Consider the following 57021-nt stretch of genomic DNA (forward strand, 5'->3'; position numbering starts at 1 on the left):
AGCACCCCGTCGAAGGAGCCGTCCAGCACCGCGGCGGCCTCCTGGATCCGGCCCCGGACGAACTCGGCACCGGCCGGCACGCCCTCCCGGAAACCGGTGGAGAGGTCGTCCAGGACGGTCACCCGGTGCCGGGCCTCCAACAGGTGGGCGGCGACGACGCTGCCGACGTATCCGGCGCCACCCGTGACCAGGTACCTGCTCATGATGCGACCTCCCGGAGGCGCTGCGCGGCCGTCTCCGGCGACACGTCGTTGATGAAGGCTTCCATGCCGGACTCGGTGCCGGCCAGGTACTTGAGCTTGTCGGCGGTGCGGCGGACGGTGAACAGTTCGAGGTGGAGGGCGAGTTCCTCGCCGCCGGTGCGGGGGGCCTGGTGCCAGGCCGAGATGTAGGGGGCCCGGACGGGGGCCTGCGGGGTGCCGAAGAGCCGGTCGAAGCGGCGGAGCAGGTCGAGGTAGAGGCCGGGGAGTTCGGCGCGCTGGTCCTCGTCGAGGCGGGTGAGGTCGGCGACGCGGCGGTGCGGGTGAAGGTGGACCTCGTAGGGCCAGCGGGCGGCGTACGGCACGAACGCGGTCCAGTGCTCGCCGGCCGCCACCACCCGCACGGGGTCCGCGCGTTCGGCGGCGAGCAGGTCCTCGAAGAGGTTGCGCCCGGTGGCGGCGCGGTGGCGGGCGGCCTGCTCGGCGGTCCGGGCGGTGCGGGGGGTGGGGAACGGGAACGCGTAGATCTGGCCGTGCGGGTGGGCGAGGGTGACGCCGATCTCGGTGCCGCGGTTCTCGAAGCAGTAGACCTGCTCGACGCCGGGCAGGGCGGAGAGTTCGGCGGTGCGGTCGGTCCAGGCGTCCAGGACGAGCCGGGCGCGGGCCTCGTCGAGGTCGGCGAAGGAGGCGCCGTGGTCGGAGGTGAAGCAGACCACCTCGCACCGCCCGTTCCCGGCCCGGACGTCGTACGGCGGGCCGGGCGCGTGCGGGCCGGCGAGGAGGTCCGCGGCCGCGGGCGCCGGGGTGAGCGAGGGGAAGCGGTTCTCGAAGACGGCCACCTCGTAGTCGGCGTCCGGGATCTCGCTCAGCCGCCCGTCCCGGGAGGGGCAGAGCGGGCACTCGTCGGCCGGCGGGTGGTAGGTCCGGCTCTGCCGGTGCGCGGCGATCGTCACCCAGGCCCCGGTCGCCGGGTCGCGGCGGATCTCCGACCGGCTGCCGACCGGCTCCAGCGGGCGCAGGTCGCGGGTGCCCCGGTCGGCGGCGGCGTCGCTGTCGAAGTAGATCAGCTCGCGCCCGTCGGCGAGCTTGGCGGTGGTTCTGATCACGGCGTCCTCTCACAGGCGGCCGCCCGGCTGGGGTGCCCGAGCGCTTCTGTGCAACATAATCAAACATAAAAAGACACGAAGCAACATCCACGCTGCAGAGAATGTGTCGCAGTCGTACGCCGTCGCCCGGGGCCACGTTCCGATGGCCCGTCGCGGCCACCCCGTCCGCGAGGAGTCGTGCCTGGCGGGCGGGGTCGGGCGCCTGTCGGCCGCGGCCGGTCAACCGGTGGCATCGCCCGGGTCCACCGGCCGGCGCGGCCCGGCGTCCGCCCCGGGGCGGGATTCCGTGCGCCGCCCCGGGGTTCGGCGCGACTGCTGCCGCTACTGCCGACCGCGCGTCGAGAAGCGGGCACCGCCCGCCGACCACGGGCGGGCCCGCCCTGCCCGGGCAGTAGGCTCGGGCCGTGATCGACGAGGGGATCGCCTGGATCGGCGGAGGTCTTGACCACTTCTATCTGACGTTCGTGCACGGCGTCGGGATCGAGGAGTTGGCGGTGCGGCTGGGAGCCGAGCAGGGCTCCCTGATGGACGCGGTGACGCTGGACCGGACACTGCGGCTGTCCGGGGAGAGTCTGTCGCAGGGTGTTCTGCTCGGTGAGCGGCTGCCCGGGTTGGCGCGGTTCGGCGACGCGGGCAACGGGTGGGTCTTCGCCGTGGAGTCCTGCGAGGCGCCGTTCAGGCCCGACCGCGGTTCCGGCACCGGGCGGCCGCATCCGTCCGCGGGCACCCGCAGCCTGCACATCCTGGACACCGGTATGGACCCGCCCTGGCTGGACCACCTGGTGGACGGCCGGCATGTCTGGGGCTACGCGGAGGGGGTGCCGACCGTACCCGCCAGCCCGTTCACCCGTGAGCTGCTGACCCGGGGCGGTCTGCTCCCCGCGGGTGACGACACGGATCCGGACGAACTGGCGGGCCTGTTGGAGCTTGACGAGGTCTACCGCCTCGTCGGCGGCCTCCTCGGTGTCGGCCTCCCCGCCGAGGCCGCCCTGAACCACGGCCTGCCGGGCGCCTTCACCGAGCCCCGCACCTTCACCCGGCCGGTGGAACGCCTGCCGGACCCGCCCCACCCGCCGTGCGGGGAGTGCGGGGCGCCGATGGCCGTCCGGTCCGAGCGGTGGGGGCCGGGCACCTTCCGCCTGGAGTGCACGCGCTCGGCCGACGGCTGCCCGGGTGCCCGGGTCGAGCCGCTGCTCAGGACCGGCACCCGTACGGAACCGAACCCCAGGTACGACAACGTCCGGCGGCCGGTCTGACTGGCCGTCAGTTCACTGATCGCCCATCAGTTCCCTGACCTGCGGCGGTACCTGCCTTGAGGCCAGGATCGTCAGCGCAAGTCAAGCCTTACGTTCGCAGTGGTTTGCCCGCATAGTGGGGGGTCGAACCGAGAGGAGGGCCCGGTCTTGTCGCAGGTCAACGACGGTGCCGTGCGTGTGGTGGAAGCGGAGCGGGCGGAGGTGTCCGCCGTGTACGGGCTGCTCGACGAACGGCTGGCCGGCGCGCGCGCCGAGCTGGCGCGGGTGCTGGCCGCGCCGGCCGGCAGCGCGGCCGAGGTGTACGAGCGGGATCTCGCCGCGGCGCGCCTGACCACCGAGGCGCGCCGGCTGGAGGGCGCGGGGGAGGGCCTGGTCTTCGGCCGGATCGACGCGACGGACGGCTTCTCCCTGCGGATCGGGCGGATCGGCCTGCACGTGGACGAGAGTGAACTGCCGCTGCTGGTGGACTGGCGGGCGGATGCGGCACGCCCGTTCTACGAGGCGACCGCCGTCCACCCGATGGGCCTGCGGCGCCGCAGGCACCTGCGGATGGCGGAACGCTCGGTCGTCGGGGTGAGCGACGAACTGCTGGACGGCTCCGAGCCCACCGACGAGGACGTCGTCGGCGACAGCCCGCTGACCGAGGCCCTCCAGGCGCGCCGCACCGGGCGGATGGGCGCGGCGGTCGCCACCCTCCAGGCCGAGCAGGACGCGATCGTGCGCTCCCGCCACCGGGGGGTGACGGTCGTTCAGGGCGGCCCCGGCACCGGGAAGACGGTGGTCGCGCTGCACCGCGCCGCCTACGTGCTGTACGCGTTCCCGAAGGCCGCCGAGCGCGGCGTCCTGGTGCTCGGGCCGAATGCGCGCTTCCTCGACTACATCTCGCAGGTCCTGCCGTCGCTCGGCGAGAACGACGTCGTGCTGGCGACCTGCGCGGAACTGGCCGGGGCCGAGCCCGGCACCGTGGAGGCCGCCGACGTGGCGCGCCTGAAGGGCGCAGCGGCGATGGCCGAGGCGCTCGCCGGCCTGGTGCGTTCGCGGCAGGCGCCGGAGGGCGGTTTCGCCGTGCGGGCGGGCCAGGAGTGGGTGCACCTGGACGACGAGGAGGTGGCCCGGGCGCGGGACGCGGCCACGCGCCTCGGCCTCGGCCACAACCGCGCCCGCGAGGTGTTCAAGGAGCTGCTGGCCGACGCCGTCACCGACGCCATGGAACGGGGCACCGTCGAGACGCTGGAACTCATCGACGCCCAGGTGGCACAGCTCACCGGCATCGACCTCGACCGCGTCGCCGCCTCGGACCTGCGCCACCTCGGCCTCGACTCGGCGCCGTCCTCGAACGCCGCCGACGAGTTCGACGCGGAAGCCGTCCGGGCCAGTCTGCTGGACGACGACGGCGTGGAGCGGGCGGTGGAGGAGCTCTGGCCGCGCCTGGTGCCCGAGGACGTCGTGGCGGCCCTGCTGGGCAGCCCCGGTCTGCTCGCCCGGTTCCTGCCGCAGCTGGCCGACGAGGAGTGGGCCCTCCTGCGGCGCGGCCGGGACACCCCCTGGACCGACGCCGACGTGCCGCTGCTCGACGAGGCGGCCGCCCTGGTCGACGGTCCGCCGGAGCGGGTCTACGGGCACGTGGTGGTCGACGAGGCGCAGGAGTTCACCGAGATGCAGTGGCGGATGGTCGGCCGCCGCTGCCCGGCGCGGTCGATGACGCTGGTCGGCGACTTCGCCCAGGCGGGCCCGGCGGCCACCGCACGCGGCTGGGAGGAGGCGCTGGCCCCCGAGTTCGGCACGCGGTTCGCGCTGCACACCCTGACCGTCAGCTACCGCACCACCGAGGAGATCCTCGCCGCCACCCGGGACCTGCTCGCCGTCATCGCCCCCGGCCAGACCCCGAGCCGCTCCATCCGCCACGGCGACGAGCCCCGTACGGTCGCGACGTCCGCGCCGGGCCTGGCCGCCGCCCTGGCCGACGAACTGCACGCCCAGGCGGACGCGCACCCCGGCGAACTGGCCGGTGTGATCTGCGCGGACGCCAGGCTCCCGGAGCTGGCCGCCGCGGGGCTCGCCGACCTGGCGCGTCTGGTCCCCGCCTCGCAGGCGCGGGGCCTGGAGTTCGACACCGTGCTGGTCGTCGACCCGGCGGAGATCACCGCGGCCCGGCCCGGCGGGGAGCGGGACCTGTACGTCGCCCTCACCCGGCCGACCAAGCGCCTCTGCACGGTCACCGTCACGCGGGCCTGAGCCGGAGGCCGGGAGGCGGGCAGGCCGGGAGGCCCGGCGCCTTCCCGGCCCGCCCGTCTCCCCGGCCGGGCCGTCTCCCCGGCGCCCGCCCGCGTCCCCGGCCTCCCGTCTCCTTCGGTGCCGGGCCGCCTGCCCGGTGGCCCGGTGCGGCCGGCTGCGCACGCAGTGCGTCCGAATCGGCGGCGGCCGTAGCACCCGACAGCGGCCCCGGGCCGCGCGGCGGCGCGTTGTGGAGGATCGGACGGTGTCCCCGCGCGCCTCCGCCACGAAGCATGGACGGGTTGGTGCGGCCTCGGCCCTGCCGGCAACCGGCGGTGATCCCCTTCCCCGTTCCGCCGCCGCGAGCACCAGGAAGACGATGCACATGTCCCAAGCCCCGTCCGCCGGCGGCCACGCGCTGATCGAACAGCACGGCGTCGACACCATCCCCGAGGCCGAGCGCACCAGTACGCCACGCGACGTGCTCTCCATCCTGGTCGGCTCGAACCTCGCGTTCGGCGTGGTGGTGTTCGGCTGGCTCCCTGTCTCCTTCGGCCTCTCCTTCTGGGCCAGTGCCACCTCCCTGGTCCTCGGCACCGCCCTGGGCATCGTGCTGACCGCGCCGCTGGCCCTGGTGTCGCTGCGCACCGCCACCAACCTGTCCACCAGCTCCGGCGCCTTCTTCGGCGTCCGCGGGCGGCTGCTCGGCTCGGTGATCGGGCTGCTGCTCTCCCTCGGCTACACCGCCCTGGCCCTGTGGGTCGGCGGCGACGTGGTGGTCGGCGCGCTCAACCGCCTGCTCGGGCTGCCGACGGGCGGCGTCTCGTACGTGATCACGTACAGCGTGCTGGCCGCGCTCAGTGCGACGGCGGCCGTCTTCGGCTACCAGCTGCTGCTGAGGATGGAACGCGTGCTGATGTGGGCCATGGGCGCCCTGCTGCTGGCCGGCCTCCTCGCCTTCGCGCCGCACTTCGACGGCTCCGCCCACGGCGAGTACCTGCTCGGCGGGTTCTGGCAGACCTGGCTGCTGGCCGTGGTCGCGGCCGGACTGAGCGGCCCCATCGCGTTCATCACCCTGCTCGGCGACTACACCCGCTACGTCTCCCCGGCGAAGCACGGCAACCGGCGCGTGCTGGGGGCCACGGCCGCCGGTCTCTTCCTGGGCCTGCTGATCCCGCAGTTGTTCGGCGCCTTCACCGCCGTCGCCACCGGGGCGGGCAACGACTACGTCGGCAGCCTGATCAAGGGCGCCCCGCTCTGGATCCTCGTGCCGCTGCTGCTCAACGGCCTGCTCGGCAGTGCGGGCAACACCGGCCTGATGCTCTACAGCATGGGCCTGGACCTGGACGCGATCCTGCCCCGGGCGACCCGGCGGCAGGCCACCTACGTGGTGGCGGCGACGGCGACCGTGCTGGTCTTCCTCGGCCACTTCGTCTGGAGCGCGCAGGACGCCGTGACCTCCTTCGTCCTGGTGCTGACCGCGATCGGCACGCCGTGGGCGGTCATCACGCTCATCGGCCACCGGCGCTGCCGGGGCGACTACGACCGGCGCTCGCTCCAGGTCTACAACCACGGCACACGCGGCGGCATCTACTGGTACCGCGCGGGTTGGAACGTCCCGGCCACCGTCGCCTGGGCGGTCGGCAGCGCCGTCGGGCTGTGCGCGGTGGACACGCCGGTCTACCGGGGTCCGCTGCTGTCGCTGACCGGCGGGATCGACCTCAGCTTCGTCCTCTCGGGCGCGCTCGCGGCGGGGCTCTACGTGGTGCTGTCGCGTTCCTCCCGGGGCCGGGCGGGCCGGGTGGCGTCCCCGGTGGCCGGCACGGCGGCGGGCGTCGAGGCCGCGCCGGAGCCGGCTCCGCTCGACCGCTGAGGCCGGCCGGCACCGTCTCTCGCACCCTGCGTCCCCGGCCCGCACCTCCGGCGGGCCGGGGACGCGCCGTTTCCGCTCCCGAAGCTTGGCATGAACCTGACTCTGCGCCTGGCTGATCCCCGCACTCCCGGCCTCCCGGGCGGCGCCTCGCCGGCGAGGCGGGGCGAGGTCGGCGGTGATTGCGTGATCCCAGGTGGATCCGGTTGCTATGCATATGAATAGCTGGCTATAATCCCGAAACCACCTGCGATTCGAAGGAAGATGAGAGTCATGACCGAGGGCGCTCGGGTTATCGTCGGAATCAGCGGCTCGCTGGCCAACCTGGCCGCCCTGCACCGCGCCGTGGAGGAGGCCGTGTTCCGCGGAGCCGTCCTCGTCCCCGTGATCGCCTGGACCCCGGTCGGCGGCGAGCCGGCCTACCGCACCCAGCCGTGCCCGCCGCTGGCGCGGCTCTGGGCGCAGGCGGCCCGCGAGCGGCTCGACGAGGCGTTCGAGCAGGCCTTCGGCGGATACCCGGAGGGCATCCGGATCGAGCCGATGGTGCTGCGGGCCGAGGCCGGCCGGGCCCTGGTGGCGGTCGCCGACCGCCCGGACGACCTGCTGGTGGTGGGGCCGGACGGCGCGGCCGCCTGCCCCGGATCCTGCGGCCCTCGGTGAGCCGCTACTGCCAGGCCCACGCGGCCTGCACCGTGGTGACGGTCCCCCCGTCCGAACTGCTGAAGGAGCTCCGGAGCGCCGACTGGAGCGCGGACCCGCTGAGCCTCGTCGCGGCCTGACACCGGGCGGAGCGGCCGGCGACCTCCCGGCCGCTCCGGCCCGCGTCAAGATCAGGCAAATCCCCGCCGTGATCGGGTACTTCGCCGTCGTGGCGCGTTGTGATCCTCGGTAGGTTGCCTCCGCGCCGCCGCAGACGACGGCGGGACGCTCTGGCAGGCCCGCACCGAACCCGGCTGCACCCCGCTGGCCCTGGCCGGGGCGCCGGCCGCCGTGGTGGCCGTCGCCCGCTGCGGGGAGGCGGCGCCCGTCCTGCGGACGCTACGACCGGCGGACGGCCAGGAGCAGACGCGCGCCGAACTCCCGGTCACCAGCCGGCTGAAGGGCCTCGCCCTGCTCGCCGCCGACCCGGTCACGCTCTGGGTGGACGAGGAGGCCGGCCGCGGCACCCATGCCGTGCTCGGCTACGCCCGGGACGGCCGCCTGCGCTCCACCGTCCCCGTCTCCGGCCCCGAGTTCGACCTGGTCGTCCAACCCGGATCGGGCCTCGACGACACCTTCCCCGCCCGGCCCGCCTACGGCGCGGTGGTGGTCGGGGACCTGCTCGTCGCTCCGGCGGTGAAGCCGGACGACATCACCTTCGAGGCGACCGCCCACGGCACCCGCCGGCGGGGCACCGGACGACTGGTCGCCTTCTCCCTCGCCGACGGCACCCGACGGTGGGCCGCGGGCGTGGACGAGTCGGTCGAAGGCGTCGCGGCGGACGGCGGCACGGTGTGGGCGCTGACCCACAACTCGCTCTACCACTTCGCCGCCCCGACCGGGAGCCGGCAGTCCAAGCAGGCCGTCCCCGGTCACGCCCGGATCAACCCGGTGGTCCTGTGGCCCGTCACCGGGGGTCGCTTCGCGCTCGTCGCCCACGACGGCACCGGCGGCGAACCGCCCGTCACCGTCCTGCACTGAGCCGCCCGGCGACCCGTCCGGGCACGGTCTCCCGCCCACGGCCTCCGGCCGGGGTGCCGGGCCCTCCCCATGGACAGGGCCCGGCACCCCGCCCAGTCAGCCCACCCGGGCCGCCCGCGTCCCGACAGCCCGAAAAATACCCCTCCCAGTATATTGGGAGGGAAGGTGCCCCGCCGCGGGGCCGTGAGGCAAGGAGTCATGCGATGTGTCGACGTACGGTGTGCCGCAGCTGTGGCAAGGCGGGCTACGCGGGGTGCGGGATGCACGTCGAGCAGGTGCTTGCCGGGGTGCGCAAGGCCGACCGCTGTGCGTGCGACCGGAGTGCCGGCAAGGGCGGCGGGTTCCTGGCCAGGCTCCTGGGCCGGCGCTGAAGGGCCGCCGCCGAAGGGCGGGCGCCGGTCGGATCGGGCCGTGTCGGACATCGTCCGGCACGGCCCGACGCGTGTCGGCGGGACCGCGTCACACGGTCCCGCCGACACGCGTCGGGCGGGGGGGGGTCAGTCGTGGGAGAAGGAGACCCTCGGCAGTACGCGGTCCAGCAGGGCCGGGGTGTGCCAGGCGGCGCGCCCGGTCAGGCGCAGGAGGACCGGCAGCAGGACCAGCCGGACCAGGGCGGCGTCGAGCAGGACGGCGACGCCGAGGACGATGCCCATCTCCTTGGGCGGCAGCGGGCCGGACAGGGCGAAGGTGAAGAACACCGCGACCATCACGCCGGCCGCTGCGAAGACCACCCGGCCGGAGTGGGCGAGGGCGCCCACCATGGCCTCGCGGGGGTCGCCGGTCCGCTCGTAGTGCTCCTTGGCGGAGGCGAGCAGGAAGACCGTGTAGTCCATCGCGATGGCGAAGATCATCGCGAAGAAGAACACCGGTGCCCAGCCGTCGAGGAACCCCTGCGGGGTGAACCCGAGCAGGCCGGCGCCGTAGCCGTCCTGGAAGACCAGGCGGGCGACGCCGAACGCGGCCCCGGTGGAGAGCAGGCTCGCGGCGGTGCCGAGGGCGGCGATCAGTGGTGCGCGCAGCGCGACGAGCAGCAGCAGGAAGCCCAGGGCCATGACGACGCCGATGACCAGCGGGGTCTTCTCGGTGAGCAGGTGCTGGAGGTCGAGGTTCTCCACGGCCGCGCCGCCCACCAGGGTCTCCGGGGGGAGGTCGGCGCGCAGGGTGTGCACGGTGTGCGCGAGGTCGGGGCTGGAGGGGTCGACGGTGGGCACGGCCTGGATCATCGACCAGCCGGAGCCGTCGGCGGCGGGGGTCGCGGGCATGGTCCCGGCGATGCCGGGCGTGCCGGCGAGCCGCACGCCCACCTCCGCGGCGTTCGCGGCCGGGGTGAGGATCTGCAGGGTGCCCGGGGCGCCGGGGCCGAAGGCCTGCTGGACGGCGGTGTAGCCGGCCCGCGCGTCGGCGTCCTCGGGGAGGACGGCGATGGAGGGCATCGCGGTGCGCAGGCCGACGACGGGGGCGGCCAGGGCGATCAGCGCGGCGAGGGCGAGGGCCCCGTAGCGCAGCGGGTGCTTCCACAGCCGTTCGCCCCAGGCGGCGAAGCGCGGCGAGCTGCTCCCGGCGGAACGCGCCCAGGGCAGGGCGAGGGCGTCGACCCGGTGGCCGAGTCTGCCGAGGACGGCGGGCAGCAGGGTCAGGGTGGCGGCGAGGACGAACAGGACGGCGAGCATGATGCCGCCGGCCATCGACCTGAACGCCGGGGAGGGCACCAGCATGACGGCGGACAGGCTCACCAGGACGGTCGCCCCGGAGAGCAGGACGGCCTTGCCGGCGGTGTCCATGGTCTGCGCCACGGCCCGGGTGTGGTCGCGGGAGCCTCCGGCGCGGGCGGCGCGGAACCGGACGACCATGAACAGCGCGTAGTCGATTCCCAGCGCGAGGGCGAACATCATGGCGAAGTTCATCGCCCAGACCGACACCGGGAACAGATGGCTGATCAGGACGAGCGACCCGGCGGAGGCGGCGAGGCCGGCCATGGTGAGCAGAAGCGGCAGGCCGGCGGCGACCAGCGAGCCGAAGGCGAGGACCAGGATGGCCAGGGTGACCGGCCAGGACATGATCTCGGACTTCATCATGGCGTCGTGGTTGGCCTTGTTGAAGTCGCTCCACAGCACGGAGGCGCCGGTCGCGTGCACGGTGACGCCGTCCCGCGACAGCTCGTTCAGCGGGCCCTTGAGGTCGTCGGCGGCGCGGACCATGTCGTCGGGGGAGGCGGCGGCGCCGGCGAGCAGGACGGCGGTGCGGCCGTCCGGGCTGATGGTGGCGCCGGGCCGGGGCGCGATGACGGTGGAGACCCGGGGGTCGGCGGCGGCGATCGCGGACGCCTCCGCGACGACCTGCCGGACGGCGGGTTCGGTGACCGGCCGGTCGGCACTGACCACGATCTGGAGCGCGGAGGAGGCGTTGCCGGCGAAGTGCTGCTCGGCGACCTGGCGGACCTTCACCGACTCCGAGCCGTCGGCCTGCCAGCCGGCGCCGGACAGCGCGCTGGTGACCTGCGGGGCGAAGGCGCCGAGCCCGATCACGACCAGCAGCCAGCCGGCCAGCACGGCCCTGAAGTGGCGGACGGACCAGACGCCCAGGCGGCCCAGCGGTCCGGGCCGCGGTGCCGCGTCCGGCGGTCCGGCTACCGGGTCCCGCTGTTCGGGCGGTGCGGCGGAGGATCGGGGGAGGGGGGCGTCGAGGTGCTGCACGAGGGGCTCCGTTGCGATGGGGGATCCCGCGAAAATACGGGTGGGGGTATAGGGAAGGTGCAGGAAAAGGCCCGCGCGGGCGGGCCCCGGAAGCGCCGGGTCAGGCGGTGAGCGAGCCCAGTGCGGCGCGCAGGCGGGCGGCCGCCTCGTCGGCGACGGCGACGAGGCCGGCCTGTCCGGTCTCTCCGGTCTCTCCGGTCTCTCCGGTCTCTCGGGCCTGTCCGGTGATCTGGACCATCAGCTGTGGGTCCATGGCTTCCACCGCGGTCCGGCCGTCGACGGTACGGACCACGACGTTGCACGGCAGGAGCAGGCCGATGCGCCGGTCGCTCTGGAGTGCGCGGTGGGCGAGCGGGGGGTTGCAGGCGCCGAGGATGAGGTAGTCCTCGATCTCCTCGCCCAGCCTGGCCCGCAGTGTCGCCTGCATGTCGATTTCGGTGAGGATGCCGAAGCCCTGCTCGGCGAGCGCGTCGCGCACCTGTCGCACGGCTTCGTCGAAGGGTAGGTCGAGGGTGGTGGTGATGCCGTGGTCCATGGTTTCTCTCCGGCTTCCGGAGCGTGTCCGGGGTCGTTGGACGGATGGGTCCGGGCGGGTGGGGCGGTGGGACGGGCGGCGGACGCGCCCACGGTCTCCCGCTGCGGTGGGCGGTTCAGGCGAGGGCCAGGAAGAGCTTCTCCAGCTCGGTCTCGCTCATCGGCGGGGCGTCGCCGTCGGCGGTGGCCAGGCACTGCCGCATGCCACTGGCCACGATCTTGAACCCGGCCCGGTCGAGTGCGCGGGAGACGGCCGCGAGCTGCGTCACGACGTCCTTGCAGTCGCGCCCGGCCTCGATCATCGCGATCACTCCGCCGAGCTGGCCCTGGGCCCGGCGAAGGCGGTTGAGCACCGCGCCGACGGCGTCCTCGTCAACCTGCATGGTCACGCCTCCTGGGTGTCCTTGCCTCCGGTTCGAGAATACCCGGAGGGGTATTTTGGAGTGGGCTCGGCGGTCGCGGGGCCCGAAGAAATACCGGGTGGGGTATCTCTGTGCTCTCAACGATACCCCCATGGGTATTATCGACGGCAAGGGGGCAGCCCACGCCGGCCGTCACCCGGGGCCGGCGGAGCGCCGGGCACCGGCCGGATCGCCCGCGCCCCCGGCCGGATCGTTCGCACCACCGGCTTCACCAGCTTCACCGGCTTCACCGGCCGGGCGATGCCCGGGCGCCGCGTCAGGGACGTTCGAGGTGCTGGAGGACGCCGCCGACGGAGAAGCAGAGGGCGCCGGTGAGGGTGCCCCAGTTGGCGATGTCGGCGTTGACGAGGCTGTCGGTCGCGGGGCGGGTGTAGGCGGCGAGCGCCGAGACCATGAAGAGGACGGAGCCGAGCTGGTTCACGGCGACGATCCACCAGCCGAGGCTGCGGCGGCGGACGCAGGGCCGTCCGTGGCAGATCTCGACGAAGGCGAGGTGGCCGGAGACCAGGAACAGGATGCAGCCGATGACGTCGGGGGTCCAGATCAGCCGGTTGACCTGCTGGACGGTCAGTCCCTGCAGGAAGGAGTCGATCAGGTTGACGGCGAACACCAGGGTTCCGGCGAACAGGACGAACGCGCTCAGCCAGTCGAGCCGTGTCGGCTCGTAGCTCCACCAGCGCCAGCGGCGGGTGACCAGTCGGCCCTCGCCTCCGGGGACGTGGCGGGGTGCGTTGACGACCTGGAGCAGCGAGACGTATCCGCCGGTGTTGAAGAACAGGCCGCCGGCGAAGTAGAGCGAGGCGCAGGTGGTGGCGTCGCCGGAGCCGAACTGCGCGACGCCGGCACCCGCCGCGAAGAGGGCGCCGCCGATGATGAAGGCGGTCGCGGCGATGGCGTTGAGCCTTCGCAGGCGGCCGATCGCGACGTCGTCGGCGCTCGCGTGCCGGCCGGCGGGCGCGCCGGGAGGGTGGACGGCGAGGAGGCCGCGCCGCCGGGCGAGTCGTGACTCCCACACGGCGGTGCCGCCGCCCGGCGGGCGCCAGGTGAGCCGGGTGGTGAACGGTCCTGCGCCTTCGGCGCGCTGGTCGGGCTGGTCAGGCTGGTCTGGCTCTCGCACGGGCCGAGACTAGACGGCCTGCCGGACCGTCAGCCGGGCGCAACGCCGCGGATGCGGGAGACACGTCCGGCACCTGACGGGCCGCGAACCCGGCCCCGGAATGCCCGCCCTCAGTCGGTCCGGACCTCCTGGAGCAGTCCCCAGGTGAAGTCGGCGGTGCACGGGCGCGGGCGCCCGGCGGCGTCCGGGGCCGTGAAGTCCAGCTGGAAGCGGGTCGGCGCGCTGCCCTCGCGCGGCACGGCGGGCGGGAAGGCGGCCCCCAGGTCGGCGACGACGCAGCTCCACGGCGTGAGGTCGGCGAGCGTGCGCAGCGCCGGCGCCGGGGCGTCGGGAGCGCGCACCAGCCACTCGTTGAGCAGTGGGCCGCCGGTCTCCGCCGGGCCGAGCAGGATCTCGAAGCGCAGGCCGGGCCAGAGCGGCAGTGCCCACTGCCGCGCGGTGCACGAGAGGTCCCCGATCCGGCGCGGCACCACCGCCTCGGCCGGCCCGAGCGCGGCGGCGTAGCGCGCTGCGCCGCGCGGGAAGCGGGGCGCGCGGACCATCGCCTGCCAGCGCTTGTTGGCCTCCCGCATCACGGCGCGGGTGGCGCCCAGCCGCCGGACCGCCTCCTCCACGAGCCCGGGGTTGAAGTCGGCCATCCGCCTCAGCAGTACCAGCTGGAACTCCGTGGTCCCGAACCCGTTGATCGCCATACCGGCAGGCTACGACCGCGGCCCGCCGGGCACCGGTGCGCTGCGGGGGCGGGCCGGTGGGGCGGCTGGGGCCATCAGGCGACCGGGCAGCCCCCTGGGTTCGAGCATCTGTTCGATTATGGGCGTACGCTGGACCCATGCACGACACCACCGTCCACCTCCAGCCCTCGCTGTTCGACGACGCCGACGCAGACGGTGGCGTCCGCCTCGGCCCGCTCGACGGCCTGCGGCGGCTCGTCCTCGGCGACGGCGCCTGGCTGGACGTGCTGCCGGGGTGGCTGCACGGGGCCGACCGGCTGTTCGAACAGCTGGCCACGACCGTGCCCTGGCGGGCCGAGCGGCGCGAGATGTACGAACGGACGGTCGACGTACCCCGCCTGCTGGCCTCCTACCCGGCGGACGCCGAACCGCCGCACCCCGTGCTCGCCCAGGCCCGCGCGGCGCTCAGCCGGCACTACGCCGAGGAACTGGGCGAGCCCTTCCGCACCCTCGGCCTCTGCTACTACCGGGACGGCCGCGACAGCGTGGCCTGGCACGGGGACCGGATCGGGCGCGGTGCCCACGAGGACACCATGGTGGCCATCCTGTCCGTGGGTGAACCGCGCGCCCTGGTGCTGCGCCGGCGCCACGGCGGCGGCCCGGTCGTGCGCAGGCCGCTGGGGCACGGGGACCTGGTGGTCATGGGCGGCTCCTGCCAGCGCACCTGGGAGCACGCCGTCCCGAAGACCGCGCGCCCGGTGGGCCCGCGGATCAGCATCCAGTTCCGCCCGCACGGCGTGGCCTGAGGCCCGCGGGCCGCCAGGGCGTCTGAGCCGACGCCCGTGGCCGCTGTCCTCTGACGGGTGATCTTGACCGATTGCCACGCGAGTTCGATCGGATCAGGTGCAGACGTCCCGGCCGTACTCCTCGCGGCTCAGCTGGAAGTCACCTGGCCGATCACGGCGGAGCTCCTCGTACCGCTGTGTGAAGATGTCGAGCGCTGCGTGGATCGTGCAGCCGGATGCGTCCCGGATCGCCTTGATCGCACGGATTATCCGGTGATCCAGGATGTCGCGGTCCACGCTCTCGGGTAGCTCTTCCATGAGCCGACCGTACCGAGGAGCGTTCGACTTCACCGGTCAATATCGCCTGGCGAATGGTCAAGATCACTTGTCACGGGACAACCGCCGCCCCGGGGCCGTGGCACGCGCCGCGGTCCCGGGGCGGGGGCCGGTCAGTGGAGCGCGCCGCGGACCGCCTCGGGGTCGGTGGGCGCGAGCGGGGTGGCGCCGGTGGCGGACTTGCCGGTGAGGGCCGGCGGCGGGGTCACGTAGACGGGGTCGGGATCGGCCTCGGGGGCACAGGTCTTGGCGATGCGGCCGCCACCCGTGGGGAGGCTGCCGTCGCGGAGGTAGGCGGTGAAGGTGTCGTCCAGGCAGGCGTTGCCGTGGAAGAGGATCTCGTGGAAGCTGCCGCCGGTCTGCACGACCAGCTTCGAGCCGGGCAGTGCGTCGTGCATGGCGAGCCCGCCCTCGTACGGGGTGGCGGCGTCCTCGGTGGCCTGGAAGAGCAGGACGGGAGGCAGTCCCTTGCCGGTGATCTTCGTCCGGCCCGCCGGATTGCCCTGGGAGGGCCAGAACATGCAGGCGGCGTTGTACCACATGTTGTTGTACGTGTAGAAGGGCGCGACCGCGTTGACCTTGGCCTGGTCCTTCTTCCAGAACTCCCAGTCGCGCGGCCACGCGTTCTCGTTGCACTGCGCCGCGTTGTAGGCCGGGAAGGCGCCGTCGTCACCGCCCGGCGCCGCGTACCGGTTGTACGCGATGGCGAGCGGGCGGGTGTCGTGCTGGGTGACGTAGGCCGAGAGGACGGTGGCCATCCGGGGCCAGCGCAGGAAGTTGTAGCCCCCGCCGTAGAAGGTGTCCTCGAACTCGGCCGGGCCGATCTTCCCCGGGGCCGGCGCGGCGTCCACCGGGTCGGTCCGCAGTGCGGCCTCGACCTGGTCGTACGCCTTCTTGACGGACGCGGCGTCGGTGCCCAGGTGGTAGACGGAGTCGGCCTTGGCCGCCCAGGCCGCGAACGCGTCGAAGCGGCGCTGGTGTTCCTTGTCCTGCAGGATGTTGTGGTCGTACCAGCTGATGGTCGGTCCGACGATGCTGTCCAGCACCATGCGCCGTACGTGTGAGGGGAAGAGCTGGCCGTACGTGGAGCCCAGCGAGGTGCCCCAGGATCCGCCGTAGAAGCTGATCTGCCGGACGCCGAGCGCCCGCCGGATGCTGTCCATGTCGCGGGCGCTGTCGACGGTGGTCATGTGCGGCAGGAGCCAGGACCAGTCGGCCGCGCAGTTGGCGGCGTAGCCGGCCGCCTTCGCCAGCCAGGCCTTCGAACTGCCCTGACTCACCTGGTAGTCGGGACGCTCACCCTCGAAGTAGTGGGCATCGCAGACGACATGGGGCTCGCTCGCGTTGGTGCCGCGGATGTCGAAGCCGATCCAGTCGTAGGTCGAGGCGACGTCCTGCGGGAGCTTCCCGGAGACGAAGGCGGGCATCCAGAGCCCGGAGGAGCCGGGCCCGCCGGGGTTGAGCAGGATCGGGCCCTGCTGCTTGTCCTTGGGTGCGGTGGCGGGCAGGCGGTTCACCTTGATCTTGATCTTGCGGCCGCGGGGGTCGGCGTAGTCCACCGGCACCTCGAGCATCGCGCACTGCAGCGCGGGCGTGTCGGCGTCATTGCAGGAGCTCCAGACGAGCTTTCCCTGGCCGACGTCCTCGGGGGCGGGGACGTCGGAGGCGGCGCTGGCGGACGCTCCGCCGAAGGCGGCGACGGCTGCGGCGGCCGAGAGCAGGGCTACGACTTTTCTCATGAGGAGCATGATGTGATATGTGCAATGTCACATCCAGTCAACTGGCGGGACGTTACCAAGCTGCAATCGGGACGGGGTCGGTGGAGTGACTGTGTGTCAGTCCCTCGGTGTCTGCTCTCGGGGTCGGATCCGGCAGGCCCGTTCGGAGGCGGCCCGGGAGTGGAGCGCTCGCCGGTCGGAGGGTGCGAGTCGGCCCGGGGTGCGAGTCGGCTGCGCGGTGCGGATCCGTAACTCCAACGCCGCGGGCTGGTTCACGATGCCCTACACCCTCGCACAGGAACAGGGCCGGGACCGGTGGACCCGGTTCAACGACTGCGTCAACGCGGCGAGCGCCGGCGGGTACACCGTCCCGGCGGGGCACCGCACGGTCGTCGTCACGAACGTGGGCATCTACTGGTGGGGCGCGGGCGGCGCGATCTACCTGGACGGCACGGGCCTCGGCTCGGTGTCCGTCGCCCACGAGATGCTGCACGGGTACGGGCTGGGGCACTCCTTCTCCAACGACACGGGCTACCGCAACGCCCCGTGGTCCGCGCCGGGTGAGTACGACGACCCGTGGGACGAGATGAGCGCGGCCAACGTCTACGCCTCGGGCACCGGCGGCACCTACGGCAACACGCAGCCGGTGGGCCTGGTCGGCTTCCAGCTCGACAAGCTCGGCTGGGTCGACCACGGCCGGGTGTCCAGGCCTGGCCGGGCGACGACGTCTGCGTCACCCCCGCCGTCCGCTCCCAGGCGGCGGCCGACAACGCGGCGGCGCCCTCGCGCGTTCTGCATCCCTGATCCCCTGGTCCTGATCGCCGATTCCTGACGGACCAGCTCCCGGCCCCGCCCCGTACCGCGCGCGGGCCGGGGTCGGGGTGGGGTCGGGCCGTGCTCAGGAGGTGATCACCTACGCGTGACGAAGGGCGTCCGCCCGCCCTTCGTGCGGCCTACAGGCAGGTCCAGCAGTACAGCTGTTCGCCGGCGTCGCGGGCGCGTCTGGCCAGCAGGACGAGGTCGCGGGCGACAGGCTCCATGTGGTCGGCGAGTGCTCCGTGCAGTTCCTCCGCCTGCACCCACCGTGCGGCGATGGCGGGCAGCCGGGAGTCGTGCGCCCCTGCGAGCGTGTCACGCACCTGGGGCGGGAGCTGTGACACCCAAGGTCCGGTCATCCAGGGGTCGTCCTCGTTCTCCACACCATCCGGGCCGGGCGGCGGGGAGGTCGGCCACACGTAGGTCTCCTCCACGAGGTCCACCTGCCAGGGGACTTCGCGGATGGCGGCGATCAGCTGCGCCAGGATGACACCCGGGTCCACGCGCTTGGTCTCGACCCCGTCGAAAGCGGGGGGTCGTGCGGTGAGCGGGGACCCGCCATCCGCCTGCTCGACTGCCCGGACGACCGAGGCCGCATCCGCCGCGCGGAAGTAGTCCGTCAGTACACCCATGGCTCTCCTCCAGGACCTCGTTGTGCCGGCAGGTAGTAGATCAGAAACCGCTGACACTTCCTGCTGCCCATTGGCTACTGTTGGCCGATTGCCGATTGCCGATTGCCGATTGCCGATTGCCGATTGCCGATTGCCGATTGCCGGACACCGGCACCACGACCAACCCGGGGGTTCACCGTCATGCAGCAGGACCAGCGCACCGGACCGCCGGTGTCCGGCCTCGTCGCCGAGCTGACGGCGCTGGCGGCGACCGGTGCGATGGGCGCCCTCCGGGTCGGCGCCGCGCTGCCAGGGCTCACCGCCCGCTACGGCGAGCCGTGGGACGGCGGGCCCGTCGACGGGGCCGCGTCCGGGTCGCACTGGTTCGGCTGGGGCAGCCTGCAGCCGGTCTTCTGCCGGTGCGGTCTGCTGGAGCGGCTCTTCATCCCGGTCTGGCACGGGGAGCTGGAACTCCCGGTGCCCGGCGGTGGGCTGCGCACCGTCGACTCGCACGTCACCGAGTCGGTGCTCACCGCCGCCCTCAACGCGGCCGGCCTCTCCTGGCGGACCGTCACGTACGAGAACCTGTCCGACCAGCGGACCCTCGAACTGACGCCGGCCGAGGACGTGTGGGTGAACTTCGTCCTCACCGACCGGGAGAGTTATGACGACCCGCCGCTGCAGGACTGGGTGCTGAGCAAGGCGAGCCTCTGGGGAATCGACCACGCCAACTGCCCCGAGACCGGCTCTCCCGAGACCGGCTCTCCGGAGGCGGGCTCTCCCCACGTCGGCTCTCCCGGCGCCGGTCCGGTCGACGAGCGGTGAGGTGCGTCCGGCGGCCGGCGACGTCGAGCACACAGGGCCGGCTCCTCCGCATCCGGGACGCGAGGACCGCCCGGCTGCGTGACTGCCCCGCGTCCGGTCCGGCCGACCGACGGCGTCCGGCAGGACGACGCGGGGTGGGCTACCTCGCCGGTACGGAGGTGCCCACGACGTCGACGATCCCCGCCAGCTCGTCGGCCGACTCGGGGGTGAGCCGGTAGAAGCCCTGGAGGCTGACCGAGCGTTCGAGGAGGCCGTCCACGACGTACTTCAGCACGCGGGTCTGGTTCCGGCGGTTGCGCCAGGTCAGGGTGGCGAGCAGGTCGCCGGGGACGGTCAGGTCGAAGCTTACGGGGGTTGCGTCGACGTGGACCGCGGAGGCGCCGCAGCCTCCGGCGCCGAGCATGGACCAGTCGCCGTGCCCCGGGAAGGCCGGATCGCTCCAGGTCGTGGGGGCGGTGCCGCAGCACTCCTGCCGCTCCAGGTCGACGACCCGCATGCGGCTCACCACGGACACGACGCGTCGGTTGACGTGCAGGGCGTACACCTCGTCGCCGGGTCGGGCGCCGGACCAGGCCGGGAGCGAGGAGTGGACGCCGCTGAAGGCGACCGGCGGCCGCTCGCCGACGCGGCCCGCCTTCCGCAGCGCACGGCACGTGTCGTGGGTCCACAGGACGGTGAAGGCATCAGGCATGCGGTGATCGTAGGCACGAGGACCGACAATCCCCGGTGGCGTGATCTTCTGCACGCATGGATCGTCAGTGCGTCGGCCCGCTACACCGGGGACTTTGCGATCTCTTCCTTCTCGCCTGCCATGACGGGGCCACGGTGCCGCCGCTGGAGCTCGTCGCGTTCACCGTCAGGGATCGTCATCGACTCGGCGAGTACGGCGGCGAGCGCGTTCACTCGGGTGTTGTCGATGTCGGCGTGGAAGAGCCACCGGATGTTCTCGTCACGCGTGATGAGGTCGATTGTCGAGCGCCCGCTGCCGTCTTGTGCGGTCGGTGCCCGGACGTACCGCACCTGGTCGATCGGGATGTCCTGACGGATTTCTCCCTGCTCAAGGAATGCGTTCGCCTTGGCCGTGATGATGCGGCGATCCGTGACGGCGACCAGTGTCCTTGCCGCCGCCTTGTCCCGCACTGCCGCCAACTTCTCCTTCGCTCCGCTGAAGATCGCGGAAATCGGACGTCCAGAGAGCTCGTCGACCCCCTCTGGCTGGCGAACGGGAACGACCCCAACGCGGCGGCGCTCTGCCAGGCCCGCCAGGCGGACCGCAAGCCGCCGTGCTGGCGGGTCCTGCACCGGGTCACCTTCGTCAGCCGGGTCCTGCCCGACGTCCCGCCGGCCGACGCGCCCCCGCTGGAGAAGGCGATGCGGCAGCTGGACGTGGAGAGCAACTACGAACTCGTCCGCCGCCTCGACCCGTACGTGAAGTCCGCCGCCACGAGCCTGCCCGAACTGGCCGAGGCCACGCGCACCGCGCTGGCCCGGGAACTGCCGGAGCTGCTCCCGCACGCCACCGACGTGACCGGCTTCCTCGCCCAGTACTACGGCGTGGAGGCCTGAGCCCCCGGGCCCTGGTGCGGGACCGCCCCGGACCAGGGCCCGCACCAGGGCCCGTACCAGGGCCCGGACCTGACGCCCGACCGGTCCCCGTCGGGGCCAGGCCGGGCACGTCGGCGTGGTGGGTGCTGCAGGGATCGGCCGTGGCGCGCACACGGGACCGGAGCACGGTGCCGCAGTCGGCGTCGGCCATCCGGTGCGGCGTGGCCGTCAGGACGCGCGGATCAGCCAGTGCTGGCCGGTGCTCCCGGTGTCGGTCTGCTGCTGGATGGCGGCGGAGTCGGACGTCGAGCCACCGGCGACGCCGAGGACGAGGCCGCTGCGGACGCCGGCGATCTTCACGTAGCCGCCCCCGGCGTCGACCAGGCGCCACTGCTGGTTGGAGCTGTGGCCGGGCGTCCACTGGATGATCGGGGCGCCGGCGGCCGTCGAGCCGCCCCGGACGTCCATGGCCAGGCCGGAGTGGACGTTGGTGAACTCCCAGATGCCCGGGCCGGCCGAGGCCGGCCGCCAGCGCTGGTTGTCGCTGCCGTGGGGGGTGTACTGGATCAGGGCGACGTCGGTGGCCGTGGATGCGCCGGGGACGTCGATGGCCTTGCCGCTGAGGCGGTTGACGAACTGGCAGACGGCGGGCATCGCGTCGGGGGTGAGGGTGACCGAGCCGCCGACCGGGACGGTGACGTCCTTGCTCCAGCCGCCGGCGCGGACGGTGGTGGTGGTCCCGCCGACACTGTGCAGGGTCAGCGTGGTCACCTGGCCGGCCGTCCAGGAGACGTCGACGGTGAAGCCGCCGCGGACGCCGGCACCGGTGACCGAGCCGGCGGCGGCCCAGGCGGAGGGCAGGGCGGGCAGCAGGTCGACCAGGCCGGGGCGCGACTGCAACAGCATCTCGACCATGGCCGTGGGCGTGCCGAAGTTGGCGTCGATCTGGAACGTGGACCTGGAGCCCATGCCGTACATGTCGAACATGTTGATGCCGGTGCCGTTGCTGTGGTCGACCGAGGGCTTCATGACGGTCGTGACCAGCTGGTAGGCCTTGTCGGCGTTGCCGAGACGGGCCCAGCACAGGGCTCGCCAGGCGCACGCCCAGCCGAAGCTCTGCATGCCGCGGGCGGTGAGCAGGTTGGTGGCGCCGGCGATCAGCGCGGCGGGGCTGGTTCGAGGGTCGATGCGGTCTCCGGGGAAGAGGCCGACGAGCGGTGAGAGGTGGCGGTGACCGGTCTCGCCGAGGTCGGCGTCGGTCATCCATTCCTCCAGCCGGCCGGTGGTCCGGCTGACCTGCGGCAGGTGGAGACGGTTCTGCAGGTCGGCGACGGTCACGGCGAAGGCGCCGTCGAGGCCGAGGGCCGCGGCGGCGGTCCGGTAGTTCTGGAAGAGCTGCCAGACGAGCTCCTGGGCGTACGTGATGCCGAGCGCGTCGGTGGGGCCCTGCTCGGGAGACCAGTCGTGATCGTCGACGAGTACCTGTCGGGAGGCGCCGGTGTCGGGGTCGGTGACGGTGGTGACGATCAGGCGCGCCTGCCAGAACTCGCAGGCGCCCTTGAGCAGAGGGTAGATCCGGGCCAGATAGGCCCGGTCGACGGTGTACTCGTAGTGCTCGAACAGCGAGTTGCAGATCCAGGCGTTGCCGGCCGGGTGCCACCACCAGCCGCTGCCGCCCCACGGATTGGTCGAGATGCCCAGCGTCCAGCCGGCGACCTTTCCCGAGGTGTTGCGGAAGCCGTTCCGGGAGTCCTGGAAGAGCTTCAGGGTGGTGTCCTGCCAGAACGGGAACTGGGTGACGCAGTAGTCCGCGAAGGCGCCGAAGCATTCCGACAGCCCGGCCCGGTCGGCCAGCCAGTAGTTCATCTGGACGTTGATGTCGGTGTGGTAGTCGCCCATCCAGTCCGGGTCGTTGCGGTCCACCCACAGCCCCTGGAGGTTGGCGGGCAGGCTGCTGCGAGAGCCGGTAATGGCCAGGTAGCGGCCGAACTGCAGGTAGGAGGCCTCCAGTTCGGGGTCGGGTGCGGCGCCGGTGGCAGCCCGGGCAGCCAGTCGGGCGGGGGTGTCCATGGCCCGCTGGGCGGCGGTGGAGGTGCCCAGGTTCACGGTCATGGACTGCTGGAGGCGCTGGTAGTCGGCGACGTGGGTGGCCAGCAGCGAGCCCGCGGGCACCGCGGCGGCGGAGGCCGCGGCCGCACGCGCGAGGGCCAGCGGGTCACGGGTGGCGTCCTTGAAGCCGGTGGCGGCCGCGTCGGCCGCGTAGTTGGTGCCACCGCTGACCACCAGCAGCACCTCGGAGCAGCCGCTGAAGGTGACCTGGCTGCCGGTGGCCGCGACGGTGCCGCCGGTGCCCACGGCCTTGAGGACGGTCGCGTACGTCAGGCCGTTGGGCAGGGCGGCGCTGAAGGAGACCGAGGCCCCGAGCGGATCGGCGGTGACGGCCTCACCGCGGGTACCGGTCAGGGCGAGGCTGCCGGTGTAGCTGCCGCCGCCGCTCTGGCTCAGCCGGATCACCATCACGTCGTCGGGGTGGCTGCTGTAGACCTCGCGCCGGTAGGTCACCTCGCCGAGCCGGTACGTGGCGGTGACCAGGCCGTTCGAGAGGTCGAGCCGGCGCTGGTAGCCGCTGATCGCCGACGCGGTGTGGGCGGCGATGTTGAGGTAGGCCTTGGCGAGCAGGCCGAAGGTGCCGAAGTCGTCTGCGCCGTAGGGGAACTGGCCGTCCGAACCGAGTGCGGCGTTGAGACCGCCGGTCCACAGGGTGGCGTCGGTGAGGTAGAAGGCGTCGCGCGAGGGGTCGCCGGTGGTCAGGGCGCCGAGCCGGCCGTTGCCGATCGGCAGGCCCTGCTCGATGATCAGCGCCTCGGTGCCGGGCGAGGGGTACCGGAGCGTGACGGCCTGGCCGTCCGGCACCAGCGAGGCCGAGGCGGGGCGGGCGGCCGCCGCGCGCCCGGTGAACTCCGGCAGCGAGGAGACGGCCAGCACGGCACCGAGGGACAGTGCGGCCCGCAGGACACTGCGGCGGGACGGAACGGAGAGGGGCTCGGGGCGAGGGTGGCTCACGAGGGTCCTTTCATCGGAGATCGGTCGGCCGGGTGCGTCCTGCTCGCGGGTGCCTTCGCCGCACCGGCCGCGCAGCCGCTGCCGATCCGGCACCGATCGCGTCTGCGCTGCGCTTCCCCGGGGCGGCTGCGGAGGTTCGCCCGGTTCGACCGGCCGGGTCGGCGTAGGGGGTGTGCTGCCGACGGCGGGAATCTAGCTATCATCGGATGTATGGTCAATGGTTCTCGCAGCCTCGTCGGGGAGTCCCCGTGTCGGACGGGGATCGGGCGGCACTGCACGCCTCGCGTCTGACCGTCCTGTACAGGGAGTTTCCTCACCGGTGGCAGGGGTAGCGGGCTGACGCCGCCCCGGAAGGCGTCAGCCGGCCAGGGGGTCTGCCCTGGCCGGCCAAGACGAAATATCCGATGTCTACCTGCCGAGAGCGCGCTCGCGGTGGAACAGCTGCCGTCCGTCAGCCGATGACGTGGTTGGCCCACAGCGACGGGTCGTCGACGTTCTCCTGGCTGGCCGGGGAGGAGGAAAGCTGTCCTCCCTTCGGGTCGGGGTGCTGTGCGCCGGGTGCACAGGGACGGAGGCCCGGGGCCTCGGCTGTCATGCGGTACCGGTGTCGAGGCCGGGGGAGTCGGTGGGGATCCCGGTGGCCAGCCAGTCCTCGACGGCGGCGACGTGCACGGAGCTGGCGCTGGCGGCGAGGAGGGCGTCACCTGCGGCAAGGGCCCGCCAGATGGTTTCGTGGTCCCGGTGGGCCTGTTCGCGGGCGGGCGCATGTCGGATGCCGCGGACGATGCGCAGCCGCTGCGTGTGGGTGGAGAGGATGCCGAGCAGGGTGGAGAGCACGGGGTTGCCCACGGCGTCGGCGATGGTGCGGTGGAAGGCGATGTCCAGCTCGACGAACTCCTCGATGCTGATGTCCCGGGCGCTCCGGTCGAGGATGGCGCGCAGCTCGGCCAGGCCCGGCCCGGTGATCCGGTCGGCCGCGAGGGCGGTGGCCTGCGGCTCCAGCAGGCGCCTCACCTGGAGGAGTTGGCCGGCGGTGTGGCCCTGGGAGACGTCGGCGGCGAAGGCGAGCGATTCCAGGAGGAGGTGGGGTTCGAGGCCGGAGACGTAGGTGCCGTCGCCCTGCTTGGGGACGAGGATCCGCATCGCGGTGAGTGCGCGGACGGCCTCGCGCAGGGAGTTGCGGGACAGCCCGAGCTGGTCGGCCAGCTCGGCCTCGTTGGGCAGCCGGGCACCGGGCTGGAGAGCGCCGGAGAGGATCATCTCCTTGATCCGCTCGATGGCCTGATCGGTTACCGACATGTCTGGTCCCCTCTGGTACGGAACGTACGGGCCTGCGAAGCGGCTGTCCCGCGGTGACGGAACAGGGGGCCGGAGCGGCGCGACCAGTGCCCGCCGGGCTGGTCGCGCCGCTCCGGCGGCTCGGGGGTCGTCGGCGCTATTCCTGCTTCTCGCCGGAGGCGAAGCGGGAGATGATCAGCGCGACGATGATGATCGCGCCGTTGAGGAACTGGTTCCACAGGGGTGGTACGCCGGCGAGGGTCATGACGTTGACCACGAGTTGGAGGGTCAGCACGCCGGTGAGGGCGCCGAAGAGGGTGCCGCGGCCGCCGTTGAGGCTGACGCCTCCGATGACGGTGGCGGCGAAGACCTGGAAGATCCAGCCGTTGCCCTGGTCGGCGGAGATGGAGCCGTAGTGGCCGGTGTAGAGGATGCCGGCGAAGGCGGCGAGCAGGCCGCCGAGGATGAGCACGGTCCAGGTGATCCGGTCGACCCGGATGCCGGCGGCGCGGGCGGCCTCGGCGTTGCCGCCGATCGCGTACAGGGCGCGGCCGTGGCGCAGCCAGGCGAGGGCGCAGCCTCCGGCGAGGAAGAGGAGGGTGCAGATCCAGATCGCGGCGGGGATGCCGAGCCAGCTGGTGCGGCCGAGGTAGGTGAAGGAGTCGGGCAGGGTGACGATCGACTGGCCCTGGGAGATGGCGACCTGGAGGCCGCGGAGCAGGGTGAGCGCGCCGAGGGTGACGATGAAGCCGTTGAGGCGCAGCTTGAGGATCAGGAACCCGTTGATCGCGCCGATCAGCGCGCCGACCACGAGACAGAGCGGGATGGCCGTCCAGGAGGGGAAGAGTCCGAGGCCGTTGAACCGGGCGCCGTGGTCGGGCAGGACCAGCCAGACGGCGATGACGGGGGCGACGCCGATGGTGGATTCGAGGGAGAGGTCCATCCGGCCGACGATGAGGATCAGCGCCTCGGCGAGGACGAGCAGGCTGAGTTCGGTGGCCTGCTGGCCGACGCCAAGGAGGTTGTCGGAGGTGAGGAAGGCGGGTGAGACGGCGAAGCCGATGACGCCCAGGACGAGCAGGACCGGGACCAGCGACAGGTCGCGGTAGCGGGCCAGGTCGAAGCGGCGCCCGGCGGGGGCGGAGACGGCCGTGGCCGACGGTGCTCGGAGCTCAGTGGTCGGGGTCATGGTGTTCCTTCGGGTCGGTCGGTCCGGTCATGCCCTCCATGGCTGCGACCAGTTGTTCGTCGCTCCAGCCGTGGTCGAATTCGGCGACGACACGGCCGTGGAACATGGCCAGGACGCGGTCGCAGACCCGCAGGTCGTCGAGTTCGTCGGAGACGATCAGGGCGCTCCTGCCGGCGTCGGCGACTTCGCGGACGGTGCCGAGCAGGGATTCCTTCGACTTGATGTCCACGCCGTTGGTGGGCCGGATGGCGACCAGGACCTGCGGGTCGGTGGCGAGCGCGCGGGCGATGACGACCTTCTGCTGGTTGCCGCCGGACAGTGCGGAGACGGGGGTTGCCGGTCCCGGGGTCTTGATGTCCAGGTCGCTGATCATGCGCTGGGCGAAGGCCCGGGTGCGCGAGGGCAGCACCGTGCCGTACGGGCCGAGCTGGTCGGTGACGGTCAGGGTGGCGTTCTCGGCGACGCTGCGCTGCGGGACCAGGCCCTGGATGTGCCGGTCCTCGGGGACGAACCCGATCCCGGCGGCCAGCGCGGCCGGCACCCGGCCCGGGCGCACCGGGCGACCGGCGACGGTAATCGTGCCGGCCTTGGGTCGGTGCAGTCCGGCCAGTGTCTCGCCGAGTTGGACGTTGCCGCTGGCCGCGGCGCCGGCGAGGCCGAGCACCTCGCCGGCCCGGGCGGTGAGCGAGACGTCCTGGTAGGCGTCCGGCAGGGTCAGGGCTTCGATGTCGAGCAGCGTGGCACCCTCGGCGGATGTCCTGCCACCGGCGGACCAGCTCGGCGCGGACCCGTGTCCGCTCTCCCCGGTCATCGCCTCCACCAGCGCGTGGTGGTCGAGTTCGGCGACCGGGGCGGTGGTGATGTGTCGGGCGTCGCGGTAGACGGTGACGGTGGTGCAGAGGTCGTAGACCTCCTGCAGGTGGTGGGAGATGAAGAGGAAGGCGACGCCCTGCTGCTGGAGTGAGCGCAGCTTGTCGAAGAGCTTGTCGATGCCGCGGGCGTCGAGTTTGGCGGTGGGTTCGTCGAGGATGATGAAGCGCGCACCGAAGGAGAGGGCGCGGGCGATCTCGACGAACTGGCGTTGTTCGACGGTGAGGTTCTCGGCGCGTGCGGTCGGGTCGACGTCGACCCCGTAATCGGCGAGGAGCTCGGTGGCGCGGCCGCGCAGCTGCTTCCAGCTGATGGGACGGAACGCGCCGCTGCTCTGCCGGTCGAGGAAGAGGTTCTCGGCGACGGTCAACGCGGGGATGATCGTGGAGCGCTGGTAGACGCAGGCGACCCGGGAGCGCCAGGCGTCGGTGTCACCTGGGGCCGGGGCGGGTTCGCCGTTGAAGCGCAGGGTGCCTGTATCGGGTTGCTGGAGACCCGTCAGGATCGAGACCAGCGTGGACTTGCCCGCGCCGTTGCGGCCGACCAGGGCGTGGGACTCGCCGGGGGCCACCGAGATACGGGCGTCGCTGAGCGCGACGGTGGCGCCGAAGCGCTTGCTGATCCCGTCGGCCTCGACGACGGCGCCCCGGACGGGGCTGGGGTCCGCCATGGCGGGGTGTCCTTTCAGCTGAGGGGCCAGGGGCCAGGGGCCCATGGGCGCGGCCGGCGGGGGAGCGCCGACCGCGCCCATGGAGCGTCCAGGGACTACTTGCCGACGCCGTTGCCCCAGAGGGACTTGTCGTCGACGTTGTCCTTGGTGACCAGGGGTGCGGGGAGCTGGTCCTCCAGGCCGTTGGGCAGGGAGATGATGGTCGACTGGTGGTCGGTGGGCCCGGGCTGGAAGGTCTTGCCCTCGGCCGCGGCCTGCGCGTAGTGGAGGGCGTACTTGGCGTAGAGGTCGGCGGGCTGGGAGACGGTGGCGTCGATGTCGCCCCTGCGGATCGCGTCGAACTCCTGCGGGATGCCGTCGTTGGAGACGATCGCGATGTGGCCGCTCTGGCCGGCGGGCTTGAGCAGGCCCTTCTGCTGGAGCAGGGCGAGGGTGGGCTGCAGGAACACGCCGCCGGCCTGCATGTAGACGCCGCCCAGGTCCGGGTTGGCGGCCAGGGTGGACTGGAGCTTCGCGGAGGCGACGTCGCCCTTCCAGTCGGTGGCCAGCTCGATCACCTCGATGCCGGGGAACTTCTCCTTCATGCAGGTCGCGAACGCCTCGGAGCGGTCACGGCCGTTGACGGAGCTCAGCGCGCCCTGGAGTTCGGCGACCTTGCCCTTGCCGCCCAGCTGCTGGCCCAGGAACTCGCAGGCCTTGGTGCCGTAGGCCCTGTTGTCGGCGCGCACCACCATGTAGACGTTGCCCTTGTCGGGGCGGGTGTCGACGCTGACCACCGGGATCTTCTTGGCGGACAGCTGGTCGAGGGTGGAGGCGATCGCGCCGGTGTCCTGCGGGGCCATGACGACGGCCTTGGCGCCGGTGTTCTGGAAGACCTGGACGTTGGCGACCAGCTTGGTGACGTCGTTCTGCGAGTTGCTCACCGGCAGGGTGTTCAGGCCCTGCGCGGAGGCGTCCTGCTTGACGTACTGCGCGTAGGAGTTCCAGAAGTCGGAGTCCGCACGCGGCAGGTCGACACCGATGGCCGGCTTCCCGCCGGCGGCGGACGCGTTCGAGTCGCTGCCGCGGTTGCAGCCCGTGGCGAGCCCCGCCAGGACGACCACGGCAGCGGCGGTGACCGCGATTCTGGAGGAGCGAGGGTTCATCGTGCTGATCTCCTTGGCTGGGATGACCGGCTCCCCTGCGGGGGCGGGGAGCCGGTGTGGTGGGGCGCAGTGGGGGCGACCGGCCGCGTCTGCGTCGGTCCGGGACAACTGGCAGCGGACCGTCCGCTCGTAGTCATCGGATGACTTGCGGCAGTGAGGACCTTACGAGCCTGACATCGGGCTGACAAGAGGAGACCTCGGATGATTCTCAACCGTGACATCCGGGTTTCGCGCGAACGCGAGAAGCCTGGAATGCGCCCCACAGGCTGCGGTCCTGGTAGAGCATGGGTCGGGTTCACCGACAATCATCGGAGGACTTCTTGCGGTGGCGCGGTCACTGCTCGTATGGTCAGGGCTTCGCAGATTCATCCGATGTATCGGAGGTCGCGAGGCCTCGCTCGTCGGCGTGACGACAGGAGAGAAGACATGAGACTAGGGCGCATCGGCGTACCGGGGGCCGAGACCCCGGTCGTCATCGACCGGACCGGCGCCACGTTCGCGCTCACGGCCCTCACCGCCGACATCGACGGCGACTTCCTCGCCTCCGGCGGGATCGACCGGGTGGGGGAGGCGCTGGCCGAAGGCTCGCTCCCGGCCGTCGACACGGCCGGCCGGCGGGTCGGCGCCCCCGTCGCCCGCCCGGGGAAGGTCGTGTGCATCGGGCTCAACTACCGTGATCACGCGGCGGAGACGGGAGCGGCCGTTCCCGAGCGGCCGGTGGTCTTCATGAAGGACCCGTCCACCGTGGTGGGGCCGTACGACCGGGTGCTGATCCCGCGTGGTTCGGTGAAGACGGACTGGGAGGTGGAGCTCGCGGTCGTCATCGGCCGCGAGGCCCGCTACCTGGCGAGCCCGGCCGAGGCCGGCGCGTGCATCGCCGGTTACACGATCAGCAACGACGTCTCCGAGCGGGAGTTCCAGCTGGAGTACTCCGCGCAGTGGGACCTCGGGAAGTCCTGCGAGACCTTCAACCCGCTCGGCCCCTGGCTGGTGACATCCGATGAGATCGCCGACCCGCAGTCGCTGGGGCTGCGGCTCACGGTCAACGGCGAGGTGCGGCAGGACGGCGACACCAAGAACATGATCTTCGATGTCGCGTACCTGGTCTGGTACCTCAGCCAGTACATGGTGCTGCGCCCCGGCGACGTCATCAACACCGGCACCCCGGCCGGCGTGGCCCTCGGCCTGCCCGGCACCCCGTACCTGCGCGGGGGCGACACCGTCGAGCTGTCCATCGACGGCCTCGGCACCCAGCGCCAGACGTTCGTCAACGCGTGAAAGGCACCCAGTTGTCCGAAACCACCGCTGCGCGGATCACCGCCGTCGAGACCTTCGACGTCCGCTTCCCCACCTCGCGGGAGCTGGACGGGTCCGACGCGATGAACCCCGACCCCGACTACTCCGCCGCCTACGTGATCCTGCGCACCTCGGCAGGCGGCCAGGACGGCCACGGCTTCACCTTCACCATCGGGCGCGGCAACGACGTCCAGGTCGCCGCCATCGACGCGCTGCGTGACCACGTCGTCGGACGGTCGGTCGCCGAGCTGTGCGCCGACCCGGGCTCGCTGTACCGCGACCTGATCGGCGACAGCCAGCTGCGCTGGCTCGGCCCCGAGAAGGGCGTGATGCACATGGCCATCGGCGCCGTCGTCAACGCCGTCTGGGACCTCGCCGCCAAGCGCGAGGGCAAGCCGCTGTGGCAGTTCCTCGCCGACGCCGACCCCGAATGGCTGGTCTCGCAGGTCGACTTCCGCTACATCACGGACGCGCTCACCCCCGGTGAGGCCCTGGAGCTGCTGCGCAAGGGCAAGCAGGGCTCCGGCGAGCGGGCCGCCGAGCTGCTGCGGCGCGGCTACCCCGCCTACACCACCTCGCCCGGCTGGCTCGGCTACTCGGACGAGAAGCTCACCCGCCTCGCCAAGCAGGCCGTGGCCGACGGGTTCACCCAGATCAAGCTGAAGGTCGGCGCCGACCTCGCCGACGACGTCCGCCGCTGCCGCACCGCCCGTCAGGCCGTCGGCCCGGACATCCGGATGGCGATCGACGCCAACCAGCGCTGGGACGTCGCCGAGGCGATCGAGTGGACCAACGCGCTCGCCGAGTTCGACCCGTACTGGATCGAGGAGCCCACCAGCCCGGACGACATCCTCGGCCACGCCGCCATCCGGAGCGGCGTCCACCCGATCAAGGTCGCCACCGGCGAGCACGTGCAGAACCGCATCGTCTTCAAGCAGCTCCTCCAGGCCGGCGCCATCGACGTCCTCCAGCTGGACTCCGCCCGGGTCGCCGGCGTCAACGAGAACCTCGCCATCCTGCTGCTCGCCGCCAAGTTCGACGTCCCGGTCTGCCCGCACGCCGGCGGCGTGGGCCTGTGCGAACTCGTCCAGCACCTGTCTATGTTCGACTACGTCGCCCTCTCCGGCACCACCGAGGACCGCGTCATCGAGTACGTCGACCACCTCCACCAGCACTTCCTCGACCCCGTCGTCATCAGCGGCGGCCACTACCGGGCGCCGGCCGCGCCCGGCTTCTCCGCCACCATGCACCAGGCGACCATCGACACCTACCGTTACCCCGACGGCGCGTTCTGGGCCGCGGACCTGGCCGACGCGGACACGGAGGCACGAGCATGACGACCGACCTCGCCGGACTCACCGCCCTGGTCACCGGCGGCGCCTCGGGCATCGGCCTGGCCACCGCCGAGCTGCTCGCCCATCGCGGCGCGGACGTCGCCGTCCTCGACCTCGACCCGAGCGGCGCCCCGGCCCCGTTGCGCGGCTTCACCGCCGACGTCAGCGACGACCGCTCTGTCCGTACGGCCGTGGAGAGCGCGGCCGAGGCGCTCGGGGGCATCGACATCCTGGTCAACAACGCCGGCATCGGCGCCGCCGGAACGGTGGAGGACAACCCCGACGAGCAGTGGCACCGCGTCCTGGACGTCAACGTGCTCGGCATCGTCCGCACCACCCGCGCCGCCCTCCCGCACCTGCGCCGCTCCGCCCACGCCTCGATCGTCAACACCTGCTCCATCGCCGCCACCGCCGGCCTGCCGCAGCGCGCCCTCTACTCGGCGTCCAAGGGCGCGGTGCTCTCGCTCACCCTGGCGATGGCCGCCGACCACGTCCGCGAGGGGATCCGGGTCAACTGCGTCAACCCCGGCACCGTCGACACCCCGTGGGTCGGCCGACTGCTGGACGCCTCCGCCGACCCGGCCGCCGAACGCGCCGCCCTCAACGGGCGCCAGCCGACCGGCCGCCTGGTCACCGCCGAGGAGGTGGCCGCGGCCATCGCCTACCTCGCCTCCCCGGCTGCCGGCAGCGTCACCGGCACCGCCCTCGCGGTCGACGGCGGAATGGCCGGCCTGCGTCTTCGCCCGGAGCCGAAGCCATGAACCTGCGTCGGAACCGCCTGGGCCGGAGCCCGGTCCGGGTCAGCGAACTCGCCTTCGGCGCGGCCGGTATCGGCAACCTCTTCACGGCGGTGAGTGACGAGCAGGCGGAGCAGGCCGTGCACGCTGCCTGGGAAGCAGGCGTCCGCTATTTCGACACCGCCCCGCACTACGGCCTCGGCCTGTCCGAACGGCGCCTCGGCGACGCGCTGAGCGCCATGCCCCGCAGCGAGTACGTGCTGTCCACCAAGGTCGGCAGGCTGCTGGAGCCCGCCGATCCCGGCGGCGACGACCTCGCCAACGGCTTCGCCGTACCGGCGACCCACCGCCGGCGCTGGGACTTCACCGCCGAGGGCGTGCGCCGTTCCATCGAGGAGAGTCTGAACCGGCTCGACACGGACCGGATCGACATCGCCTACCTCCACGACCCCGACGACCACGCCGACCAGGCCCTCGCCGAGGCGTACCCGGAGCTGGAACGCCTGCGCGCCGAGGGCGTCCTCGGCGCGATCGGCGTCGGAATGAACCAGGCCGACCTGCTCGCACGCTTCGTCCGGGAGACGGACATCGACGCCGTCCTGCTGGCCGGCCGCTACAGCCTTCTCGACCAGCGCGGCCTCACCGACCTCCTGCCGCTCGCACAGCGGCGTGGCGTCGGCGTCGTGATCGGCGGCGTCTTCAACTCCGGCCTGCTCGCGGACCCCCGGCCCGGCGCGACCTTCGACTACACCGCCGCGCCCGCCGACCTGGTGTCCCGCGCCCTCGACCTCAAGGCCGTGTGCGCGCGGTACGGCGTGCCGCTGCGCGCCGCCGCCCTGCGGTTCCCGTTCGGGCACCCGGCGGTCGCGAGCGTCCTGGTCGGCACCCGCAGCGCCGCCGAGGTGCTGGACGCCACCGCCATGCTCCACGAGGGCGTACCGGACGCGCTGTGGGCGGAGCTCAAGGAGCGCGGGTTGCTCCCCGCGGACGTCCCGACCCCCGGGGAGGCGGAGTAGATGCGGATCGCCCTGTTCATCACCTGCTTCAACGACACCATGTTCCCCGGCACCGGACGGGCCGTGGTGACCGTCCTGGAACGCCTCGGCCACACGGTCGACTTCCCGCAGGAGCAGACCTGCTGCGGCCAGATGCACTTCAACACCGGCTACCGCCCGGACGCCGTACCGCTGGTGGAGCGCTTCGCCCGGACCTTCGCCGAGTACGACGCGGTGGTCACCCCGTCCGCGTCCTGCGCCGGCATGATCCGCGAGAACCACCCCGTACTGGCCGAGCAGCACGGCAGTGCCCGGCTCCAGGCCGAGGTCGCCGAAGTGGTGCCCAGGGTTCACGAGTTCACCGAGTTCCTCACCGACGTCCTCGGTGTCACCGATGTCGGCGCCCGCTTTCCGCACCGCGTCACCTACCACCCCACCTGCCACTCGTTGCGCGGCCTGCGCCTGGGCGACCGTCCGCTGCAACTGCTGCGCGCCGTCAAGGACATCCAGCTGCTCGACCTCCCGGCTGCCGACTCCTGCTGCGGCTTCGGCGGCACCTTCGCCGTCAAGAACGCCGACACCTCCGGCGCCATGCTCGCCGACAAGGCATCCGACGTGCTGGACACCGGCGCCGAGGTGCTGTGCGCCGCCGACAACTCCTGCCTGATGCACATCGGCGGCGGCCTCTCCCGGCAGGGCGCCCCCGTACGGACCATGCACCTGGCCGAGGTCCTCGCCGCCACCGAAGGAGCCGCGCGATGAGCAACCCCGGCGACCGCGGCGTCGTCTGGCTCGGCTCCCCGTCCTTCCCGGAAGCCGCCCGCGACGCACTGAGGAACACCCGGCTTCGGGCCAACCTGAAGCGGGCCACCGGCACCATCCGTGACAAGCGCCTCGCCGTGGCCTCGGAGCTGGACGACTGGGAGGCGCTCCGTGAGTCGGCCGCCGCGATCAAGAAGCGCACCGCGCGCCATCTCGACCACTACCTCGTCCGGTTGGAGGAGTCGGTCACCGCGGCGGGCGGCACCGTGCACTGGGCCGCCGACGCCGCCGAGGCCAACCGGATCGTCACCGGGCTGGTGCGGGCCACCGGCGAGCGGGAGGTCGTGAAGGTCAAGTCCATGGCGACCCAGGAGATCGGCCTCAACGAGCACCTCGCCGAGGCCGGCATCACCGCCTACGAGACCGATCTCGCCGAACTGATCGTGCAGTTGGGCGACGACCGGCCCTCGCACATCCTCGTCCCCGCGATCCACAAGAACCGCACCGAGATCCGCGACCTGTTCGCGGCCCGGATGGGGGAGTGGGGGCAGCCGGCGCCCGAGGGCCTGGGCGACGACCCGGCCGAACTCGCCGAGGCAGCACGCCGCCACCTGCGCGAGAAGTTCCTCACCGCCAAGGTCGCCGTCTCCGGGGCCAACTTCGCCGTCGCCGACACCGGCACGGTCGTGGTGGTGGAGTCCGAGGGCAACGGGCGGATGTGCCTGACCCTGCCCGAGACGCTGATCACCGTCATGGGCATCGAGAAGGTCGTCCCGACCTGGACCGACCTCGAAGTGTTCCTGCAACTGCTGCCGCGCTCCTCCACCGGCGAGCGGATGAACCCCTACACCTCCACCTGGACCGGCACCACCGACGGCGACGGTCCGCAGGACTTCCACCTGGTTCTGCTCGACAACGGCCGCACCGACACCCTCGCCGACACCGTCGGCCGCCAGGCGCTCGCCTGCATCCGCTGCTCGGCCTGCCTCAACGTCTGCCCGGTCTTCGAACGCACCGGCGGCCACGCGTACGGCTCCGTCTACCCCGGGCCGATCGGCGCCGTCCTCACCCCGCAGCTGGTGGGAGTGGCCAGTGACATTCAAAGCAGTGCCGCCAGCCTCCCCTTCGCCTCCACCCTCTGCGGGGCCTGCTACGACGCCTGCCCCGTGAAGATCAACATCCCGGAGGTGCTGGCCCACCTGCGGGCCGAGGTCGTCGAGGCCAAGCGGGCCGCCAAGCGCCTTCCCACGGCCGAGGCCCTGGCCATGAAGGCCGCCGCCGCCGTCCTCGACTCCCCGCAGCTGCTCGCCGCCGCACAGAAGGCGGCGAGTGTCGGCGGTCGCGCCCTCGCCCGACGCGGCCGCATCGGCCGGCTGCCCGGCCCGCTGCACGGCTGGTCCGACACCCGCGACACCCCCGCGCCGCCCGCCGAGTCCTTCCGGACCTGGTGGCGCAAGAACAAGGAAGGGGAGCAATGACCAGCCGCGAGGCCGTCCTCGGCCGCATCCGGGCCGCGCTCGCCGACGTCCCGGCCGACGAGACCCCGGGCGACGTGCCCGTGCCCCGTGACTACCGCCGCAGCCACACCGGGCCGGAGGAGAACACGGTGGCCCTGTTCGCCGAGCGCGTCACCGACTACCGCGCCACCGTCACCCGCACCGACCGTGCCGGCCTGTCCGGTGCCATCGCCATCACACTGACCGCGCGCGGCGTGGAACGTCTCGCGCTGCCGGGCTCGTTCCCCGTCGAGCTGCTGCCGTCCGGCACCTGGGAGTGGCATCCGGAACCCCTGGACATCCCCGCCCTGGACGCCCTGGACGGTGCGATCACCCTCGCCGCCGCCGGCATCGCCGTCACCGGGACCATCGTCCTCGACACCGGCTCCGGCCAGGGCCGGCGCGCCCTCACCCTCGTCCCCGACTACCACCTGTGCGTCGTCCGGGCCGAACAGATCGCCGACGACGTCCCCGACGCCCTCGCCCGCCTCGACCCGACCCGGCCGCTGACCTTCATCTCCGGCCCGTCCGCCACCAGCGACATCGAACTCGACCGGGTGGAGGGCGTCCACGGCCCCCGCACCCTGGACGTCATCATCGTCGACCACGCCGCCGACCCCACCCACCCGGAGCAGCAGCCATGAGGATCGCCCTGCACACCCGCGTCCGCGAGGACCGGATCGACGAGTACGAGGCCGCGCACCGCGAGGTGCCCGCCGAGCTCACCGCCGCCATCCGCGCCGCCGGCGTGACCTCCTGGAGCATCTGGCGCAGCGGCTGCGAGCTCTTCCACCTGATCGACTGCGAGGACTACGCCCGCCTGCTCGCCGAGCTGGAGCACCTCCCGGTCAACATCACCTGGCAGACGCGGATGGCCGACCTCCTCGACGTCGTCCACGACTACTCGAAGGACGGCGCCGCTGCCGGGCTCCCGGTGGTGTGGCAGCTGTGACCACCCGGCCGATCATCGACGCCCACCACCACGTCTGGGACCTGGCCGTCCGCCCGCAGCCCTGGATCACCGGTGAGGCCCTCGCCCCGCTCGACCGCTCCTTCTCCGTCGCGGACCTGGAGGCCGAGGCCCGTGCGGCGGGCGTCGAGGGCACCGTCGTCGTCCAGACGGTCTGCGTGCCCGAGGAGACCCCGGAGCTGCTGGCCCTCGCGGCCGGCAGTGATCTGGTGGCCGGGGTCGTCGGCTGGACCGATCTGACCGCCCCGGACGTCGCGGACACGATCGCGACCCTGCGCGAACTTCCCGGCGGAGACCGGCTGGTGGGAATCCGCCACCAGGTCCAGGAGGAACCCGACCCGAACTGGCTGCTCCGCCGGGACGTCCGCCGCGGGCTGCTCGCCGTCGCCGCGGCCGGCCTCGCCTACGACCTGGTCGTCAAGCCGCACCAGCTGCCCGCCGCCGCCCTCGCCGCCGCGGACGTCACCGGGCTGACCTTCGTCCTCGACCACCTCGGCAAACCACCCGTCGCCACCGGCGTGCTCGACCCCTGGGCAGGCGACCTGCGCCGGCTGGCCGCGCTGCCCAACACCGTGTGCAAGCTCTCCGGCATGGTCACCGAGGCCACCCCGGGCAGCTGGCGGACCGAGGACCTCAAGCCCTACGCCGACACCGCGCTGGACGCCTTCGGCCCGCACCGGATCCTCTTCGGCTCCGACTGGCCGGTTTGCACCCTCCAGGCCGGCTACCCCGAAGTCGTCCGGATCGCCGAGCGCCTCACCGACCGGCTCGCCCCGGAGGAGCAGGAGGCCGTGTTCAGCCGCAACGCGATCCGGGTGTACGGGCTGCGGCCATCCGGGCCGGCCGCCGGCGACGTGTGAACGCCCCCGGTGACAGGACCGCAGTGCGCCGGCTCGGGCCGGGCGGGTACGGAGCCGCCTGATGGGCGCCTGTTCGAGTAGGCGTTCGAACGACATGGCGAGGGCTATGCTGCAAAAGCACATGACCATGGGAGGCATGCAGTGCCAGTCACCGACGAGGCGATCGAGAAGATCAAGGCGATGATCGTCAGTGGCGAGCTCCGCCCCGGCTCTCGTCTCCCGAGGGAGCCCGACCTCGCCGAGCGGCTCGGCCTCTCGCGCAACTCCTTGCGCGAGGCGGTCAAGGCCCTCTCGCTCATCCGGGTGCTCGACGTGCGCCAGGGCGACGGCACGTACGTGACCAGCCTGGAACCGAACCTGCTGATGGACGCCCTGGGCTTCGTCGTCGACTTCCACCAGGACGACACGGTTCTGGAATTCCTGGAGGTCCGCCGCATCCTGGAGCCCGCCGCCGCGGCGATGGCCGCTCGGGTCATGTCCGACGAGGACATCGCGGCCCTGCGCGAAGTGCTGGACGGCCTCAGCGACGATGCCACGCTCCAGGAGCTGATCGACAACGACCTGGAGTTCCACCGCCGGATCGCCGCCGGCTCGGGCAACACCGTGCTCTGCTCGCTGATCGACGGCCTGTCCGGTCCGACCGCACGCGCGCGGATCTGGCGCGGACTGACGGAGGAAGGCGCCGTCGAGAGCACCCGCCAGCAGCACCGCGCCATCCTCGACGCCATCACCCGCCGCTCCCCCGAGCTCGCGCGTTCCTGGGCAACGGTCCACGTGGCAGGTGTCGAGCAGTGGCTTCGCGACACCCTCGGTACGGCCGGGGCCCCGCTCGGCTGACCCGGAGCGCGGAGCAGGCGGCCCCGTGCCCGGCAGTGCAGGGGCGACGGCCCGCCGCTCCGTGCGGTGGGCACAGGACGCGGCGAAGCGGGCAGCCGGCATGGGCATCACAGCCGACTGTGCCGCACGTGCCAGTTGACGCGCGCGGCGAGGTCGAGGCCGACCTCGGCCCGGTCGGTGGAGAGGACGCCGTCGGCGCCGTGGTGGCCGAACCCGATGCTCGGATCGAGGCGATCGAGCCCGATCCTCGGGCCGGTGCTCTACCGTCTCCTCATGCGACTACCGCTGCTGCACCAGCGCTGTCCCGAACTGGCCGGCTCGCTTCCCTTCCTGCGGCTGGGCGAGGCGCCCACGCCGGTACGGGCGTTGCCCGGACTGGGCACGCGCACCGAGCTGTGGGTCAAGGACGAGAGTGGTTACGGCGACGGCGGCTGGGGCGGAAACAAGGTCCGCAAGCTGGAGTGGCTGCTGCCCGAGGCCCGGCGGCGCGGCGCGAGGACCATCCTCACGGTCGGCGGGCTCGGCACCAACTGGGGCCTCGCCGCCGCCTGGTACGCGCGGGAGCAGGGGCTGGAGGTGGCCCTGGGCCTGATCGACCAGCCGGTCGACGAGCACGTGCGGGCCCAGCTGGCACGGCTGCGCGCCACCGGCGCCACGCTGCACTTCCTGCACACCAAGACCAGGCTGATCCTGGCCGCGCCCTGGCTCTTCGCCCGGCACACCCACGGCCGCACCCTGCCGTACTACCTCCCGGCCGGCGGCTCCTCACCGCTCGGCGCACTCGGCGCGGTCGAGACCGCCCTGGAGCTGGGTGGACAGGTCGAAGCCGGGGAACTGCCGGAACCGGCCTGGCTGGTCACCCCCGTGGGCTCCGGCGGCACCGCCGCGGGGCTGGCCCTCGGGCTGCGGCTCGCCGGGCTGCGCACCCGCGTCCTCGGCGTCGTGGTCAACGACACCCTGCGGCTGGACTCCGCCACCCTCCTCGCTTCGGCCCGCCGCTCCGCCGCTCTGCTGCGGGCCCGGGGCGCCGACCTGAGCGGAGCCGAGCCCGCCCCCGACGCGATCCGCACCGAGACGGCCTGGTTGGGAGACGGCTACGCCCACCCCACCCGGGCCGGCGACCAGGCCCTCGCGCGCGCCTCCGCACAGGCCGGCCTGTCCCTGGAGCGCACCTACACCGCCAAGGCGCTTGCCGGCCTGCTGGATCTGGACGCGGCCGGCCGTCTGGACGGCGGCCCGGTGGTCTTCCTGCACACCCACGGACCGCGATGACGCGGCGCCGGGGCGGGGCCGGCGGGGCCCTGTCCGGTTGAGCTCTCGAATCTGCTCGCGGCGTGCTGCCAAAGGCACTTCCCTGCGCCGGTGGAGCGGACGGCAGGCCGGTGCTACGTGCGGCCACCGGTCGCGATGACGTGATCGGTGGGCCATGGAGGGCAGTCGAGATTGCCTCTGGTGTTTCGGCATCGCGCCAGTAACAGGAGCGCGCGCAGCCTCTGCCTGGCGTTCAATTCCGGGTGGCAGACGATCAAGCACCCGGACAACAAGAACAAGCCGATCCCGTATCGTGACGAGTCCGGCGAACGGGTGAGGGTCTGGGTCGAGGGTGCTGTGCCCATTCCGCATGAACTGGCCGTACGGGCGCGGCAGATGCTCACAGCAGGAAGCTTTCCGGGTCGCGGGTGTCCGGTCGCGAGCGGCACCTGCTGACGGACCTCGCACGTTGCTCCGGGTGTCGGAATGCCGCGTCGGCCGACGGGCGGAACCATCACTGCAACCGGCGGACAGTGGGGCAGCTGTGCCCGGCGCCGCTGTCGGCCAGCCGAAGGCTGCTTGAGGAGTGGGTGATCGAGGGCTGGTTCTCCCGGCTGAACGCCACGGACATCGACGATCCGCTCCTAGCCGTCGCAGCGGAGCGGTGGACCGGCTACCAGCACCCGGAGACGGCGGAGCAACTCGCCGTCGCCGTCGACGCACTTGCTGCTGCGGAGACCACCGTTCAGCGCCTTGCGAAGCAGCAGGCAAAAGGCTTCTTCGAGCCGCCCTTCGATACCCGCCTTCCCAAGCTCCAGGCCGAGGCCGGGGCCGCGTTGGTCGCTGCCAAGCAGAGCGTGGCCGAGTCGACACCGAAGCGCCTCGACGTCAGCTGGCTTCTGGAGGACGAGACCATCCGCAAGGCGTGGGCAGAGGCCGGCTACGAGCTGCGGCGGGAGCTGATCCGCCTCCTGGTGCGGCGAGTGGTCGTCTCGAAGGGCCACCGCGGGATCCCGTCACCGACCCAGCCCGGCGCCTCGCCACCAGCCAGGCCCTCAGCGACATCTTCGAGGAAGGCCTCCGATCCTCGCCTCCGTCCATCGCGAGATCGACCGATGGGAGACGGCCGAGAGCCTCCTCGGCCCCGAAACCGTCCTGCGCCCGCTCAGCATGCACGGCTCCCACACCGAATCCGTCGGCGCGTGGTGGGGATCCGGCTGGTACGAGACCATGGCCCGCCGCGCCATCGCCCGTGCCGCGGACGCTGGGACCCTCCGCGGCGCGGCGACGGAAGCGTTCTCCGACGCTGACCGCCTCGCCGATGCGGCCGCCCACCACCCGGACCTTCTGGAGGACACGGTCTTCGCGCGGGTCACCGAGGCGCTCCATGAGGAGCAGTCGCTATTGCGGCACACACGCACGCCAGTTCCCACGGCCACGACCCTTCCGGACTGGGCCGCACAACACCTCACCGCCGTTCTCCAAGCCGATCCCGATGAACACGACGACCTTGCTGAACCTACCTACCCGTAGGAGCCCGAGTGGCAGACATACTCGTCGAGTACGCACTGCTCGGCCAGGAGAGTCCGGGCGCCGTCGTGGAAGCACCTCACACCAGGCGCCTCTCGCATCAGCCCGCCGAGCTGTGCGAGGAAAGCGCCTTGCCCACTCGACGCCGGCCCCGAACACTGCCTGGCAGCACGCGCGCGGCGACTCAGAGTTCGGCCGTGCTCGCATACGCCCCTGGCATGCGCCCCGAGAGTGCGGCCTAGGGTGCAGCATCTGCTCTGCGGGACTGGAGAGTTGGGGGAAGCGTGTGGAGGGCAACGAATTGAAGGATCTGGGCGCCGTGCTTCGCCAGCTTGCCCAGCGGTCGAATGTCGCAGTCCATTCCAACGCCAAGCTGCTCGGCGAGGTGGAGGCGGTTGCGGTGAAGGACGACGAGGTGCGAGAGGAGAAGGAGCTCGATGCGCTTCGCCGCAAGCCCGGCCTTCAGCCCGTGCCGGCCAAGGAGATCGGCGATGGCGTCCAGCTGACGCCGTGGGAGGTGCTGCACACCCTCGGGCGTGCGATAGCGCTTTCGCGGCGAGGCGCCGGGCGCGGCCTTGCGGAGCACTGGGGCTGCCTCAAGTACAGCCAGGCGCTGAAGGGCGCTCTCGGCACCTTCATGGCGTTGTCGGCCGAGGGTCGTGACACCGCGGACTACTACAAGGCACTCCAGTCCGACGAACTCGGTGTCGGCTTCGCGCTCGCCCTGGCAAAGCACGTGCTGACCAGACGCTATCCAGACCACAGCGTGTCCATTGTTCCCGCCGACACCGCGCTGCGGGCCGGTTTCGCGGTGACCGGAAGGGATGCCGGGACGTCTGTCGGCTACCGCTACCGACCGCAGTACTTCGCCGAGGTGTGGAAGCCGGGCCAGCCCTCGCGGGTCTTCCCGATCGTGTGCAAGGGCAACCACAGCGGCGCCTCCGCCTCCCACACCCAGCTGGCCTCCGCGTCGGTCCACGCCGACGCCGTGCACATCGGAGGGTGGACCGACACCCCCGCCCTGATCTTCAGTACCGAACTGCCTGTCGACGGTCCGATGACCATCCACGCCCTCCAGGCGCGCGGCAACGGCGGCGAGCTCGCCCATCCCGCCGGCCGGACCCGGGACCTGGACATGGAGCTCGACGAGGACAACATCTTCCCCGGAATCCTGCCGCCCGCGCAGGACGGTGAGACCGTCGAACCTGTCCCGGGCTTCCACATCGAGCCGGAAAAGTACGCCTGGTTCCAGCACGCCCTGGCCCGCACCGGCGCGGCCGGCCTCACGGCCTTCGCCGGCGACGCGGACGCCACTGTTCCCTACCTCACCAACCGGCAGGGCCGCAAACGGTACGAGGGCATCTCGCACGCCGCGATCGGCAGCGTCCAGGACGCGAACGAGACTCTTCTCGGTATCCCGTTCGTCGGGACCGACCACGTGTTCCGCCTCAACCGCATCCGGGTGGAGGCCTTCTCGGGCGTGGCCCAGGACCTCTTCAAGCATCTCGCGAAGCGCCGGCTCACCCGCTACCGCAATGAGGTCCACGCCCACCGGTCCTCGTGGCCGACCGACTCCTGGGACGCCGAGTGGGGTGGCCCGGTCTCCATCCTCCCGGACGGATCCGCCCTCGCCCTGCGGGTGCTTCCGGCCTGAAACCACTAACGCCGCAGCGGCTGCGCATCTGTTCTGAACCGGGGCCAAGGGGTCGCAGGTTCAAGTCCTGTCGTCCCGACTTGCATAGCCGCAGGGCGTAGGCCGTTTCCGCTTCTCGCGGGAGCGGCCTTTTTGACGTTCCGCCGGCTGGTGGGGAGACGGCGGCGAGGGCTGTGAAGGGGTTCGAAACGGAGGGCGACGAGGAGGGGAAGGCGTAGCACGAGCCGGCTGCGGCCCGGGCGGCTCGTCCCAAGGGCGCAACCCCGGGTGCGCCGTCAGCCGCGTTGCGTATCCAATGGGCGGTGAGCGGCGGTTTCGCCGCGATCGTCCCCGGGAGTGCCATGAGTACGTCGCGCGAGCCGCCTCCGTCCGGGCCACCCGGTGGGCCGCCTACCGGCGGTGGATCACCCTCGGTGTTCTGCTGATTCTCGCACTGGTGCTCGCGCTGTGGAGCTACCCGACGGTGCTGACCGTCCTGCCGCTGGTGCTCGTCCTGCTCGCGGTACTCGCCGTAAGGCCCGAAGAGGCCAAGGGAGAGTGGCCGGCGTGGCCACCGCGACCGGGCGCAAGGAACTGCGGCGAAGTCTGCTGGAGGGGCGAGCCCGCGCGGAGAAGCCCGGGTCGAATCCCAGCCGACGGCCGACGACAGGGGCCCTGTCCGGCCATGCCGATCGCAGCCCCGCGTCGGCGAGAGGCCCTGTGGAGAGCCGCACACAAACATCACCGGTGCTTGCGCCACTGGTGGGACGGAGGCCGAAATGGCGCAGGGATCGTGGAGTGAGTACCGGCCGGGGCAGCGGTTCCCCGGGGTGGTGGGTCGGACGACCGAGGAGTCGAGTCCGGCGTGGCCGCGGCCGGTGCGGGCGGTGGCGGGTGCGCCGAACGTGCTGTTCATCGTGTTCGACGACACCGGGTTCGGCCAGTTCGGCTGCTACGGCAGTCCGATCGAGACGCCGAATCTGGACGCGCTGGCCGCGGGCGGGCTGCTGTACAGCAACATGCACACCACGGCGCTGTGCTCGCCGTCGCGCTCGTGCATCATGACGGGCCGCAACCACCACGCCAACGGCATGGCGGCGATCACGGAGCTGGCCACCGGCTATCCGGGCTACAACGGGCAGATCCCGTTCGAGAACGGCTTCCTGTCGGAGATGTTGCTGCAGCACGGCTACAACACGTACATGGTCGGCAAGTGGCACCTGATGCCCTCGGAGCAGGAGTCGGCCGCGGGCCCGTACGACCGTTGGCCGCTGGGGCGGGGCTTCGAGCGGTTCTACGGGTTCCTGGGCGGGGATTCCAGCCAGTGGTATCCGGACCTGGTCTACGACAACCACCAGGTCGAGCCGCCGGCCACCCCGGAGGAGGGCTACCACCTGACGGAGGACCTGGTCGAGCGGGCGATGTCGTTCATCGCCGACGCCAAGCAGGTCGCCCCGGACAAGCCGTTCTTCCTGAACCTGTGCCCCGGCGCCACCCATGCCCCGCACCATGTGCCCAAGGAGTGGGCGGATCGCTACCGGGGCCGGTTCGACGACGGCTGGGAGGCCTACCGCGAGCAGACCTTCGCCCGGCAGAAGGAGCTCGGCGTGGTGCCGGCGGACGCACAGTTGTCCCCACACGATCCGGACGTGCCCGCGTGGGAGTCGCTCACGCCCGAGGCGCGGCGCCTCGCCGCGCGGATGATGGAGGTCTACGCCGGGTTCCTCTCCCACACCGACCACCACATCGGGCGGTTGGTGGAGTTCCTGAAGGAGACCGGCGAGTTCGACAACACGCTGATCATGGTGGTCTCCGACAACGGGGCGAGCGCCGAGGGCGGGGTGACCGGCACCACCAACGAGCTGCAGTTCTTCAACAACGCGCCCGAGACGTTGGAGGAGAGCCTGGCGCGGATCGAGGAGATCGGCGCTCCGGGCACGTTCAACCACTACCCGTGGGGCTGGACGTGGGCGGGCAACACACCGTTCAGGCGGTGGAAGCGGGAGACCTACCGCGGCGGCGTCAGCGACCCCTTCCTCGTCCACTGGCCCGCCGGCATCCGGGCCCGAGGTGAGGTCCGCGGCCAGTTCGCGCACATCATCGACATGGTCCCCACCGTTCTCGACGTGCTCGGCCTTGAGCCGCCCGCGACCATCCGGGGCGTCACCCAGTCGCCCCTGCACGGGGTCAGCTTCGCCCACACCTTCGACGATGCCACCGCGGCGAGCCTGCACCGTACCCAGTACTACGAGATGCTCGGACACCGGGCGATCGACCACGACGGGTGGCGGGCGGTCTGTCCCTGGCCCGGGCCCTCCTTCGAGGAGGCCGAGCGGCCCTTCGGCACCCCGATCACCATGGCCGACCTCGACGACCTCGACGCCCACCACTGGGAGCTCTACCACGTCGACGAGGACATCGCCGAGACCAGGAACCTCGCCCATGAACACCGCAGCAAACTGATCGAGATGATCGCCTTGTGGTACGTGGAGGCGGGCAGGTACAACGTGATGCCGATCGACGGCAGTGTCCTGCGGCGCATCATGACCGAGCGCCCGCAGATCACCGAGGCCCGCACCAGCTACACCTTTCGTCCCGGCACGCAGACCCTGCCGGCCGCGGTCGCGCCCCGGGTCCTCAACCGCCCGCACAGCGTCACCGCTGACGTCGAGATCCCGCCCGGCGGTGCGCAGGGCGTCCTGCTCTGCCAGGGCACCAACGCCGGCGGCTGGTCCCTCTACGTCAAGGACGGCCACCTCCACTACGCCCACAACTACGTCCAGCGGTCCCTGCACCACGTGGCCTCCAGCGAGAGCGTGCCCGAGGGGCGGCACACCCTGCGCTTCGAGTTCGAGCCCACCGGCGCCCCGGACATCGCCCACGGCAAGGGCGCACCCGGCCGGGCCCAGCTGTACATCGACGGCCGCCTCGTCGGCGAGACCGACATGCCGGTCACCACCCCGATCGCCTTCAACCCCGGCGGCATGGCCTGCGGCGCCAACCCCGGTTCGGCCGTCAGCCCCGACTACCGGGCGCCGTTCCGCTTCACCGGAACCCTCCACAGCGTCACCGTCGATCTGTCCGGCGACCTGATCGTCGACGCCGAGAGCGAGATGCGCATGCACATGGCCCGCCAGTAGGCGACCCGCCGGCTGGTCCTGCCGATGGTCATACGACGCAGCAGCAGGGCCCAGCCGGATGTCGGCTTGCTGTCCCGTCGCCAGTTCGGGACGGGGACCAGGCTGGTGATTCCGATGCTCTCGCCCCCTCGCCCCCTCGCTCCTTCGCCCCTCGCCCCCTCGCGGGCACGTGCGGCCGGTGCGAGCCGATGATGTCCTGGATGGTGGGGCGGCGCCGGGTTGCCTCTGGTGTTTTGGCGTGACGCCAGTAACATGAGCAATCCTCATGTTGTCGTGTCAGGGGGCTGCCATGTTGGATCGTCTCGACCTTCCGGCGGGGTTCCGCTGGGGTGTTTCCACCGCCGCCTACCAGATCGAGGGGGCGGTGGGCGAGGACGGGCGCGGGCCGTCCATCTGGGACGTCTTCTCCGCCCGCCCGGGCGCCGTCCGCGACGGACACACCGGCGCAGTCGCCTGCGACCACTACCACCGGTACCCCGAGGACATCGCCCTGATGAAGGGCCTCGGGCTGGACGGCTACCGCTTCTCCATCGCATGGTCCCGGGTGCTGCCCACCGGCGTCGGCCCGGTCAACCCCGCCGGACTCGCCTTCTACGACCGGCTCGTGGACGCCCTGCTGGAGGCCGGTATCACGCCGCTGCCCACCCTCTTCCACTGGGACCTCCCGCAGGCCCTGGAGGCTCCATCGAGCAGCGGCCCCACCGCGGGCTGCGGCTGGCTCAACCGCGACACCGCGTACCGCTTCGCCGAGTACGCCGCCGTCATGGCCGACCGCCTCGGCGACCGCGTGCCCTCCTGGATCACCCTCAACGAGCCCTTCGTGCACATGGTCTACGGCTACGCCCTCGGGATTCACGCACCCGGTCGTGAGCTGATGCTCGACGCACTCCCCACCGCCCATCACCAGCTGCTCGCCCACGGCCTCGCCGCCGACGTGCTGCGCGAGCGCGGCCTGGAGGTGATGATCGCCAACAACCTCACCCCGGTGCGGCCGGCCTCCTCCGCCCCCGCCGACCTCGCCGCCGCGCAGGCCTACGACGCCCTGCACAACCGCCTGTTCACCGACCCGCTGCTCCTCGGCCGCTATCCCGACCTCTCCGCCTTCGGTGTCACCCCCGACCTCGGCGGCTGCGTCCGCGACGGGGACTTGAAGCTGATCACCGCCACACCGCTCGACGGCCTCGGCGTCAACTACTACAACCCCACCCGCATCGCCGCCCCCACCGACCCCGCCCTCCCCTTCACCGAAGCCCCGATCGAGGGCGTCCCCCACACCGCCTTCGGCTGGCCCGTCGTCCCCGACGGCCTGCGCGAACTCCTCACCGGCCTCCGTGACCGCTACGGCGCCGCCCTCCCGCCCGTCACCATCACCGAGAACGGCTGCTCGACGACCGCGACCCTCGACGACCAGCCCCGCATCGACTACCTCGCCGGCCACCTCGACGCCCTCGCCGCGGCAGTCGCGGAAGGCGTCGATGTCCGCGGCTACTACACGTGGTCACTGATGGACAACTTCGAGTGGGCCGAGGGCTACCACCAGCGCTTCGGCCTCGTCCACGTCGACTTCGAGACGCAGAAGCGCACCCCGAGGGCCTCGTACGCCTGGTACCGCGACCTGATCGCCGCTCACCAGGCCCGCAGTCCAAGGTAGTTGGTGTCCAGCTACGGCAGGATGTATGGCCTCTTGGCAACGGCCAAGAGGCCATCCTGGTGGAGTGGTCTGCCGCGGCTGCGCCCCGGTAACTGCCCAAAAGACAGGGTGTTCAACAAGTCCACAGCCCATCGCCAGCGGTTCAATCGTCGGTTGGTTGCGCGGGGACGGGCCGCCTTGTGGACTCCGGGGAAGCTCACCACCGTGCGCTCACCTCGATGGGAATTCCGCGCCAAGCGACTTTCCCAGTGTGACGCGGTGTGGGTCGCGGTGCCCTGACGAAGCGACATCCACTGGAGCACTCGTGCGAGGACTGAGATGGGATGATCTTGAGGTCGTGAGGTTCCGGCCCCTCACCCGTCGGGTGTGTCCAGCTGGCCGGACTCGGTGGTCGTGGCGTCGGCGTAGCGGCGGGCCAGTGTGGCGCAGGCTTGGCGGAGGGCCGGCGGGCCGATGACGCGCAGGTTGGCGTCGAAGCGGCCGAGGCCGGCGGCGAGGGCGGTCCAGGACCAGGATCCGGTGATGATGCGGCACCGTGTGGGGCCGAGCGGTTCCACGATGCCGTCGGCGACGTGGGGGATGACCTCCGCGGCGGGGAGGTCCAGGGTGACCTCGCCTTGGCAGGGCCAGGCGAGGTCGGTTCCGTCAGAGCCGCGGAATCGGCTGGTGATGAACGTGGAGATGTCGCCGCCCGGTACCTGGCGTGGGCTGAAGCGCGGGCCGGTCGGCGTGCGTGGGGTCATGCGGTCGGTGCGGAAGGTCCGCCAGTCGTCGCGGTCGAGGTCCCAGGCCAGCAGGTACCAGTGGCTGCGCCAGGCCACGAGGTGATGTGGCTCGACCCGCCGTCGCAGCGGTGCGGTCTCGGTCTGCGGGGTGTAGTCCAGGCGCAGTTCTTCGTGGCGCTGGATCGCGCTGCTCACGGTGGTGAGCAGATCCAGGGCCAGGGTTGGTGATGCCTCCGGCTCCGGTGGGCGGACAGTGGTGACGTGGAGTGCGTCGATGCGCTGCCGCAGGCGCGGGGGGAGAACGTTCCGGATCGTTGCGAGCGCGCGATCGGCGTCCTGCGCGATCGCCGGGTGAGCGGTGCTCTGCAGCGCGATGGCCAGAGCGATGACCTGCTCGTCGTCGAAGAGCAACGGTGGCAGCTGTGATCCCGGTCGCAGGCGGTATCCGCCGCCGGGTCCCTTGTCGGTGGCGACCGGGTAGCCCAGCGCACGAAGGCGGTCGACGTCGCGGCGCACGGTGCGCACAGTCACCTCCAGCCGCTCGGCCAGATCGTCACCGCCCCACTCCGGTCGTGCCTGGAGCAGGGAGAGCAGGGCAAGGAGCCGCGAGGACGTCTTCTGCATACCTCCATCATGAAGCAAGTACAGGACACAACCTGTCCTGTACGGGTGGCATGCTGGATCGCAGATTCCAGATCGGGGCATTCCGCTCGATCTCTGCCATTCGCCCCATCCGGCGTACGCAACGTAGGAGCAGACCATGTCCGTCACCACCACCACGCATCTGAACTTCCGCGGCTCGGCCTGCGAGGCGCTGAACTTCTACCAGTCCGTCTTCGGCGGGCACACCGTCGTGGTGACCTACAAGGACGCCGGAAACGTCCAGGACGACAGCGAGGCGGACTGGGTGATGTGGGGCCAGGTCGTCGCCGACAACGGCTTCCACGTCATGGCCTACGACGTGCCCTCGGCGATGCCGTACGAGCAGGGCGCCAACCCGTTCTTCGTGTCCGTGCGCGGCGAGGACGCCGAGGAGATCAGCGACCTGTGGCACCGTCTGGCCGACGGCTCGAACGTGCTGCGCCCGCTGGAGCCCGCAGCGTGGGCTCCGCTCTACGGCATGCTGACCGACCGTTTCGGCGTGACATGGGTCCTCGACGTCACAGCCCCCCACAACGGCTGACCCGCCCCGGGGGCGGGCGCCCTGCAACGGCTGCCCGCCCCCGCCCCCGCACATTCTCGGCATCGGCGCGTCGACGGCAGTCGGCACACAGGGGAAGCAGATCTTGACAATGCACAGGCGTCAGCTCGGCCGGACCGGCATCGAAGGCAGTGCCTGCTGCCCGGGCACCACGATGTTCGGCCCGAACGGAAACCCGGATCATGACGCATGCGCCCGCATCGTGCACCGGTTCCTGGCCGGCTGCATCAACGGCATCAACCTCGTCGAACCGACACCATGAACGTCCTGACCCAGCGTGACCTCAACCGGGCCACGCTCGCCCGCCAGTACCTCCTCGAGCGTGTGGACTGCACCCCCCTCGATGCCGTCTCCCACCTGGCCGGACTACAGGCTCAGGCCCCTCAGGAACCATTCACCGGCCTGTGGTCCCGCATCAGCGCGTTCGCACCCGTCGACCTGGACGACCTGGTCACCGGCCGCCGGGTCGTGCGCACCCATCTCATGCGCCGCACCGTCCACCTCGTCACCGCCGACGACGCAGTTGCCTGGCGCGCTCGCCACGACGCCATGCTGCGCCAACGGGTCCTGTCCACCTACCGCAGCGAACTCGCCGGCATCGACCTGGACGAGCTGGGAGCAGCGGGCCGGGCTGTGACCGCCGCCGGGCAACCACTCACCATGGCCGAACTCGTCGACGCCCTCCGCGACCGCTGGCCCACCCCGCCCCGCCGGGTGCTGGGCGAACTCCTTGTCGCCGCGCTCATCCCCATGGCCCAACTGCCGCCCAGAGGACTGTGGAAGAGCACCGCAGGCGTCCGCAACCTCCCCCTGGCCACCTGGCTGCACCAGCCCATCGCCCCTGTGTCCACGGATCCGGACGATCCGGTCGGACAGCAACTCGTCCTGCGTTACCTCGCCGCCTACGGCCCCGCCACCACCGCAGACATCCGCGCCTGGAGCGGCCTGGCCGGACTGCCCGCCGCCGTCAAAGCCCTCCGCGACAACCTCATCACCTTCCGCGACGAAAGCGGCCGCCAGTTCCTCGACCTGCCCGACGCACCCCGCCCGCACCCCGACACCCCCGCACCGGTCCGCTTCCTGCCCGCCTTCGACAACGCGATCCTCGGCTACCAGAACCGCAGTCGCATCATCGACGATCCGCACCTCGGCCTCTCCGTCGCCGGACAGCGCGCCGTCCTCATCGACGGCCGCGTCGCCGCCACCTGGATCACCAGCGACCGCCGCCTCACCATCAGCCCCCTGCGCAAACTCACCCGGTCCGAAGGACGAGACCTGAAGGCGGAGGGCCACGCGCTGGCCACCTTCCTGGACCAGAGCATCGACACGATCCATATCGCCGACTCCACCTGACCCCACGGGGCTCACGAGGGCTGGCCCGAGCGGGCGGAGGGCCGGTCCCCGGCGGCCCGTTCCGGACGCCAGGACGACGTTCACCGTGGTCGGCCTCGTCCTGCTCGCTGTGCCTTGCCGCACGGCGTGGAGAGGCCGGATGACCCGCAACGACACGTCCGAGTCCCGGTGGCCACCCCGACCCACGCCGTCGACACCCCCGGCGAACCGCACTGGTTCATCCGGGCGACGACGGGAGTGCCCCGGTGCGGCCGCCGACCGGGAACGTCCGCCCGGCCGGCCCGTGCGGGACCCGCGACGGTGGTGCCGGCCCGACCGGGGCGGTGCCGGCCCGGCGCCCGACGGGCCCCTCGACCAGCGGACGCCCTCCGCGGGCCGGAGGGGCTATGGTCGGATACATGGGAGAGCGACAGGTCGCACCCATTGCGCCGGACCTGGTACTGACGACTGCGGGCGACTCGCGGGTCCTCACCCCGAGCCGCTCGTACCACGTCGGCCGCGACCCGGTCAGCGAGATCCCGCTCAGTGACCCCCGGGTGTCATGGCACCACGCGGTGCTGCACCTCGGCGACGGACACTGGATGCTGGACGATCTGGACAGCGACAACGGCACCTGGTCCGGGGGCCGCCGGATCTCGCGCCTCGACCTCGGTGACCTCGGCACCGACAGTGTCATCCGGTTCGGCAGCCCCGGCGACGGCCCGGAGGTCGAGCTCACCGTGGCACCCCCGCAGCAGTCCGCCGTCCCGCGTGCCACTGCGCTGACTGCGATCACCGGCTCGTACCGGCCGCCCACCAGCATCCATCCGCTGATCGCCCGCACCCTGCGGATCGGCCGCGCACCCGACAACGACCTGGTCCTGGCCGACCTCGAGGTGTCCCGCCACCACGCCGAACTGCACACCACCGCCGACGGCCGGTACGCGATCACCGATCTGCACAGCCACAACGGCACCTACCTCAACGGTCAACCGGTGGTGGAGGCCGTGATCGGCCCGGGAGACCTGCTGGGCATCGGCCATTCGGAGTTCTGCCTGGTCGACGGCGAACTCCAGGAGTTCGTCGACACCGGCGACATCACCCTCGACGTGGCCGACCTGGTGGTCACGGTCGGCGACGGCCGGCTGCTCGACGGGATCAGCTTCCCGGTCGGCCAGGACTGCCTGCTGGCGGTCACCGGTCCGAGCGGCTCGGGCAAGTCGACCCTGCTGAACGCGCTCACCGGGCTGCGGCCCGCCGACGGTGGCACGGTGCGTTACGACGGTCGCGACCTCTACCGCGACTACGCCGAACTGCGCCATCGGATCGGCCTGGTGCCGCAGGACGACATCCTGCACACCCAGCTGACCGTCCGGCGCGCGCTCGGCTACGCCGCCGAACTGCGCTTCCCCGGCGACACCGGGGCGGCCGAGCGGAACGCCCGGGTCGACGAGGTGATCGCCGAGCTGGGCCTGGAGAAGCGGGCCGACCTGGTGGTCGCCAGCCTCTCCGGCGGTCAGCGCAAGCGGGTCAGTGTGGCACTGGAACTGCTCACCAAGCCGTCGCTGCTCTTCCTCGACGAGCCGACCTCCGGCCTGGACCCGGGGATGGACCGCTCGGTGATGCAGATGCTCCGGGACCTGGCGGACGACGGTCGCACCGTCGTCGTGGTGACGCACAGCGTGCTGAGCCTCGATCTCTGTGACCGTCTGCTGATGCTCGCCCCGGGCGGTCGCACCGCGTACTACGGACCGCCCGGCGACGCTCTGGAGTACTTCGGGTGCTCGCAGTGGCCGCAAGCGTTCGAGAACTTCGAGACCCAGGAGGACCGCGACTGGATGGGCGAGTACCGGGCTTCGCCCGCGTACCGCCGGTACATCGACCCCATGGAACGGCCCCGAGCCCCGGTCGCGCCGTCGGGGCCGGGCGAGTCGGACGTGGTGCCGCCGTCGGGGCCGGGCGAGTCGGACGTGGTGCCGCCGTCGGCGCCGGCCGAGCGGAGTGGTGTGCCCTCTGCGCCGTCCGGGCAGCGCAGCCTGAGGTCCCCGCTGCCCGCGCGACGCCGTGCCCGGCCCGTACCGGCCAAGCCGCCCCCTCAGCCGCAGCGCTGGGACCGCCAGTTGGGCACCCTGGTGCGCCGCTACACCGCCGCACTGGCCGCCGACCGCACCTTCGTGGTGATCATGATCGCGCTGCCGTTCGTGATGGGCGTGTTGGCCCGGGCGTTGGCCGGCGGCAAGCTCACCGACAGCAGCGTGTTCAGTGCGCTGTTGATCCTCTGCGTCGGCGGGGTGCTCACCGGTGCCGCCAACGCGGTCCGCGAGCTGGTGAAGGAGCGGGTGATCTACCGGCGGGAGCGCGCCGTCGGGCTCTCCCGATCGGCGTACCTCTGCTCGAAGGTGGTGGTGCTCGGCACGGTCACGGTGGTGCAGGCCGTGGTGCTGACCATGGTCGCGTTGGCGGGAGTGCGGCTCAGACCCGAGGGCGGCAGCGGGGTCTTCCTGCCGCCGCTCGCCGAGATCGTCATCGTGATGGCGCTGCTCGCCGTCGCCGGAATGATGCTGGGACTGCTGGTTTCGGCGCTGGTCGGCAAGGAAGAGGCCACCATGCCGCTGCTGGTGCTGCTGGCCATCGTGCAGGTCGTCTTCACCGGCACCCAGCTGCGCCTGTACGGGGTGCCGGGACTCGAACAGCTCTCCTGGCTGGTGCCGTCCCGCTGGGCGATGGCGGCGATGGCCGCCACCGTCGATCTGCACGCCATCTCGCCCGGCAGCGACCTGGCGGCCGATCCGCTGTTCCGGCACAGCGCGGGGACCTGGCTGCTGAGCACCGGAATGCTGCTGGTGCTCAGCCTGGCCTACGGCCTGGTCGTCTACTGGCTCCTGCGGCGGACCGAGCCGGCGGTCATGCGCCGGGCCCGGAAGGCCGGCTGACCGACCGGCTCGTCAGCCGGACCGATCCGGGCACTGCGTCGTCGGCGACGCCGTGACCTGCCTGGCACCCGTTCCGCCGGCGCGGGTCGGCGTCGCCGGGTCGTCGTCCGGGTCGGGGCTGCCGGTCGTCGCGGGCCCGGCCCGGCTGAGCGCCGTCTGCGCGTCGTCGCGGGATGGAGCCGTGCCTCGCGGTCGATTTCGCCCTCCCGGACCAGCCAGAGCGCCAGGGCCGCGCCGGCAAGGCCGACCACTGCGCCGAGCAAGGACGCTGGTGCCGTTCGCCGCCTTCCGCCGTGACCAGCGGACCGCGGGCGTCGTGAAGCGCCCGCGGTCCGCTGCTGCCACTAGCCGACCACCGCCGGGGAGCGGGGCGCCTCGGGGGCGGGCTCCGGCTGGTAGAGCTCGGTGTGTCCTTCGACGTGGAGGTGGGGCAGGCGGCGGTCCAGCCAGGCTGGCAGCCACCAGTTGCCGCGGCCGAGCAGGTGCATCACGGCCGGTACCAGCAGCAGTCGGACCAGCGTGGCGTCGATCAGGATGGCCGACCCCATGCCGACGCCGATGACCTTGATCGGCAGGTCGGGCGCCGGGACGAAGGCCGCGAACACGGCGACCATGATGGCCGCCGCCGCGGTGATCACCCGCGCGGTGCCCGCCAGTCCGCTGACGATGGACTCCGCGTTGTCGTCGGTGCGAAGCCAGGCCTCACGCATCCGACTCACCAGGAAGACCTCGTAGTCCATCGAGAGCCCGAACAGGACGGCGAAGGTCAGCACCGGCACGAAGGCCGGCAGCGGGGTGGGGCTGTCGATGCCGATCAACCGGCCGGCGGTGCCGCCTTCGAGGACGAGGGCGACCACGCCGTACGCGGCGCCGACGGAGAGCAGGTTCATCACAGCGGCCTTGAGGGCGACGACGAGGCTGCGGAAGGCCACCAGGAGCAGGAGCATCGACACCGTGACCACGCCGCCGACCAGCAGCGGGATGCGGCGGGCGATGTTGTCGGTGCTGTCGATCGCGCTGGCGGTCGCCCCGCCGACGTGCACCCGGACGCCGCGGCCGGCCGCGGCCGGGATGACGTGATCGCGGAGGTCGCGGACCAGGGTCTTGGTGGCGCTGGACTGCGGACCGCTGTCCGGGAAGACGGTGAGCAGCAGCGAGCGGCCGTCGGAGCCGGGCACCGGAGGGGTCACGGCCGTGACGCCGGGCACCGCCTTCAGCGCGGTGGGCAGCGGGGCCGTCGCCTCGGCGGGGGTGCCCGGCGCCAACTCGGCGACCAGGACCAGCGGTCCGTTGCTTCCCGGTCCGAAGCCGGCGGCCACCGCGTCGTACGCCAGCCGGTTCGAGCGCCCGGCGGGGTCGTTGCCCGCGTCGGGGAAGCCGAAGCGCACACCCAGGAACGGCGCCGCGAGCGCCAGCAGGACGACGACCCCGGTGACGGCACCGAGGATGCGGTGACGCTCGACGAGCCTGCTCCAGCGCAGCCAGCCGGCGCCCACCGAGCTCTCGCCCCGGGCGGCGCGGCGTTGGGGCAGGGGCAGCCGGAGGCGCTCGACGTGTCGGCCGAGGTAGCCGAGCAGGGCGGGGAAGAGCGTGGCGGACGCGGCGATCACGACGAACACGGAGAGGATCGCCGAGACCGCGGCGCCGCGCATGAACGACAGGCCCATCGCGAACAGCCCGAGCATGCTGACCACCACGGTCATTCCGGCGACCACGACCGCGCGGCCCGCGGTGTCCAGCGCGGCGACCGTGGCGGCCTCGGGTTCGAGCCCCTCGACGCGCCACTCGCGGAACCGGGTGACCAGCAGCAGCGCGTAGTCGATGCCGACGCCGATGCCCAGCATCGCGGCGAGCGAGGTCGACCAGTCCGGGACCGGCATGATCGCGGCGAGGACCGGCAGCAGGGCGCTGCTGACCGCGAGCCCGCCGAGCGCGGTGAGCAGCGGCAGGCCGGCGGCCACGACCGAGCCGAAGGTGATCACCAGGATCAGGGTGGCGGCCGCGATGCCGATGCCCTCCGAGCCGATCGCGCCCTGCTCGGCCTGCTGGACCGTCATGCCGCCGAGGTGGACTCGTAGGCCGCCGTCGGCGGGGCGGGCGAGGTCGAGCAGCCGCTGGGTGTCGGCCTTGGGCATGTCGGGGGCGACGGCGACGTCCAGGTGGATCTGCCCGAGGGCGGTGCGGCCGTCGGCCGACACCTTGCCGCGCGGGCCGTACGGGTCGTCGATGCCGCTGACGTGAGGCACCTCGGCCATCCGGGCGAGCAGGTCCTTGACCCGGTCGCGGGTGGCGGCGTCGGTCACGTTGCCGTCCGAGGTCAGCACCAGGCTGATCGATTCACCGCCCAGCCCGGGGAAGTCCCGTGCCAGCAGTTGCTGGGCCTGCTTGGAGTCCGAGCCGGGCGCGGTGTAGTCGGCGCTGTACTTGGCGCCGAGGCCGGCCGAGAGGCCGAAGGCCGCGCCGGCGGCGAGCAGCCAGAGCAGCACCGTGCGGCCCCGGTTCCGGAAGCTCCAACCGGCTATTCGGCCGAGCGGGCCGGGCCTGTGTGACCCGCTCTCCCCGGCGGCTGTCCGCCGATCCTCGCGCAGTCCCTGGGACATGTGGTCCTCCGTGCGTCGTCAGGGGCTCCGCCCCCAGGCAAAGCGTTACGCTTCATAACGCGCCTTACGAGGCGTAACGTTTCCCTCGACGGGTACGGATTGTCAACGCGGTGACTGGCGCGGCGAGCGGATGGAGATGCGATGACGGGTGGGTCGACCGACGGGAGCGGGGGGCGGAGCCGCCGTGAGCGGCTTCGCGCCGACACGGTGGAGGAGATCAAGCGCGCGGCCCTGAGCCTGATCGTCGAGCGCGGCGCCGCGAACCTCCGCTTCACCGACATCGCCCGCAGCATGGGGATGACCCCGCCCGCGCTGTACCGCTACTTCGCCGACCGGGACGAGCTGCTCACCGCCCTGGTCGCCGACTCGTACGACAGCCTGTCGGACGCGCTGACGGCGACCCGCGAGACCGTGCCGCCGGACGACCTGGACGGACGCTTCGTGGCCACCTGCATCGGCTACCGCACCTGGGCGCAGCGGAATCCGGAGCGCTTCGCCCTCATCTTCGGCGCCCCCGTACCCGGGTACGCGGCCCCACCGGACGGACCGACCGTGGTGGCCGGCCGGCGGGCGATGGAGCACATGGTCGAACTCGTCGCCGACACGGCCGAACGCGGCCGGCTCGGCAGCCCGCTGGTGCCGGACGCGGCGGAAGCCCTGATGCTGGCCTGGGCCACCGTGCACGGCTTCGTCACCCTTGAGGCGCACGGCCACTTCCACACGCTCGACCAGCACGCGCGGGACCGCCTCTTCGCAGTCCAGGCGGGCGTCGCCGCGCGCACCGCAGGCCTGTCGCCGGCCGCGGACCGGTAGTGCTCAGGGCCCGCACGGCGGTCGGCCATGGCACGGGTGGCGAGGACGGCGCCGTCCTCGACGTTGTTCCTTGAGGAGGGCGGGCCGCCCGCCCCGAGGCGCCACGAACCTCTGTTGTCCTCAGCTGGTCTGGTGAGCAAGAGGATCGAAGAGGGAGAACGGGCTTCCGGGTGGAATGACACCCCGTTCGACGCGCCGAGGGCTACCACCAACGCTTCGGCCTCGTCCACGTCGACTTCGACACGCAGACGCGCACCCCGCGGGCCTCGTACGCCTGGTACCGCGACCTGATTGCCACCCATCGTGTCGAT

General features: G+C 72.1%; 51 protein-coding genes and 1 pseudogene (1 of these 52 only partly in view). 32 read left to right on the forward strand and 20 right to left on the reverse strand.

Going from position 1 to position 57021, the window contains the following annotated elements; all coding sequences use genetic code 11:
* Together J5Y04_RS26250 and galT are read right to left on the reverse strand one after the other, a co-directional pair.
* Positions 1–203, reverse strand: a 203-nt coding sequence (locus J5Y04_RS26250) for an NAD-dependent epimerase/dehydratase family protein (RefSeq protein ID WP_209414865.1), incomplete at its 3' end; no start/stop codon positions are given.
* Entirely contained in the window at positions 200–1306 is a 1107-nt protein-coding gene (gene galT, locus J5Y04_RS26255; RefSeq protein ID WP_209414866.1) for a galactose-1-phosphate uridylyltransferase, read from the reverse strand. The genes J5Y04_RS26250 and galT, both read right to left, overlap by 4 nt.
* Positions 1307–1710: 404 nt before the next feature.
* Between galT and J5Y04_RS26260 the strand changes: the two genes are divergently transcribed.
* The 7 genes from J5Y04_RS26260 to J5Y04_RS26285 all read left to right on the forward strand — a co-directional run bounded on the left by J5Y04_RS26260 (position 1711) and on the right by J5Y04_RS26285 (position 8697).
* On the forward strand, positions 1711–2562 hold the full coding sequence (locus J5Y04_RS26260; protein ID WP_209414867.1) for a hypothetical protein: 852 nt from the start codon (positions 1711–1713) through the stop codon (positions 2560–2562).
* 147 nt (positions 2563–2709) lie between these two features.
* The gene (locus tag J5Y04_RS26265) at positions 2710–4797 is read left to right on the forward strand and encodes an AAA family ATPase (RefSeq protein WP_209414868.1); all 2088 of its coding nucleotides are present in this window, start codon (positions 2710–2712) and stop codon (positions 4795–4797) included.
* 358 nt (positions 4798–5155) lie between these two features.
* Positions 5156–6649 (forward strand): cytosine permease, encoded by a 1494-nt coding sequence (locus tag J5Y04_RS26270; RefSeq protein ID WP_374106108.1) that lies wholly within the window; start codon positions 5156–5158, stop codon positions 6647–6649.
* Between the two features lie 270 nt (positions 6650–6919).
* Positions 6920–7306: a universal stress protein gene (locus J5Y04_RS26275; protein WP_245205463.1), complete on the forward strand. Its 387-nt coding sequence runs from the start codon at positions 6920–6922 to the stop codon at positions 7304–7306.
* Positions 7303–7425: a hypothetical protein gene (locus J5Y04_RS42990; protein WP_256463556.1), complete on the forward strand. Its 123-nt coding sequence runs from the start codon at positions 7303–7305 to the stop codon at positions 7423–7425. The genes J5Y04_RS26275 and J5Y04_RS42990 overlap by 4 nt, the downstream gene beginning before the upstream one ends.
* Before the next feature lie 211 nt (positions 7426–7636).
* Positions 7637–8326, forward strand: a complete 690-nt coding sequence (locus tag J5Y04_RS43630) for a hypothetical protein (protein ID WP_209414870.1) — start codon at positions 7637–7639, stop codon at positions 8324–8326.
* 203 nt (positions 8327–8529) lie between these two features.
* Entirely contained in the window at positions 8530–8697 is a 168-nt protein-coding gene (locus J5Y04_RS26285; protein ID WP_174315586.1) for a hypothetical protein, read from the forward strand.
* 126 nt (positions 8698–8823) lie between these two features.
* Here J5Y04_RS26285 and J5Y04_RS26290 read toward each other — a convergent pair whose 3' ends face one another.
* The 5 genes from J5Y04_RS26290 to J5Y04_RS26310 form a co-directional block, all read right to left on the reverse strand.
* Positions 8824–11019, reverse strand: a complete 2196-nt coding sequence (locus J5Y04_RS26290) for an MMPL family transporter (protein ID WP_209414871.1) — start codon at positions 11017–11019, stop codon at positions 8824–8826.
* Positions 11020–11119: 100 nt separating this feature from the next.
* Positions 11120–11554, reverse strand: a complete 435-nt coding sequence (locus J5Y04_RS26295; RefSeq protein ID WP_209414872.1) for a DUF302 domain-containing protein — start codon at positions 11552–11554, stop codon at positions 11120–11122.
* Between the two features lie 115 nt (positions 11555–11669).
* Entirely contained in the window at positions 11670–11936 is a 267-nt protein-coding gene (locus J5Y04_RS26300; protein WP_209414873.1) for a metal-sensitive transcriptional regulator, read from the reverse strand.
* Positions 11937–12231: 295 nt separating this feature from the next.
* Positions 12232–13092: a hypothetical protein gene (locus J5Y04_RS26305; RefSeq protein WP_209414874.1), complete on the reverse strand. Its 861-nt coding sequence runs from the start codon at positions 13090–13092 to the stop codon at positions 12232–12234.
* Positions 13093–13202: 110 nt separating this feature from the next.
* Complete coding sequence (locus tag J5Y04_RS26310; protein ID WP_209414875.1) at positions 13203–13784, reverse strand: hypothetical protein; 582 nt, start codon at positions 13782–13784, stop codon at positions 13203–13205.
* Between the two features lie 137 nt (positions 13785–13921).
* Between J5Y04_RS26310 and J5Y04_RS26315 the strand changes: the two genes are divergently transcribed.
* Positions 13922–14569: an alpha-ketoglutarate-dependent dioxygenase AlkB gene (locus J5Y04_RS26315; RefSeq protein WP_209414876.1), complete on the forward strand. Its 648-nt coding sequence runs from the start codon at positions 13922–13924 to the stop codon at positions 14567–14569.
* A gap of 93 nt (positions 14570–14662) precedes the next feature.
* Here the strand turns inward: J5Y04_RS26315 and J5Y04_RS26320 are convergent, their stop codons facing one another.
* Positions 14663–14866: a hypothetical protein gene (locus J5Y04_RS26320; protein ID WP_209414877.1), complete on the reverse strand. Its 204-nt coding sequence runs from the start codon at positions 14864–14866 to the stop codon at positions 14663–14665.
* Between the two features lie 131 nt (positions 14867–14997).
* The gene (locus J5Y04_RS26325) at positions 14998–16623 is read right to left on the reverse strand and encodes an alpha/beta hydrolase (RefSeq protein WP_209414878.1); all 1626 of its coding nucleotides are present in this window, start codon (positions 16621–16623) and stop codon (positions 14998–15000) included.
* A gap of 217 nt (positions 16624–16840) precedes the next feature.
* On the opposite strand from J5Y04_RS26325, the gene J5Y04_RS26330 reads away from it, so the two are divergent.
* On the forward strand, positions 16841–17434 hold the full coding sequence (locus J5Y04_RS26330) for a hypothetical protein (RefSeq protein ID WP_209414879.1): 594 nt from the start codon (positions 16841–16843) through the stop codon (positions 17432–17434).
* A gap of 121 nt (positions 17435–17555) precedes the next feature.
* Here J5Y04_RS26330 and J5Y04_RS26335 read toward each other — a convergent pair whose 3' ends face one another.
* A complete protein-coding gene (locus J5Y04_RS26335; RefSeq protein ID WP_209414880.1) occupies positions 17556–18050 on the reverse strand; it encodes a hypothetical protein in 495 nt (164 codons plus the stop codon).
* 180 nt (positions 18051–18230) lie between these two features.
* Here J5Y04_RS26335 and J5Y04_RS26340 point away from each other — a divergent pair, with 180 nt between their 5' ends.
* Positions 18231–18854 (forward strand): hypothetical protein, encoded by a 624-nt coding sequence (locus J5Y04_RS26340; protein ID WP_209414881.1) that lies wholly within the window; start codon positions 18231–18233, stop codon positions 18852–18854.
* A 139-nt stretch (positions 18855–18993) separates the two neighbouring features.
* Here the strand turns inward: J5Y04_RS26340 and J5Y04_RS26345 are convergent, their stop codons facing one another.
* Positions 18994–19545 (reverse strand): hypothetical protein, encoded by a 552-nt coding sequence (locus J5Y04_RS26345; protein WP_209414882.1) that lies wholly within the window; start codon positions 19543–19545, stop codon positions 18994–18996.
* An 80-nt stretch (positions 19546–19625) separates the two neighbouring features.
* Positions 19626–20156 carry a hypothetical protein gene (locus tag J5Y04_RS26350; RefSeq protein ID WP_245205465.1) on the reverse strand — a complete coding sequence of 177 codons (531 nt, stop codon included), beginning with the start codon at positions 20154–20156 and terminating at the stop codon, positions 19626–19628.
* 69 nt (positions 20157–20225) lie between these two features.
* Here J5Y04_RS26350 and J5Y04_RS26355 point away from each other — a divergent pair, with 69 nt between their 5' ends.
* Entirely contained in the window at positions 20226–20420 is a 195-nt protein-coding gene (locus J5Y04_RS26355; RefSeq protein WP_209414883.1) for a hypothetical protein, read from the forward strand.
* Between the two features lie 207 nt (positions 20421–20627).
* Here J5Y04_RS26355 and J5Y04_RS26360 read toward each other — a convergent pair whose 3' ends face one another.
* From J5Y04_RS26360 to J5Y04_RS26385, 6 genes are all read right to left on the reverse strand, one after another.
* Entirely contained in the window at positions 20628–23462 is a 2835-nt protein-coding gene (locus tag J5Y04_RS26360; RefSeq protein WP_209414884.1) for a glycoside hydrolase N-terminal domain-containing protein, read from the reverse strand.
* A 451-nt stretch (positions 23463–23913) separates the two neighbouring features.
* Positions 23914–24057: a hypothetical protein gene (locus J5Y04_RS26365; protein WP_209414885.1), complete on the reverse strand. Its 144-nt coding sequence runs from the start codon at positions 24055–24057 to the stop codon at positions 23914–23916.
* Positions 24054–24761: a FadR/GntR family transcriptional regulator gene (locus J5Y04_RS26370; RefSeq protein ID WP_209414886.1), complete on the reverse strand. Its 708-nt coding sequence runs from the start codon at positions 24759–24761 to the stop codon at positions 24054–24056. The genes J5Y04_RS26365 and J5Y04_RS26370 overlap by 4 nt, the downstream gene beginning before the upstream one ends.
* Before the next feature lie 136 nt (positions 24762–24897).
* Entirely contained in the window at positions 24898–25929 is a 1032-nt protein-coding gene (locus tag J5Y04_RS26375; protein WP_209414887.1) for an ABC transporter permease, read from the reverse strand.
* Complete coding sequence (locus J5Y04_RS26380; protein ID WP_209414888.1) at positions 25913–27469, reverse strand: sugar ABC transporter ATP-binding protein; 1557 nt, start codon at positions 27467–27469, stop codon at positions 25913–25915. The genes J5Y04_RS26375 and J5Y04_RS26380 overlap by 17 nt, the downstream gene beginning before the upstream one ends.
* Positions 27470–27564: 95 nt before the next feature.
* Positions 27565–28614, reverse strand: a complete 1050-nt coding sequence (locus J5Y04_RS26385; RefSeq protein WP_209414889.1) for a sugar ABC transporter substrate-binding protein — start codon at positions 28612–28614, stop codon at positions 27565–27567.
* A gap of 426 nt (positions 28615–29040) precedes the next feature.
* On the opposite strand from J5Y04_RS26385, the gene J5Y04_RS26390 reads away from it, so the two are divergent.
* The 15 genes from J5Y04_RS26390 (at position 29041) to J5Y04_RS26460 (ending at position 47106) form a co-directional block, all read left to right on the forward strand.
* On the forward strand, positions 29041–29892 hold the full coding sequence (locus J5Y04_RS26390; protein ID WP_209414890.1) for a fumarylacetoacetate hydrolase family protein: 852 nt from the start codon (positions 29041–29043) through the stop codon (positions 29890–29892).
* Between the two features lie 11 nt (positions 29893–29903).
* Positions 29904–31247, forward strand: coding sequence for an L-fuconate dehydratase (locus J5Y04_RS26395; protein ID WP_209414891.1), 1344 nt, complete (start codon positions 29904–29906; stop codon positions 31245–31247).
* Positions 31244–32005: an SDR family NAD(P)-dependent oxidoreductase gene (locus J5Y04_RS26400; RefSeq protein WP_209414892.1), complete on the forward strand. Its 762-nt coding sequence runs from the start codon at positions 31244–31246 to the stop codon at positions 32003–32005. Before J5Y04_RS26395 ends, J5Y04_RS26400 begins: the two co-directional genes overlap by 4 nt.
* On the forward strand, positions 32002–32997 hold the full coding sequence (locus J5Y04_RS26405) for an aldo/keto reductase (RefSeq protein ID WP_209414893.1): 996 nt from the start codon (positions 32002–32004) through the stop codon (positions 32995–32997). Before J5Y04_RS26400 ends, J5Y04_RS26405 begins: the two co-directional genes overlap by 4 nt.
* On the forward strand, positions 32998–33738 hold the full coding sequence (locus J5Y04_RS26410) for a (Fe-S)-binding protein (protein WP_209414894.1): 741 nt from the start codon (positions 32998–33000) through the stop codon (positions 33736–33738).
* Positions 33735–35216, forward strand: a complete 1482-nt coding sequence (locus J5Y04_RS26415) for a LutB/LldF family L-lactate oxidation iron-sulfur protein (RefSeq protein ID WP_209414895.1) — start codon at positions 33735–33737, stop codon at positions 35214–35216. Before J5Y04_RS26410 ends, J5Y04_RS26415 begins: the two co-directional genes overlap by 4 nt.
* Positions 35213–35878, forward strand: coding sequence for an LUD domain-containing protein (locus J5Y04_RS26420; RefSeq protein ID WP_209414896.1), 666 nt, complete (start codon positions 35213–35215; stop codon positions 35876–35878). Before J5Y04_RS26415 ends, J5Y04_RS26420 begins: the two co-directional genes overlap by 4 nt.
* Positions 35875–36186, forward strand: a complete 312-nt coding sequence (locus J5Y04_RS26425) for an L-rhamnose mutarotase (protein WP_209414897.1) — start codon at positions 35875–35877, stop codon at positions 36184–36186. The genes J5Y04_RS26420 and J5Y04_RS26425 overlap by 4 nt, the downstream gene beginning before the upstream one ends.
* A complete protein-coding gene (locus tag J5Y04_RS26430) occupies positions 36183–37064 on the forward strand; it encodes an amidohydrolase (protein ID WP_209414898.1) in 882 nt (293 codons plus the stop codon). Before J5Y04_RS26425 ends, J5Y04_RS26430 begins: the two co-directional genes overlap by 4 nt.
* A 141-nt stretch (positions 37065–37205) precedes the next feature.
* Positions 37206–37901 (forward strand): FadR/GntR family transcriptional regulator, encoded by a 696-nt coding sequence (locus tag J5Y04_RS26435; protein WP_209414899.1) that lies wholly within the window; start codon positions 37206–37208, stop codon positions 37899–37901.
* A 273-nt stretch (positions 37902–38174) separates the two neighbouring features.
* Positions 38175–39173, forward strand: coding sequence for a 1-aminocyclopropane-1-carboxylate deaminase/D-cysteine desulfhydrase (locus tag J5Y04_RS26440; protein ID WP_209414900.1), 999 nt, complete (start codon positions 38175–38177; stop codon positions 39171–39173).
* Between the two features lie 1149 nt (positions 39174–40322).
* Positions 40323–40685: a hypothetical protein gene (locus tag J5Y04_RS26445; protein ID WP_209414901.1), complete on the forward strand. Its 363-nt coding sequence runs from the start codon at positions 40323–40325 to the stop codon at positions 40683–40685.
* Positions 40686–41001: 316 nt separating this feature from the next.
* Positions 41002–42336, forward strand: coding sequence for a hypothetical protein (locus tag J5Y04_RS26450; RefSeq protein ID WP_307853298.1), 1335 nt, complete (start codon positions 41002–41004; stop codon positions 42334–42336).
* 758 nt (positions 42337–43094) lie between these two features.
* Complete coding sequence (locus J5Y04_RS26455; RefSeq protein WP_209414903.1) at positions 43095–45455, forward strand: arylsulfatase; 2361 nt, start codon at positions 43095–43097, stop codon at positions 45453–45455.
* A 289-nt stretch (positions 45456–45744) separates the two neighbouring features.
* The gene (locus J5Y04_RS26460; protein WP_209414904.1) at positions 45745–47106 is read left to right on the forward strand and encodes a GH1 family beta-glucosidase; all 1362 of its coding nucleotides are present in this window, start codon (positions 45745–45747) and stop codon (positions 47104–47106) included.
* A gap of 353 nt (positions 47107–47459) precedes the next feature.
* Here the strand turns inward: J5Y04_RS26460 and J5Y04_RS26465 are convergent, their stop codons facing one another.
* Entirely contained in the window at positions 47460–48455 is a 996-nt protein-coding gene (locus tag J5Y04_RS26465) for a YafY family protein (RefSeq protein ID WP_209414905.1), read from the reverse strand.
* Positions 48456–48591: 136 nt separating this feature from the next.
* Here J5Y04_RS26465 and J5Y04_RS26470 point away from each other — a divergent pair, with 136 nt between their 5' ends.
* The 4 genes from J5Y04_RS26470 to J5Y04_RS26485 all read left to right on the forward strand — a co-directional run bounded on the left by J5Y04_RS26470 (position 48592) and on the right by J5Y04_RS26485 (position 53297).
* Positions 48592–49014: a VOC family protein gene (locus J5Y04_RS26470; protein ID WP_209414906.1), complete on the forward strand. Its 423-nt coding sequence runs from the start codon at positions 48592–48594 to the stop codon at positions 49012–49014.
* A 109-nt stretch (positions 49015–49123) separates the two neighbouring features.
* Positions 49124–49294, forward strand: a complete 171-nt coding sequence (locus tag J5Y04_RS26475; protein ID WP_209414907.1) for a hypothetical protein — start codon at positions 49124–49126, stop codon at positions 49292–49294.
* Entirely contained in the window at positions 49291–50385 is a 1095-nt protein-coding gene (locus J5Y04_RS26480; RefSeq protein ID WP_209414908.1) for a winged helix DNA-binding domain-containing protein, read from the forward strand. The genes J5Y04_RS26475 and J5Y04_RS26480 overlap by 4 nt, the downstream gene beginning before the upstream one ends.
* A 398-nt stretch (positions 50386–50783) precedes the next feature.
* Positions 50784–53297 (forward strand): FHA domain-containing protein, encoded by a 2514-nt coding sequence (locus tag J5Y04_RS26485; RefSeq protein WP_209414909.1) that lies wholly within the window; start codon positions 50784–50786, stop codon positions 53295–53297.
* 344 nt (positions 53298–53641) lie between these two features.
* Here J5Y04_RS26485 and J5Y04_RS26490 read toward each other — a convergent pair whose 3' ends face one another.
* Complete coding sequence (locus J5Y04_RS26490) at positions 53642–55897, reverse strand: MMPL family transporter (protein WP_209414910.1); 2256 nt, start codon at positions 55895–55897, stop codon at positions 53642–53644.
* Positions 55898–56038: 141 nt separating this feature from the next.
* Between J5Y04_RS26490 and J5Y04_RS26495 the strand changes: the two genes are divergently transcribed.
* Positions 56039–56710, forward strand: a complete 672-nt coding sequence (locus J5Y04_RS26495) for a TetR/AcrR family transcriptional regulator (RefSeq protein ID WP_209414911.1) — start codon at positions 56039–56041, stop codon at positions 56708–56710.
* Between the two features lie 194 nt (positions 56711–56904).
* Positions 56905–57021 (forward strand): annotated as a pseudogene (locus tag J5Y04_RS44010) (family 1 glycosylhydrolase); its annotated part runs 12 nt beyond the window's last position; the annotation flags it as partial.

Source organism: Kitasatospora sp. RG8 (genome assembly GCF_017813315.1).
Lineage (GTDB): Bacteria > Actinomycetota > Actinomycetes > Streptomycetales > Streptomycetaceae > Kitasatospora.

Excerpts from the sequence above, each read along its gene's own strand:
- J5Y04_RS26270 (WP_374106108.1), top strand. The coding sequence starts at position 5,156 with ATGCACATGTCCCAAGCCCCGTCCGCCGGCGGCCACGCGCTGATCGAA.
- J5Y04_RS26275 (WP_245205463.1), top strand. The coding sequence starts at position 6,920 with ATGACCGAGGGCGCTCGGGTTATCGTCGGAATCAGCGGCTCGCTGGCC.
- J5Y04_RS26285 (WP_174315586.1), top strand. The coding sequence starts at position 8,530 with ATGTGTCGACGTACGGTGTGCCGCAGCTGTGGCAAGGCGGGCTACGCG.
- J5Y04_RS26295 (WP_209414872.1), bottom strand. The coding sequence starts at position 11,554 with ATGGACCACGGCATCACCACCACCCTCGACCTACCCTTCGACGAAGCC.
- J5Y04_RS26300 (WP_209414873.1), bottom strand. The coding sequence starts at position 11,936 with ATGCAGGTTGACGAGGACGCCGTCGGCGCGGTGCTCAACCGCCTTCGC.
- J5Y04_RS26310 (WP_209414875.1), bottom strand. The coding sequence starts at position 13,784 with ATGGCGATCAACGGGTTCGGGACCACGGAGTTCCAGCTGGTACTGCTG.
- J5Y04_RS26315 (WP_209414876.1), top strand. The coding sequence starts at position 13,922 with ATGCACGACACCACCGTCCACCTCCAGCCCTCGCTGTTCGACGACGCC.
- J5Y04_RS26320 (WP_209414877.1), bottom strand. The coding sequence starts at position 14,866 with ATGGAAGAGCTACCCGAGAGCGTGGACCGCGACATCCTGGATCACCGG.
- J5Y04_RS26325 (WP_209414878.1), bottom strand. The coding sequence starts at position 16,623 with ATGAGAAAAGTCGTAGCCCTGCTCTCGGCCGCCGCAGCCGTCGCCGCC.
- J5Y04_RS26335 (WP_209414880.1), bottom strand. The coding sequence starts at position 18,050 with ATGGGTGTACTGACGGACTACTTCCGCGCGGCGGATGCGGCCTCGGTC.
- J5Y04_RS26340 (WP_209414881.1), top strand. The coding sequence starts at position 18,231 with ATGCAGCAGGACCAGCGCACCGGACCGCCGGTGTCCGGCCTCGTCGCC.
- J5Y04_RS26345 (WP_209414882.1), bottom strand. The coding sequence starts at position 19,545 with ATGCCTGATGCCTTCACCGTCCTGTGGACCCACGACACGTGCCGTGCG.
- J5Y04_RS26355 (WP_209414883.1), top strand. The coding sequence starts at position 20,226 with ATGCGGCAGCTGGACGTGGAGAGCAACTACGAACTCGTCCGCCGCCTC.
- J5Y04_RS26365 (WP_209414885.1), bottom strand. The coding sequence starts at position 24,057 with ATGACAGCCGAGGCCCCGGGCCTCCGTCCCTGTGCACCCGGCGCACAG.
- J5Y04_RS26370 (WP_209414886.1), bottom strand. The coding sequence starts at position 24,761 with ATGTCGGTAACCGATCAGGCCATCGAGCGGATCAAGGAGATGATCCTC.
- J5Y04_RS26375 (WP_209414887.1), bottom strand. The coding sequence starts at position 25,929 with ATGACCCCGACCACTGAGCTCCGAGCACCGTCGGCCACGGCCGTCTCC.
- J5Y04_RS26380 (WP_209414888.1), bottom strand. The coding sequence starts at position 27,469 with ATGGCGGACCCCAGCCCCGTCCGGGGCGCCGTCGTCGAGGCCGACGGG.
- J5Y04_RS26385 (WP_209414889.1), bottom strand. The coding sequence starts at position 28,614 with ATGAACCCTCGCTCCTCCAGAATCGCGGTCACCGCCGCTGCCGTGGTC.
- J5Y04_RS26390 (WP_209414890.1), top strand. The coding sequence starts at position 29,041 with ATGAGACTAGGGCGCATCGGCGTACCGGGGGCCGAGACCCCGGTCGTC.
- J5Y04_RS26400 (WP_209414892.1), top strand. The coding sequence starts at position 31,244 with ATGACGACCGACCTCGCCGGACTCACCGCCCTGGTCACCGGCGGCGCC.
- J5Y04_RS26405 (WP_209414893.1), top strand. The coding sequence starts at position 32,002 with ATGAACCTGCGTCGGAACCGCCTGGGCCGGAGCCCGGTCCGGGTCAGC.
- J5Y04_RS26410 (WP_209414894.1), top strand. The coding sequence starts at position 32,998 with ATGCGGATCGCCCTGTTCATCACCTGCTTCAACGACACCATGTTCCCC.
- J5Y04_RS26415 (WP_209414895.1), top strand. The coding sequence starts at position 33,735 with ATGAGCAACCCCGGCGACCGCGGCGTCGTCTGGCTCGGCTCCCCGTCC.
- J5Y04_RS26420 (WP_209414896.1), top strand. The coding sequence starts at position 35,213 with ATGACCAGCCGCGAGGCCGTCCTCGGCCGCATCCGGGCCGCGCTCGCC.
- J5Y04_RS26425 (WP_209414897.1), top strand. The coding sequence starts at position 35,875 with ATGAGGATCGCCCTGCACACCCGCGTCCGCGAGGACCGGATCGACGAG.
- J5Y04_RS26440 (WP_209414900.1), top strand. The coding sequence starts at position 38,175 with ATGCGACTACCGCTGCTGCACCAGCGCTGTCCCGAACTGGCCGGCTCG.
- J5Y04_RS26445 (WP_209414901.1), top strand. The coding sequence starts at position 40,323 with ATGCACGGCTCCCACACCGAATCCGTCGGCGCGTGGTGGGGATCCGGC.
- J5Y04_RS26455 (WP_209414903.1), top strand. The coding sequence starts at position 43,095 with ATGGCGCAGGGATCGTGGAGTGAGTACCGGCCGGGGCAGCGGTTCCCC.
- J5Y04_RS26460 (WP_209414904.1), top strand. The coding sequence starts at position 45,745 with ATGTTGGATCGTCTCGACCTTCCGGCGGGGTTCCGCTGGGGTGTTTCC.
- J5Y04_RS26465 (WP_209414905.1), bottom strand. The coding sequence starts at position 48,455 with ATGCAGAAGACGTCCTCGCGGCTCCTTGCCCTGCTCTCCCTGCTCCAG.
- J5Y04_RS26470 (WP_209414906.1), top strand. The coding sequence starts at position 48,592 with ATGTCCGTCACCACCACCACGCATCTGAACTTCCGCGGCTCGGCCTGC.
- J5Y04_RS26475 (WP_209414907.1), top strand. The coding sequence starts at position 49,124 with ATGCACAGGCGTCAGCTCGGCCGGACCGGCATCGAAGGCAGTGCCTGC.
- J5Y04_RS26480 (WP_209414908.1), top strand. The coding sequence starts at position 49,291 with ATGAACGTCCTGACCCAGCGTGACCTCAACCGGGCCACGCTCGCCCGC.
- J5Y04_RS26485 (WP_209414909.1), top strand. The coding sequence starts at position 50,784 with ATGGGAGAGCGACAGGTCGCACCCATTGCGCCGGACCTGGTACTGACG.
- J5Y04_RS26490 (WP_209414910.1), bottom strand. The coding sequence starts at position 55,897 with ATGTCCCAGGGACTGCGCGAGGATCGGCGGACAGCCGCCGGGGAGAGC.
- J5Y04_RS26495 (WP_209414911.1), top strand. The coding sequence starts at position 56,039 with ATGACGGGTGGGTCGACCGACGGGAGCGGGGGGCGGAGCCGCCGTGAG.